The following is a 57,080-nucleotide window of genomic DNA, read 5'->3' as shown; positions in this document are numbered from 1 at the left end:
GTTGAGAACGCCTGCCGATGTGCGAGCTGCGGATCGGCCATCGCTTCCGACACCGTGCGATAGGCGGCGGCGGGGACGCCGGCCGCGCCGAGCGCGGCAAGGCATGCGTCGGTCGTGAGCTGCCGTGACCAGGCTTCGACGCCGTCCATCATCTCGACCCAGTTCTCGCGGCGCGCGGCGTAGGCCGAGAAGCGCGGATCTGAGATCCATGCGGGACGGCCGATCACCCCCATCAGGCCCTGAAACGTCTTCTCGCTGGCGACGGTGATCATGACGTAGCCGTTTCCCGTCTCGGTCGGCCCGAACATCGGACGCGGCGGCGGCTTCACAGCGAATTGCGAAGTCTGCAACTCGGTCAGCGTCAGCGACAGCATCGTCTCCAGCATGGAGACGTCGATGTGCTGGCCAAGCCCCGTCACCGTGCGCTGATAGAGCGCGGACGCGATCGCGCCGAAACCATAGGTGCCGGTGACGACGTCGGCATGATAGATGCCGCAATAATCGGGGCGATTGCGGCCGGGCTGGTAGGCGAGATGCGCCATGTCGTAGCCGGAGGCGGCGTGGATCACCGGCGCATAGGCCGGCAGCTCGGCCGAGGGGCCGGTCTGGCCGTAGCCCGAGATCGAGCAGTAGATCAGCTTCGGATTGACCTGGCGCAGGCTGTCATAATCGAGCCGCAGCCGCTGCATCACGCCGGGACGAAAGTTCTCGACCAGGATATCGGCGGTCGCCGCCAGCCGGCGCACCGTCTCCTTACCGTCCTCGGATTTGAGGTCGAGCACCAGGCTCTTCTTGCCGACATTGAGCTGACCGAAGGCGGTGCTGCACCCCTGGCGCAGCGGCGGCCGGGTCCGCATCGTCTCGCCGCCGTCGGTCTCGATCTTGATGACCTCGGCGCCCATGTCGGCCAGCATGCGCGTGCAATGGGGACCGGCGATCGTGGTCGAGAAATCCAGGACCCGCAGGCCCGCGAAGGCTTTTGTCGTCGTCCCCTCATGCTTATCTGCTAGCTGCATTCCTGCCTGCGTCCTTGGGCTCTTAGGAACTATCGAAGTTCTCTGTTGTTGATGCGGCGACCCTAGAGGGCGGCGGCTGAGTAGGAAAGTGTTTACCGAACAGACGTGCCGCGTGGGCGGGCTTTGATAATTCCAGGACAACTGGACCCGTTCTTGCATAGCAGCAAACGGGATCGACAGAGGGCAGCTGTTCTTGAGGGTCTTGTTCGTCACGACAGAGATGGACGACTTCGTCCGTGTGGGCGGACTTGGAGCCGTTTCCGCTGCCCTGCCCCGCGCCCTTCGCTCCTTTGCCGATATCCGGATCATGTTGCCGGGCTATCGCGACATCATCGAGCAACTCACGCATATTCAGATCGTTGGCCGCTGCCCGGCTTTCGCGGAGATGCCGGCCTGCTCGCTCGGGCGGGCCGCAACCAAGGACGGCCTGCCGGTCTACGTGCTGTTGTGCTCACAACTCTACGACCGGCCCGGCAATCCCTATGGCGATGAGTCCGGGCGCGACTGGCCCGACAACGACATCCGCTTCGCGCGCTTTGCCTCGGCAGCCGCTGAGCTGGCCATGGGCAAGCTGGACAAGAATTGGGCAGCAGACCTGATCCATGCCAATGACTGGCAGGCCTCGCTGGTGCCGGCCTATCTCGCCTGGCGCGGCGCCAAGCTGCCGTCGATCCTGACCATCCACAACCTCGCCTATCAGGGCCTCTTCCCGAAGGACTCGCTGCGGCGGATCGGCGCACCGGAGAGCTCCTTCCACATCGACGGCGTCGAGTTCTATGACCAGGTCTCCTTCCTCAAGGCCGGACTGGTCTACGCCTCGCATCTCACCACCGTCAGCGGCACCTATGCCCGGGAGATCACGACGGAGGAATTCGGCTGCGGTCTCGAAGGCCTGCTTCGCGTCCGCTCCGACGCCGCCGAGCTCACCGGCATCCTCAACGGCATCGACGAGAGCTGGGACCCGCGCTCCTGCGCCCAGCTCGCCCAGCAGTTCGGCGCCGGCGACTGGGTCGGCAAGAAGGCCAATGCGGATTACGTTCGCAAGCAGTTCGGGCTCGCGGTGTCGCGCGGCCCGATGTTCGGCATCGTCGCCCGCCTCGTGCACCAGAAGGGCATCGACCTCGTGCTGTCGGCCGCCGACGAGATCGTCGATGCCGGCGGGCAGATCGTGGTCACCGGCTCCGGCGAGCCGGCGCTCGAACAGGCCCTGATCGACGCGCATCGCCGCCGCCCCGACGCCATCGGCGTGGTGATCGGCTTCAACGACGCCCAGGCGCGCCGCATCTTCGCCGGCAGCGATTTCACTCTGATGCCCTCGCGCTTCGAGCCGTGCGGCCTCAGCCAGATGTACGCCCAGCGCTTCGGCTCGCTGCCGATCGGGCACCAGACCGGCGGCCTCGCCGAAACCATCAGCGACGGCGAGACCGGGTTCCTGTTCTCGAGGCCCTCGCGCGAATCCTTCCTCGGCGGCGTCCGCCGCGCCTTCGAGGCCTTCATGGCCCAGGACCAGCTCGACACCATGCGCCGCAGCGCCATGGGACGCTCGTTCTCCTGGAGCATCTCGGCCGGCAGCTACAGCGCGCTGTACCGGAAGCTGGCCTCCGCGTGAGGCGGAGGCGTTTTCTTCATCATTGCGAATCCCCTCGCTCACCGCCGTCATTGCGAGGAGCTCTTGCGACGAAGCAATCCAGAATCCCACCGCGGCGACAGTCTGGATTGCTTCGCTGCGCTCGCAATGACGGTGTTGGACGAGTGCCCGCCTCACGCCTCTCACGTGCCCCGGACGCAGCGCAGCGTCTCTTCGACGGTGCGCTGCAGAGCCGGGGCCCATGTGTCTACGGAGCTCGCGGCCCCTGGGTCCCGGCTCTGCGCCGCAACGCTCGCGCGTTGCGGCTTGTCCGGGACACGAGAGAGACTCACCTCTTCCCGCGCGCATCCATCTGCGGCCGTCCGATCCAGAGCCGATTGAGGCTGCGGACCATCCAGTCGGGCTGTGGTTCACCGCGCAGCCGGGCCTGCGCTTCCTGATAGGGGCCGACATAGCGCAAGCGGTCCGGCAATTTCGGATAGACGCACCTTATCCATCTCAGCGCGTTGTCCGCCGCCCTCTCGTCGCGCTCATCGAGCTCGAACCCGAAGCCGGCCCGCAACCGCTCCGGCAACATTCTTGCCGTGAGCGCGCGATACCAGCGCGGCGGCCGCAGCCAGGGACGCGCGCCGCTGAAGATTTGCGCGGCGATCTCGCGCGCCGCCGCGCTGACGGTCAGCGTCTCAGACTGAGCCATCGCCGCGTTGTAAGCTGCGAAGCCGGCCCAGTCCGCGGGCAGATCGTCCCTGGTCAGTCCGAACAGGGCGCCGTACAGCCGGCTCTCGGTCCAGTAGCGCTCGCGCTCCGCGCTCGACAGCGGCGGCAGAACGAGGTCATGCGCCATCAGCGCCGTCTCGACAAGCGTCGCATGAACCCAGCACAGCGATGGGACGTCGTTGGCACAATAGCGCGAGCCCGCCGCGAACGGGCCGACGGTCTCGGGCATCGCCCCAGCGATCATGCCGTGACGTCGATGCAGTTGCCGCGACGACAGCAGCGCCCGATCCAGCGAGCCGAACACCATGGCGAAGACGATGTCGAAGGTGCGATGAAAGCGGCCGATCGGGTCGGCAAGGGTCTTCGAATGCTCGGCGATGGCGGCGGCGACCCACGGATGCGCCAACTGCAGCAGCAGCGCACGGCCGGCGCCGAGGAAGATCACGGCCTCGCGGTCGATCTGCCAGGTCAGCGTGTCAGGGCCGAACACGCCGGCCACCGGTCCCGCCGCACGAGCGCGGACCTCCTCGAGGGCCGCTTCCAGATCTTTCTCGGACACCACTTGCAGGATCTTTCGGCTGCGACGAGACCGAACGATCCGCAAGGCCTGTGGCAATTCGATGAACGGCCGTGGCCTCAACGCTTCGCCGACGCTTCCTGCGGCGGCTCGTCGTCGGCAATGGCGCGCCAGGCGGCGCCGTCGAGATCGTCGTACTGGCCGCTCTTGAGCGACCACAGGAAGGCGACGAGACCGGCACCGCCGAGCATGAGCGCCAGCGGGACCAGGATGACCAGGATCTCCATCACGCGATCTCCCGCGAGGCGCGGCGCGCCCGCAACGAATTGATCATCACCAGGATAGACGATCCGCTCATGGCCGCCGCCGCGATCAGGGGCGTCACCACGCCGCTGATCGCGACCGGCACGGCGAGGACATTGTAGCCGATCGCAAGCCAGAGGTTCTGACGCATCAGCTGCAACGCCTTGTGCGCGGAATCGATGGCGGCGACGACGGGAGCGAGCGGCCGCCCCAGGAAGACGAGATCGGCGGTTGCCTGGCTCAAATGCGCGGCGGAGATCGGCGACATCGAAACATGGGCCGCCGCCAGCGACGGCGCATCGTTCATGCCGTCGCCGACCATCAGCACTTTTGCGCCGCGCCGCTTCAACTCCTCGATCCGCGCGATCTTGTCGGCGGGGGTGACGCCGGCACGCCATTCGGGGATGTCGAGTGCGTGGGCGGCCGCCCTCACCGCGGGCTCGCGGTCGCCGGAGAGGATCTCGATGCCGATATTGCGCGCCTTCAGCGCCGCGATCACAGCCTGCGCGTCCGGTCGCAGGCCCTGCCGCACCGACAGGATGAATCTTGCGCTGCCCTTGCTGAACGCCACGACCGAAGCCTCGGGGTCAAGGCGGGTCACGTCAGCGACCAGCGCCTCCGCGCCGCAGAACGACGGCCGGCCGAGACGGATTTCGGTCCCGTCCACGCTTGCACGCACACCCTGCCCAGTTTCCTCCACCGCACCCACGATGGGAGACCTGGCGCCGGCAGCCTGCGCCACCGCAGCGGCGACGGGATGATGGCTCGACAGCGCAAGGCGTCCGGCGAGCTCGAAGATGTCGACGGGAATATCGGCAGCATTCGTCACTTCGAGGTTCGGCAGCGTCAGCGTGCCGGTCTTGTCGAAGATGACGTGGTCGGCCTCCGCAAGTCGCTCGATGGCGTCGCCGGAATTGAGCAGCACGCCCGACTTGAACATCGCGCCCGAGGCCACCGTCTGCACCGTCGGGATCGCAAGGCCGAGCGCGCAGGGACAGGTGATTATCAGGACGGCGACGCCGGTCACGATCGCATCGTGCCAACCTGCACCTGCGATGACCCAGCCTAAAACGGTGATCAGCGCGGTCGCATGCACCACGGGCGCATAGAGCCGCGAGGCGCGGTCGGCGAGCTGCATGTAACGCGAGCGCGCGGCAAGCGCGTTGTCGAGCAGCCGCGTGATCTCGGCGAGCAGCGTCGCCTCGGAGGCAGCCGAGACCCGCACCCGCAGCGTGCCCGAGATGTTCATCGATCCCGCATAGACCGGCGTGCCCTGCTCGGCCGTGACATAGAGCGTCTCGCCGGTGATCAGGCTTTGGTCGATTTCGGATCGTCCCTCGATCACGGTTCCGTCGACGGCGCAGCGCTCGCCGGGGCGCAGCAACACGATGTCGCCGGGATGGATCGCCGCCACTGGCACCTGCGCAATTTCGTCGGGGCCGACGAACTTGGCCGCGGTCTCCGCTTTCAGCGCCGCTAGATTGCCGGCCACCGCGCGGGTCCGCCGCCGCATGTTCTGGTCGAGGAAGCGGCCGACCAGAAGGAACGTCAGCAGCATGATCGCCGCGTCGAAATAGGCGTGCTCGGCATGATGGATGGTCTCGACCACGGACATGCCGAGCGCAAGGCACACGCCGATCGAGATCGGCACGTCCATGTTGGTGGTCTTGTTAGACAACGCCCGCCAGGCCGAGCGGAAGAACGGCTGGCCCGCATAGGCCGCTGCGGGCAACGCGATCAGCGCCGACAGCCAGTGGAAGAAATCGCGCTGTTCCGGCAGCATGTCCGAGACGTTGCCCGACCACACCGGGATCGACAGCATCATCACGTTCATGGTGGCGAATGCGGCGACGCCGAGGCACCGCAGGAGGAAGCGGGATTCGGCGACCTCCGCCACCTCCGCGCTCTCGGTCTCGAATGGATAGGCCTTGTAGCCGAGCTCTTCGAGCCGATCGATGACTCCGGCAGGATCGAGCGTGCCCGCCTTCCACTCCAGGGCGACGCGCCGGTCAGTGAGATTCACGCGTGCCAGCGTGACGTCGGGGATGGCGGACAGGCCGCGCTCGATCTTGGCCATGCAGCCGGCGCAGTGAACGCCTTCGACCGCGAGATCGATATGCTTGATACCCTCGGCAGCGGTCCGGACGTAGTGCGAAAAATCCTGCGTGACGTGCATGGCGAATTCCTTCAGTTCAGGATCACGCGGTTGCGCGACAGGAACACGCGCGTTCCCCGTGCCTCGCCTTCGATCACCAGGTCCCATTGGCCGGGCGCGACGGCGGCGGCGTTGCCGCGGTAGATGCCGATGCCGGCCTCAGTGAGCTCGACGGCGAGATCGGCGCGCTTGTCAGTCGGCCGCTCCAGGCGGCCGCCGAACTTCAGTCCGGCGACCGGCTGGCCGCTGGCATCGCGCGCCTCGACCTGCAGCAAGGCGCCACCGTCGTTGCGGCGCTCGACATGGGCGTTGACCTTCCATTTGCGCAACGCCTGGTCATGCGCCGCCGAGATCTCGCGATCGTAGACGAGGCCCGCCGCATAGGGGCTGTCGACATCGGTGCCGGGCAGGGTCGCGATCGCGAGCTTCATCATGGTGGCGTTGACGCCGATCACGAGGCCGAAGAAGGCGACGAGCATCAGGAAGACCTTGGTTCCGGTCAGCGGCTTGGAGGCCATGGCAGTTTCCTCACTTCTCAAGGGGAGACGAAATTGTCGGTGGCGGAGGCGACCTCGCCGAGCCCGATATCGGTGACGTGGAAGCGGACCGGGATCGACTTCTCCGGATTGTTGTCCGCCGGCGCAGTGACCAGCAGCCGCAGCTCGCTGGTGGAGTCGCGCGGGATCACGATCATCGGCCTGTCCGGCGTCACGGAATCGACGCCGATGACGTGGACGGTGGCATTGGCCGGGCCATGCGCGTCGATGGCGATGACACGATCATAACCGCTCTTGTTCAGGAGTCGCACCGTGTAGGCGTTGCGGATCGAGCCGTCGCTGAGCTTGACCGCGACCGGGTTGCGGTCGTGCAGGACGTTGACGTCGAGCAGGCTGCGCGTGGCCAGCGTATAGATCATGAAACCGCCGACGGCGGCGATGATCGCGCTGTAGACGATGGTGCGGGCCCGGACGATCCGGTACACCGGCGCCTTGCCTTCCTGCCGGCGCTGGATGTTGATGTCGTTGTCGTAGCCGATCAGCCGCTTCGGCCGGCCGATCTTCGTCATCACGTTGTCGCAGGCGTCGATGCAGAGGCCGCACTGGATGCATTCCATCTGCGGTCCGTTGCGTATGTCGATGCCAGTCGGGCAGACCGCGACGCACTGGTAGCAATCGACGCAATCGCCGACATGCTCGCCGAGCGCACGCAGCTCGGCGGCCTTCTTCACCGAGGTGCGCTTCTCGCCGCGGTCATAGCGGTAGGTGACGTTGAGCGCCCATTCGTCGGTGAGCGCGGCCTGGATGCGCGGCCACGGGCACATATAGGTGCAGACCTGCTCGCGCATGTAGCCGGCCAGCAGATAGGTCGTCGCGGTGAGGATGCCGATCCAGATGTAGGCGATCATCGGCGCCTGGAAGGTGAGGAGCTCCTTCACAAGCGTCGGCGCGTCGTTGAAGTAGAGCACCCAGGCGCCGCCGGTCCACCAGGCGATCAAGAGCCAGATCGAGTGCTTGAGCACGATCTCGGAGATGCGCTCGAGCTTCATCGGGTCGGACGATTTGTCCTTTTTCATCCGCTCGCGCCGGTCGCCCTCGATCAGGCGCTCGACCGCGTAGAACAGGTCGGTCCAGACCGTCTGCGGGCAGAGATAGCCGCACCAGATCCGGCCACCGATGGAGTTCATCAAGAACAGCGCCACCGCAGCGACGATCAACAGGCCGGTGAAGTAGTAGACCTCCTGCGGCCACAGCTCGATGAAGAAGAAGTAGAAGCGGCTGTTGGGAAGATCGATCAGCACGGCCTGGTTGGGCGCGCCGAGGCCGCGGTTCCAGCGCACGAAGGGCAGCAGATAGTAGACGCCGAGGCAGAATGCCATCAGGCCCCATTTGATCCGACGAAACGTGCCCTTGACGCTCTGGGGATAGACCTTCTTGCGTGGAGCATAGAGCGGCCCGGTGTCGTCCGCCGGCTTCAGTTCGTTCGGGTTGATGGTCTTGTTCATCGCGGAATCTTCTCAGGAGGTGCGACTAAACCTAGACCCGGCGCCCGCCGGTCACTTGATGCAACGCAAACGGGGGCGTTTTTCTGCGCCCCCGTTTAAGACGGCTGTCGTTCGCGGGGCTATTTGCCGCCGCCGAGCGAGTGGACGTAGACCGCCATCGCCTTGACGGTGGCGGGATCGAGCCGCCCTTCCCAGGCCGGCATGACGCCGGCGCGGCCCTGGCTGATAGTTTCGACCAGACTCGCCTCGTCCGAGCCGTAGAGCCAGATCTTGTCGGTCAGATCAGGCGCGCCCAGCTCCTGGTTGCCCTTGCCGCCATCGCCGTGGCAGGCGACGCAGTTCTCGGCGAAGATCTTCTCGCCCTTGGCGGCATCGAAGCCGTTGCGGGTCGGAAGGCCGGCCAGCGACCGCACGTAATTGGCGACCGTGACGATCTCGTCGCCCTTCAGCACGCCGTCCTTGCCGAAGGCGAGCATTTGGCCTTCATGCGTCTTGGCGTGGCCGGAACGCACGCCGTATTGGATGGTCTGCATGATCTGGTCGAGCGTGCCGCCCCACAGCCATTCGTCGTCGTTCAGGTTCGGATAGCCCTTGGCGCCGGCGCCGCCGGAGCCGTGGCACGGCGCGCAATTGTCGCCGAACACGGTCTTGCCCTTGGCACGGGCGAGCGCGAGCAGCGCCGGGTCTTTCTCGATGTCGGCGAGCGAGGCCGCGCCCAGCGCCACCATCTTGTCGCCGCGGACCTTCTCGAGATTGGCGAGCTCGACCGCGACGTCGGCACGCGAGGAATAACCGAACACGCCCGTGGTATTGCCCTGAATCAGCGGCCAGGCCGGATAGACGACCCAATAGCCGATCGACCAGACGATGGTGAGGTAGAACGAGATCACCCACCAGCGCGGCAGCGGCGTGTTGAGCTCCTTGATGCCGTCCCATTCATGTCCGGTCGTGGACTTGCCGGTGACGGCATCGACGTCGCTATGATCGGTCATGGTCTCTCACTCCTCCCGCAACGGCAGGTGCGCTGCCTCATCGAACGCAGCCTTGTTCCGGGGCCAAAACGCGTAGGCGATGATCGCGAGAAAGATCGCGACGAACACCGGTGTCCAGATCGTCGTCACGAGCTCGGACGCAACATTATGGACTGTCAGGATAGCTTTCATCGTTCATGCCTTCTCAGCGAAGATTAGCTTTCTCGTTGTAGAGCTTGAAGTCGACCAGCGTGCCGAGCATCTGCAAGTATGCGACCAGCGCGTCCATCTCAGTCGGCGTGCCGGTCTTGCCGTCGAAGTTGCGCACCACCGCCTTGGCGTAGCGCTTGGTGAAGGCCTCAGTGCCGGCATTGTCCGGATCGGCCTGGGCTTTCAGGTCGGCGGCGGCGTTGGCAACCTGGTCGTCGCTGTAGGGTACCCCGACGGCCTTGAGCGCGCGCATGTCGCCGGCGATCGCGTCCGGGTCGAGCTCGGCCTTGCTGAGGAAAGGATAGCCGGGCATCACCGATTGCGGCACGATCGCGCGCGGATTGATCAGATGGGTGACGTGCCAATCGTCGGAATATTTGGCGCCGACGCGGGCGAGGTCGGGACCGGTACGCTTGGAGCCCCACTGGAACGGGTGGTCATACATGCTCTCGGCGGCAAGGGAGAAGTGGCCGTAGCGCTCGACCTCGTCGCGCAAAGGCCGGACCATCTGCGAATGGCAGAGATAGCAGCCTTCACGGACGTAGACATTGCGCCCGGCGAGCTCCAGCGGCGTGTACGGCCTGACCCCATCGACCGCCTCGATCGTGCTCTTGAGGTAGAACAGCGGGGTGATCTCGACGAGACCGCCGATCGCGATCACCAGCAGGATGCCGACGATCAGGATGATCGAGTTCTTTTCGAAGATTTGGTGACGTGCCCAGAACGACATTGCTCGTGCTCCTCATTCCGCCGGCTGAAGAGCGACGGGCATCTGGACTTCCGCTTCGCCGACGCGAACCGTCATCCAGAGATTGTAGGCCATGATCAGCGAGCCGATCAGGAACAGCCCGCCGCCGGCGGCGCGGATGATGTAGAAGGGATGCATCGCCTCCACGGATTCGATGAAGGAATATTCGAGGAAGCCGAGCGAAGTGTAGGCGCGCCACATCAGGCCCTGGAGGATTCCGGACACCCACATCGCCGAGATGTAGAGGACGATACCGAGGGTCGCGACCCAGAAGTGCCAGTTGACGAGCTTCAAGCTGTACAGCTCCTTGCGATTCCAGGCCCACGGCACCAGGCAATAGAGCGCGCCGAAGGAGACGAAGCCGACCCAGCCGAGCGCGCCGGAATGCACGTGGCCGATGGTCCAGTCGGTGTAGTGGCTGAGCGAGTTGACCACCTTGATCGACATCATCGGGCCTTCGAAGGTCGACATGCCGTAGAAGGCGACGGAGACGACCAGCATGCGCAGCACGGGGTCGGTGCGCAGCTTGTCCCAGGCGCCCGACAGCGTCATCAGGCCGTTGATCATGCCGCCCCAGGAAGGCATCCACAGCATGATCGAGAAGGTCATGCCGAGCGTCTGCGTCCAGTCCGGCAGCGCTGTGTAGTGCAGATGGTGCGGACCTGCCCAGATGTAGAGGAAGATCAGAGCCCAGAAATGGATGATCGACAGACGATAGGAATAGACCGGCCGCTCGGCGCGCTTCGGAATGAAGTAGTACATGATGGCGAGGAAGCCGGCAGTCAGGAAGAAGCCGACCGCGTTATGGCCGTACCACCACTGGAACATGGCGTCCTGGATACCGCCCCACGCGATGTAGGACTTCGAGCCGAACACCGAAACCGGAAGGGCCGGGTTGTTGCCGAGATGCAGGACGGCGATCGTCACGATGAAGGCGAGATAGAACCAGTTCGCGACGAAGATGTGCGGCTCCTTGCGCTTGATGATGGTGGCAAGGAAGACGAGCAGATAGACCACCCAGACGATGGTCAGCCACAGGTCGGCATACCATTCGGGCTCGGCATATTCCTTCGACTGGGTGACGCCCAGCAGATAGCCGGTGCCGGCGACCAGGATGAAGTAGTTGTAGCCGACCACCACGAACCAGGGCGCGAGATCGCCGGCGAGGCGCGCGCGGCACGACTTCTGCACGACGTAGAACGAGGTCGCGATCAGCACGTTGCCGCCGAAGGCGAAGATCACCGCCGACGTGTGCAGCGGGCGCAGGCGGCCGAAGCTGGTCCAGGGCAGATCGAAGTTCAGTGCGGGCCAGGCCAGCTGCGAGGCGATGATGAGACCGACCAGGAAACCCGCAATGCCCCAGAACATCGACATGAAGGCGGAGAACTTGATCGGCCCCATGTTGTAGTTGGGACGGCCGTTGATCTCCTGTGGCGGCAGCATAGCCGGTCGTTCGAAGTAGCGGTTCACGATGAAGAACACCGCCGCGAGGCTCGCCGCCGCGCTGAGCCCGGCATGAAAGGCGAAGGGCGCATCGAGCGCCTTGGCCGTTGCGATCACGCAGAGGAACGCGGTGACTGCAAACACGACAGCCAAGCCGCTTTCACCTGACGTCATGGATTTGGAGATGGAGGGCTGGCTCATGCGGGTTCTCTTTTCGAAAGAAACACGCAGCCAGAAACCACATTCACCTTCGCGGGGAATTGATTGAAATCAAGATGGGCGGATTTCCGTTAATGTGAAGGAGGGGTTGGCAGTTGAAATGCCCTCTCCCCTTGTGGGAGAAGGCCGCAGCAATCTCCGTGAAATCACGGAGGTGGGGACCGCGATCTCGCATTCATTGCGAGGAGCGAAGCGACGAAGCAATCCAGGATCCCTCCCCGGAGGCAGTCTGGATTGCTTCGCTTCGCTCGCAATGACGGAGATCACAGCCCGGTCGCCCGGTGGGCTTCAGTCTCTCGCCGTCGCCTTGAGCGCGGCGATGACGTCCTCGCGGGCGATGATTCCGACCAGCTTCTGGGCGCCGTCGAGCACGATGATGCTCCTGATGCGGTGCTCGACCATGATCTGCAGCACGCGCGTCAGTCGCGTGTCGGGGCCGACATAGATGAACTCGGGCGTCATGATGTCGCCGATCTTGCGACTCATCAGGTCGTGATAGCGCGGCAGCATCTGGCTCGGCGTGAAGGCGAAGCACTTCAGGATGTCGAATTTGGTGACGATGCCGACCACCTGTCCGTCGTCCACGACCGGATAGGAGTTGAAATCGTCGGTCTCGAACATCTCGCTGAGCGCGAGCAAGTCGTGGTCGCGCTGCACTGTCCTGACGTCGCGCGTCATGTAGCCACTGACGGTCTGCTCGAGAAATCTGTACACGGCGCGTCCTCCTCGACTCGCTGTTGGCCGGCCGTCAATGCGACAGCAGCACCAGACGGGCGGATTGAGCGACCAGATGCTGGGTGACGCCGCCCATGATCAGCTCACGAAACCTCGAATGACCATAGGCGCCCGCAACGATCAGGCCGGCGCCAACCTCGGCGGCAACCTTGTCCAACTGCGCGGCGGTAGTTTCGTTCCGTGTGCTTTCCGAAACGCGCGCGGTGGCGGTGATGCCGTGGCGGGCGAGCCAGGCGGCGACGTCGGTCACGCCGGCCATCACGACTGGGCGGTCGTCATCGCGCTCCAGAATTCCGGCAATGGTGACGTCTCTCGCCTTGCGCAGCAGCGGCAGTGCGTCCGCCACCGCCCGCCGCGCCTCCGGCGTGTCCTTCCACGCCACCAGCGCGCTGCGCAAATCGAGCCAGTTGGCCCGGTCGGGGACGACGAGCAGCGGGCGGCCCGCCTGCATCACCAGATCCTTGGGGCTTGCGAGCGCAAAAGCGTCGGAGAAGGCCGGGCTCTGCCCGCCGCTCACGACGATGTCGGCACAGCGCGCCTGCGCCATGATGAATCGCGCCGGGAAATCCAGCGCGCTGCGCCACTCCGCGTGTCCGCCGCGATTCTTCATGGCCGCGCGGAATTGCGCCTCGAGACCGGCGAGGCGCCGCGTGACGGACGCTTCACCCTCCTCGATCAGTCCCTGGGCGTCGGCGCCATCGGTGAAATACAGCGGCGGCGCGAACCGCGCTGCGGCAACCCCGATGATACCAGCCTCGAATCGTTCAGCGAGCTCACCCGCGACCTGAAGGCGCGCCTCGTTGGACTGGTCGAGCGCTAGGCTGACCATCACGGTCGCGTATGTCATCGGGATTCTCCGAACAGCAGTGAATTGCCGCGAAATCTAGCCGCGCTGACACCGGACAGGATGAGATAGATCAAATCGTCAGACGCCGTGTCGCGGGAATTCCGCTAGTGGAATCAGACATCGGAACTTGCCTCCGGCCCGCCCTTGGGCGAAATTACCGCCGTGTTCGCGGCGGCTTGCTAGCCGCACGAGAATGGGAGTCACACTTTGCCGCCGGCCCGCGTCACGCAGCCACCAGACGACGGTCAGGGTGAACATTTCCGGCTGCGGATCGAAGGGTTCGGCGTCGGCACCTGGGATCTCGACCTCGCGACGCGGGAATTGGCCTGGTCGGATACCACCAGAAGCCTGCTCGGCATCGAGCGAGACCAGCCGGCGAGCTATGAGCTGTTCCTGTCACGCCTCGAGCCCGGGGACCGCGACCGCGTGGAGAGCGCAATCGCGCGTCTCGCCGAACGTGGCGGCGGCCTGGACGTGTCCTTCAAGGTCGCAGGCGGCTCCGGCAGAGGGCAATGGATCCGCGCCCGCGCGGGCCTCGTTCGGGACGAAGCCGGCGTCGCCCGTCATCTCAGCGGCATCATTCTCGACATCGACGAGGAGAAGCAGGTGGAGGAGGCGCTGCGCACGCGCGAGACTCACCTCCGCTCCATCCTCCAGACCATTCCCGATGCCATGATCGTCATCGACGGCCACGGCATCATGCAGCTCTTCAGCACGGCTGCCGAGCGCCTGTTCGGCTGGTCCGAGCATGAGGCGATCGGCCAGAATGTCAGCATCCTGATGCCGGAGCCCGACCGCACCCGCCACGACGGCTACATCGCACGCTATCGCTCGACCGGCGATCCGCACATCATCGGCATCGGCCGCATCGTCACCGGCAAGCGCCGCGACGGCACCACCTTTCCAATGCACCTGTCGATCGGCGAGATGCAATCCGGCGGCGAACCCTATTTCACCGGCTTCGTGCGCGACCTCACCGAGCACCAGCAGACCCAGGCCCGGCTCCAGGAGTTGCAGTCCGAGCTCGTCCACGTCTCCCGGCTGACCGCAATGGGCGAAATGGCCTCCGCGCTCGCCCACGAGCTGAACCAGCCGCTGGCGGCGATCAGCAATTACATGAAGGGATCGCGGCGCCTGCTCGCCGGTAGCAGCGATCCCAACACATCGAAGATCGAGAGCGCGCTGGACCGCGCCTCGGAGCAGGCCTTGCGCGCCGGCCAGATCATCCGCCGCCTGCGCGACTTCGTTTCGCGCGGCGAGTCGGAGAAGCGGGTCGAGAGCTTGTCCAAGCTGATCGAGGAGGCGGGCGCGCTAGGGCTCGCCGGCGCGCGCGAGCAGAACGTGCAGCTCCGCTTCAGCCTCGATCCCACCGCCGATCTCGTCCTCGCCGACCGGGTGCAGATCCAGCAGGTGCTGGTCAATCTGTTCCGCAACGCGCTGGAGGCGATGGCGCAGTCGCCGCGGCACGAGCTCGTGGTCGCCAACAGGCGCGTCGCCGACGACATGATCGAGATCGAGGTTTCCGACACTGGCTCCGGCTTCCAGGGCGACGTCATTCCAAACCTGTTCCAGACCTTTTTCACCACCAAGGAAACTGGCATGGGCGTCGGCCTGTCCATCAGCCGCTCGATCATCGAGGCCCACGGCGGCCGCATGTGGGCCGAAAGCAATGCATCGGGCGGGGCGACATTCCGCTTCACCCTGCCGGCAACCGACGAGAATTGATTCATGGCGACCAAGGGACATGTCTACGTCATCGACGACGACGCCGCGATGCGGGACTCGTTGAATTTCCTGCTGGAGTCCTCGGGCTTCGGCGTTACGCTGTTCGACAACGCGAAGGATTTCATCAACACCCTGCCCGGCCTCGCCTTCGGTTGCGTCGTCTCCGACGTGCGGATGCCTGGAATCGACGGGATCGAGCTTCTCAAGCGCATGAAGGCGCAGAACAGCCCGTTCCCGATCCTGATCATGACTGGTCATGGCGACGTGCCGCTCGCGGTCGAGGCGATGAAACTCGGCGCGGTCGATTTCCTGGAGAAACCGTTCGAGGACGATCGTCTGATCACCATGATCGAAACGGCGATCCGCCAGGCCGAACCGGCAGCCAAGAGCGAAGCCATTTCGCAGGACATCGCCGCCCGCGTCGCCTCCTTGAGCCCGCGCGAACGCCAGGTCATGGAGGGCTTGATCGCCGGCCTCTCCAACAAGCTGATCGCCCGCGAATACGACATCAGCCCGCGGACCATCGAGGTCTACCGGGCCAATGTGATGACCAAGATGCAGGCCAACAGCCTCTCGGAGCTCGTCCGCATGGCGATGCGCGCCGGCATGCTCAACGATTGAGGAAGGTGGCCTTGAGCCAGGTCAAGTTTGGCTTCCGTGGGCCGTGATAGCCAAGGCTGCATGATCGAGGTTGGCTCGCACCCTCAGCGGCTCGCAATGGCGTCATCGGCAAAACCCACCATCTACGTGGTCGACGACGATGCCGCTGTGCTGGGATCGCTGCAATTCCTTCTGGAAACCGACGGTTTCGCCGTGCGGACCTTCAGGAACGCGACGGCGCTGCTCAACGCCACCGGCACACGCGGCGCCAATTGCTACGTGATCGACTACAAGATGCCCGGCATCAATGGCCTTGAGCTCGTCGGCCGGCTGCGCGCAGCCGGCGGCGATGTCCCGGTCATCCTGATCACCGGATACCCGGACCGGAATATTTCGGCGCGGGCCGCCGCCGCGGGCATCAAAGACGTGATTCTCAAGCCGCTTCTCGACGAAAACCTGGTCAAACGTATCCGCCGCGTCATTCAGGATCGGCAAGGAAGTTGACCTACGGGATTCTACGTAAGGCGACCCCCTTAAGATATCGCTCGAAATTTTCGACCCCCCCGATACCGCGTACGAAAGCGTCATCACAACGGAGATGGCGCGATGCTGACCCAGACGATCAACACCCAGGCGATCAACACGCAAGTTCGCGGCAAGATTGCCCCTGCCCATCCCGTGACTGACCAGTTCGGCGCGATCACCGGCCATGTCGGCCTCGTCGCCACGGAGTTCTCCTATCGCAAGGACGAGGAAATCTACGGTGAGGACGAGCCGGCCGAATATGTCTACCAGGTCATCACAGGCGCAGTGCGCAGCTACAAGCTCCTCTCCGACGGCCGCCGCCAGATCGGCGCCTTCCATCTTCCCGGCGACGTGTTCGGCCTCGAATCCGGCGCTACCCACCGCCTCGCCGCCGAAGCCATCATCGACACCACCGTGCGTCTCGTGAAGCGCGCCAGCCTCGAGAAGGCCGCCGGCGTCGACGTCCAGGTCGCCCGCAAGCTCTGGGCCATGACGGCTTCCGAGCTCCGCCACGCCGAAGACCACATGCTGCTGCTGGGCCGCAAGACCGCGATGGAGCGCGTTGCGACCTTCCTGCTCGAAATGGATCGCCGCCTCGCCGTCGCCGGCATGATGGCGCTGCCGATGTGCCGCCGCGACATCGGCGACTATCTCGGCCTTACTCTCGAGACCGTGTCACGCGCGCTGTCGCAGCTTCACACCGAGGGCATCCTGGGCTTCTCCGGTGCCCGCCAGATCGTGCTGCGCAACCGCCAACGCCTGCACAATCTCGACCCCTGATGTCCGACGACCCACTTTGGCCGGCTGAATTGGTTCAGCCGGCCGTTTCTTTCGTGGCGGCCAGGCCCGTGCGCCGTGTCTCCGGCATCACGAAGAAGATGAGCAGGAGTCCCGCCGCGGCAACGGCGGACAGTCCGATGAACGCGGTGGCATTGCCGAACTTGTCGCTGACATAGCCGCCAAGCACGGTACTCAACGACGCGCCGATGCCCGTTGCGGTGCCGACGATGCCCTGCGCCAGGTTGAAATGCCCGCTACCGAAGGCGACGTCGGCGACGATCAGCGGGATCATCACCGCGAAGACCGCCGCGGTAATGCCGTCGAACACTTGCACGAGCACCAGGAGATAGGGATCGCGCACGATCGCGAACAACAGGCCGCGAATCGCCAGCGCAGCGAAGCCGATCAGCAGCAGCGGCCGCCGGCCCCAGAGCTGCGCCTTGCGCCCGACCGTCGGCGACAGCAGCGCCACGATCGCCTGCGGAACGACGATGCAGAAGGCGACGAGCACCGTCGCCCACTGGGCGGACCGCGCCGTCACCGCGCTTGCCATCAGCGGCATCATCGCGGCATTCGCGAGCTGCAACATGAGCACGCTGAGCGCGAAGACGATGAGCGGACGCTGCCGGATCAGGTGCCAGATGTTGGTGTCGCCGCGGTCCGCCGATTCGCGCGGCATCTCGCCGTGAGAGCGTGCGATGTCGATCTCATGCTCGCGGATGCGCGAGAGCGCGATCAGCGTCGGGATCACGAGCAGGAAGGTGACCAGGAACACCGAGCGGCTGGAGAGCAGGTAGCCGGCTGTGCCCATCACTGCCGCAGCGACGCCGTTGCCGAGTGAGGCAAACCGCGCGTTGCGGCCGAGACGTTCGCCGATCGCGAGCGGACCGACGAGGCCGAGGCTAATGGCCGCGATCGCCGGACCCAGCACGCAGCTCGCCATCGCATGCAGGGTGGCCGCGGTCACCACGACGGGGAAGATCGGCATCGCCGCATAGGCCAGCGCGCAGCAGCCGATGGTCGCGATCGCAAGGGCTGCGACCAGCCGTTCCGATTTCGCCGCATCGATGATGGCGCCGCCGGGTATCTGGCCGATAAGGGCGACGATGCCGCCGATCGACAGCACGAAGCCGATCTCGACCTGGGTCCATTTCTGCGTCGTGAGATAAACCGCAATGAAGGGACCAAATCCGGTCTGCACGTCGGCCAGGAAGAAAATGAACCAGTCGAGACCGCGCTGGCTCTGGCGCGAGGGCGCCGGAAGGCCGGCGGCCGGTGGCGCGGCCACGTTGTCCTTTTCGACGCCGCCGTCGCGATCTGCGTGTTTCGGCTTCCTCGACAACAGCACAGGCGGTCAGCCCTCCCGGCACCTCACTGGATTGCTTGCAGCGGTTGAAGGCTGCCTGACGCGCCGAGCACCACGATCGGCGTGTCCTCCTTGTATTCCGGCGCGGCCGCGACCTGCGCCTTGGTCAATTCCAGCGTGATGCTGTCCTTCTTGTTGGCGATCTTGCCGAAACGCAGCGCGTTCCAGTCCACTACGATCTTGCGGCTGCCGACGCCGAGAAAGCCGCCGAAATCGATCGCAGCGGCGCGTACGTGGCCGGTGCGATCGACGACGACGTCGACGATGCGGCCCATATCCTCGCCGGCGGCGCTGCGCACGTCACGGCCGAGCACGCCATGCGCCTCGCTCGCGCCGATGATGGTCACGGACGGGGGCGGCGCGGCGTCCTTGGGAGTGACCGGAACGGTCGGGGCCGGCGGTTGCACCGTTGCCGGTGCGTTTGCTTCGCTCGGGGGCGCGGGTGGCGCGGCGGACGGTTCCTCCGCCGCGCGCGATACGGCGACCGTCAATCCCGCGACGATCGCCATGCTCAGTACAAACCATCTGGCGGTACGCATGAACCCCTCCTCGCGCCGCTAGCGCGCCAGCACGATCGAGACCTGGATCTGGCCGCGCGTGCGCAACACTTCCAGCGCCACGTCGTCGCCGTGGCGGCTGACGCGTAAGTCGACGCTGGATTCGCCGAGCCTGAGATCGCGCAGGATCACCTCGTTCAGGAACGCGGGCAGATGCGGATTTCGCAGCCGAATCTCGCCGCGTGCCACGTCGAACTCGATGCCGAGCGCCGCCTCCAGCAGCGTGAACGGCGTCGCGCTGGCCCAGGCCTGCGGCGCGCAGGCGACCGGATAGAGCGTCGGGCCGCGCCGCTTCTCGCGCCGGAAGCCGCAGAACAATTCGGGCAGCCGGCGCAGATCCATGTAGGTCGCCGCGTCGAACAGCCCCTTGAAGACGTGCGCCACCGAGTGCTTGAGGCCGTAGCGGGCGAGCCCGAGCGCGATCAGCGCGTTGTCGTGCGGCCAGATCGACCCGTCGTGATAGGACATCGGGTTGTAGCGCACCTCGCCTTGCGCGACGGTGCGGATGCCCCATCCCGAGAAGAAATGCGGCCGCATCAGATCGGCGGCCACGAGACGGGCGCGGTCCTCGCGGATCATGCCGCTGAACAGTACCTGGCCGGCATTCGAGGTCCGCACCTTGCAGGGGCGCTTCTTGCCGTCGAGGGCGAGCGCATAGGTGCCGAGCTCCTCGCACCAGAACGCCTTCTCGAAGCGCTCAGCCAACGCCTTGGCGTCGGCCTCGAGCTTGCGCACCCGGTCCGGCTTGCCGAGCCGCAGCGCGCAACGCGCGGCGAGTTGCTTGGCGGCGTAGACGTAGCCCTGCACTTCGGCGAGCGCGATGTTGCCTTCCGCAAGCTTGCCGTCGGCATGGAAGATCGCGTCGTAGGAATCCTTCCAGCCCTGGTTGGCGAGCCCCTTCTCCGTCGCGCGCTGGTATTCGACGAAGCCGTCCTGGTCGGGATCGCCGGGACCATCGATCCAGGCGAGCCCCGCCTCGATCGCCGGCCACAGCTCGATCAACGTATCCTCGTCGCCGGTGCGCTCGAAATAACTGCCCGCGAGCAGCACGAACAACGCGGTCGAATCGACACTGCCGTAATATTGCGAGAACGGCACCTCGCCGAGCGCCGCCATCTCGCCGCCGCGCATCTCGTGCAGGATCTTTCCGGGCTCAGCGTCGGCGAGCGGATCGACCGCCTTGGCCTGGAAATGCGCGAGACGCCGCAGCACGCCCTTGGCGACGCGCGGATCGACCCAGAGCATCTGCAACGCGGTGATCAGGCCGTCGCGGCCGAACGTGGTCGAGTACCAGGGAATGCCGGCATAGGGATAGCGTCCCTGCGGCGTCTCCGTCGTCAGCATGTTGAGGTCGGCCATGGCCTGGCACAGCACCTCGTTGAAGATGTTGTTGGAGGTCTCGATGCTCGCCGCGCCCACCGCGTGCCGCCGCATCTCGCGGCGATGGGCCAGCAGACCCGGAAAGAACCGCGCCGGCTTTTCAGCCACCGGCCGGTTGCAGGAGACGGCGACGAACAGCGATTTGGCCTCGTGCGGATCGAGTTCGAGCTGCCAGGTCGCGGCATTGACCGACAGCCGCGTCGGGCGCGGATCGAAATGCAGGCCGGTGGTGCGCTCGCTGTCGTCGAGGCCGCGATACTCGAACAGCACGTCGGTCGGCCCGAGCAGCTTGCTCGTGCCGGTTCCGCGCCGCGGCCGCCGCTCGCCGCGGACCTCGAACAGATCCGCGAAGTCGTTGTCGAACAGCAGTGTCAGCTCGAAACTGGCACGCGCGTCGCCATGGTTCTGCACGCCGATGCGCTGATAGGCGCTGCCGCGCCACAGGAAGATCGTGCGCACGATGTGCAGCAGATCCTTCTGGAATACGAGGCGGCCCTGACGGTAGATATCGGGATTGGTGAGATCGACCGTCAACGCCGAATTGTCGTCACGCAGGTTCGAGCCGAGCAGCAGCGGCTGGAGATCGTCGAGCACGAGTTCCAGCCGCGCCAGATAACGCGTGTCGTGGTGGAACAGGCCGTCCGGCCCGCCCGCCGAGGCGCCGATATCGCCATGGCTGTCGAGCACGATGAAAGTGTCGTCGTGCTTGAGAGACCGCCGCGGCCGCGCGGCGGGCCCCGTCATCGGAATGTAGAACGTCTGCTCCGCGACGGCTTCCACCGTCTGCGACACGGAAATGATCTGGGTTACGGCTTCGGCCGACATGAGCAGCTCCCCTGCGCTTGTTTCGAAACGCGACCGACTCGAACGCGACTCTAAAGCGCGATGAAATCAGGATGAATCGTCATCGCGCTCTAGGTTTTTGTTTGAGCATGATCCTTTCGGAAAACCGCCGCACATTTCTTCCGGATCATGCTTTACGGCTTACGCGGCGGCTTGTGCGAGCCGGCTCATTTCCTGCGTCACCAGCTCGCGATAGGGTCCGTGTCCCTGCATCAAACGATCAGGCGGGCCGTCCTCGATGATCTTACCATGCTTCAGCACCACCACGCGGTCGAAATTGCGTAGTGTCGCCAGGCGGTGCGCGATCGCGATCACGGTGCGGCCGCGCATCAGGCGCGACAGCGCCTCGCGGATCGCCTCTTCGGACTCGCTGTCGAGCGCCGCGGTGGCCTCGTCCAGCAGCAGGATCGGTGCGTCCTTCAGGAAGGCGCGCGCGATCGCGATGCGCTGGCGCTGGCCGCCCGACATCTTGACGCCGCGGTCGCCGACCATGGTGTCGAGGCCTTCGGGCAGGCTGTCGATGAAATCGCAGCGCGCCGCGATCGCCGCGCGCAGCACCTCGTCGTCGGTCGCGTTCGGTCGGCCGTAGCGGATGTTCTCGCGGATCGAGCGATGAAACAGGGAGATGTCCTGCGGCACGACGGAGATCGCCTCGCGCAGGCTCTGCTGCGTGACCTTCGAGATGTCCTGGCCGTCGATGGTGATGCTGCCCTCGTCGGTGTCGTAGAAGCGCTGCAGCAGCGTGAACAGCGTCGACTTGCCACCGCCGGACTGGCCGACCAGACCGACACGCTGGCCGGGCTGCAGGCGCAGGCTGAAGCGTTCGAAGATCTTGTCGCCGCCGGGATAGCCGAAGGTGACGTTGTTATATGTGATGGCGGCGCCGGTCTTGACCAGAGGCTCCGCCTCCGGGTGATCGCGCAGTTCGTGCGGCACCAGCAGCGTGGCAATCGCCTCGGTCAGCCGCGCGACGTGCTGGGTGACGTCAACGAGCGCCACCGCGAGATCGCGCGTCGCGCTCAGGATGGAAATGCCGAGCGTACAGACCAGGACGACGTCGCCGGTCGTCGCCTGCCCCTTCTGCCAGAGCGTGATCGCCCAGGCCATCAGCGCGATCGTCAAAAGCACGGTGATGGCGGCGTGCAACAGCCGCAGCTTCTCCAGATAGCGCAGGCTGCGGCTTCGCGCGGTGAGCTCCCGGTTCACCGTCGCGTCGAACCGCTCATGCTCGTGGCCGATCCCGCAGAACGCACGGACCAGCGGCATGTTGCTGATGACATCGATCATCTCGCCGTCCACCGCGGCGGCCTTGTCGGCGAAATCGTCGTGAAGCGGCTTGCCGGCGGCGGCGAGGCGGAACATCGCGATCACCATGCCGCCCGCGATCACGATCAGGCCGAGCGCCATGTAAGGACTGACGGTTCCGATCAGCGCGATTGCCGCAATTGTGGCGATGCAGGGCGGCAACACATTCCAGACGAACATGTTCTCGACCGTGAACACCGCGTTCGACGTCGCCGTGATGCGGCTCGTCAGCATGCCCGGCATGCGGTCGGAGAAATAACTCGGCGCGTGTCCGGTCAGATGACGAAATATGTCACGCCGTAAATCACCCGTGACCCGGACGAAGGTGAAGCTCGCTGTCCAGCTGGCGATCCGCCATAGAAAATTGTCGGCGGCGATCAGCGACATGAGCAGAATGAATGCCAGCCATACGCCACCGCCATACGACGGACCCGCAGACAAGGCGTCGACGAGGGATTTGACCCCGTATTGAGTGCCTACGGAGCAGGCAACCGCGCCAACGACCGCCGCCAGGATCACCAGATGCGACGCCATGCGCATCCGAAGATAGCGCAAGACAAAGGCAAATGGCCTGCGCGCGTATCCAGAAAGATGATCCATATGGCTATCGCCCCGTTATGCTGATTTTGGCTTTGTTACTGATCGACTGAACATCGACCTGCTCGTCCGGGTTCCCGGACCCGGCGATCACGACATGCGGATGCGGACGATCTGAGAAGATGTAATGGCAGCATCGAGACGGTCCGCGAACGTGTCCAATAAGTAACGCTTGGGAGAAGGAACTTCGCAACTGCGGGAACGTTCCCTTGTCTGGCATGCCGGTGCCGTACTGGCGGGGGTTTCAACATTCATGATCGCAAAGGAGATGGTGAGATGCGCATCGCGCAGGTAGCTCCGTTGACGGAGGCTGTTCCACCCAAGCTGTATGGCGGCACCGAGCGGGTGGTGCACTGGTTGACGGAGGAGTTGGTGGCCCTGGGGCACGACGTGACATTGTTCGCCAGCGGCGACTCGCAGACGTCGGCCAAGCTGGATGCATTATGGCCGCGGGCGCTGCGCCTCGACGGTTCCGTACGCGATCCCAACGCCCTCCACATGGTGCTGCTGGAGCGCGTGCGGCAAAAATGTGACGACGAGGAGTTCGACTTTCTCCACTTCCATCTCGATTATTATCCGTGGTCGCTGTTCCACCGGCAGCCGACGCCGTTCGTGACCACGCTACACGGCCGGCTCGACCTGCCCGAGCATCAGCCGGTCTTCAACACGTTCTCCAAGATGCCCGTCATCTCGATCTCCAATGCGCAGCGGCGGCCGGTGCCGCAGGCGAACTGGGTGACGACGATCTATCACGGTCTTCCCGAGAACCTTTTGACGCCCAAGCCGGCGAAACAGGAATATCTCGCCGTGCTCGGCCGCATCGCCCCCGAGAAGGGCGTCGACCGCGCCATCAAGATCGCGACGCATTGCGGCATTCCGCTGAAGATCGCGGCCAAGGTGGATCGTGCCGACCAGGATTACTATGACGAGCTGATCCGGCCGATGATCGAGAACAATCCGCTGGTCGAGTTCATCGGCGAGATCGGCGATCACGAGAAGTCGGACTTCCTCAGTGGAGCGCTCGGCCTGTTGCTGCCGATCGACTGGCCGGAGCCGTTTGGCCTGGTGATGATCGAAGCCATGGCCTGCGGAACGCCGGTGGTCGCCTTCAACCGCGGCTCGGTGCCGGAGATCATCGACGAGGGCTTGACCGGCTTCGTCGTCGAGGACGTCATCAGCGCGGCCGGCGTGGTGAACCGTCTTCCGCAGCTCGACCGCTCTGCGATCCGCAAGCAGTTCGAGACGCGCTTCACGGCACGGCGAATGGCGCTCGACTATCTCGCCGCCTATCGCAGCCTGACCGAGGCGCAAGCGCCGCGGATCAAGCTGGTGAGCAGCGCGGAGTAACGCTTCACAAACGCCGCTTGCGTCCATCGCTGGCGAATATAGTGCCCTCTCCCTTGTGGGAGAGGGCTGCGACAATGGAGGGGCATACTCCCTCAAGTGAGCGGTTGTGTCCGCATCTGGAATTTTCTCGGCATTGAAAGTCGCACGCGGAGAGAACCCCTCTACGCGGCGAGCCACCCTCTTCCACAGGGGTGAGGCTTAAGCAATTACATCCCGAGCAGCCTTGGCAGCCACAACGACAGGCCGGGCCAATACGTCACGACCACCAGGAATCCCAGCATCGTCAACAGCCACGGCCACACTGCCACCGTGAGCTCGGTGATACCCATCTTGGCGATGCCCGAGGCGACGTAGAGGTTGAGGCCGACGGGGGGATGACACAGCCCGACCTCCATGTTGACCGTCATCAGGATGCCGAAATGGATGGGGTCGATGCCGAGCTTGACCGCGACCGGAAACAGGATCGGCGCCATGATCAGGATGATCGAGGACGGCTCCATCACGTTGCCCGCCAGCAGCAGCAAGAGATTGACGAGCAGCAGGAAGCCGATCCACCCCAGGCCCTGGTCGATCATCCATTGCGCCAGCGCCTGCGGCACGTTTTCATAGGTCATCAGGAACGAGAACAGCACCGCGTTGGTGATGATGTAGAGCAGCATCGCCGACAGGTTCGCCGATGACAGCAGCACCCGCGGCACGTCGCGCAGCTTGAGATCCTTGTAGATGAACACCGCGACAAAGAAGGCGTAGACCGCGCTGACGGCGGCCGCCTCCGTCGGCGTGAACAGGCCGCTGTAGATGCCGCCGATCACGATGACGATCAAGAGGATGCCCCAGATCGATTTGCGGAACGCATCGAAGCGCTCGTACAGCGTCGCCTTCGGCATCCGCGGATAGTCGTTGCGCCAGGCCCGATAGAACGTCGTCATGCCGAGCAGCGTGGCGAGCGCAAGCCCCGGCACGATGCCGGCGATGAACAGCTTGCCCACCGAGCTGTTGGTGGAGACGGCGTAGAGCACCATCGGGATCGACGGCGGAATCAGGATCCCGAGCGAGCCCGACGTCGTGATCACGCCCGCGCCGAACCGCTTCGGAAACCCTTGCGCCACCATTGCCGGCAGGATCACCGACCCGATCGCCACGACGGTCGCCGGCGAGGAGCCGGAAATCGCCGCGAACAGCGCGCAGGCCACCACGCCGGACAGCGCGAGACCGCCATACCAATGGCCGACCAGCGAGGTTGCGAACGCGATCATGCGGCGCGCCACGCCGCCATGGGTCAGGAAGTTGCCGGCGAGGATGAAGAACGGGATCGCCATGATCTCGAAATTCTCGATGCCGGTGAACAGCTTCAGCGCCACCGATTCCGTCCGCACGTCGGTCAGCGTGAACATGAAGCTGAGCACGGTCAGGCCCAGCGCGATCGAGATCGGCATGCCCGTCAGCATCAGGGAGATCAGAAGGGCGAACACGATGAGGACGCGCAGGCCATGCGGCAGCGTGATGACGTGGCCCGCATGCGCAAAGCACAGCGCGACGATCAGCACCGGCAGCAGCATCAGGATCCAGCCGAGCGGGCTGCGCTCGTCCCGCACCACCTGGGTGGGCGTGACCGGCGCCGGATGCACCGGATCCGCCTCGACGCCTTCGACGCCGGCCATGTCGTGATGCGGCAGCTCGCCGGTGCGGTGGAACGACCAGGCCACCTGCAGGAAGCGGAAGCACATCAAGGCGGAGCCGAGCGGGATGGTGAGATACACCATCCACATCGGCGCTTCGAGATCGTTGGATTGCTGGCCGGTCAACCACATCTGGCTGACGAAGGCGGCCCCGAAATAGCCCACGATGGCGGTGAAGAGCGCGCCGCACAGAAGACCGAAGGTGATGACGCGGCGGCGCGATCCGCCGGGCAGGATGTTGACGAGCACGTCGACGCCGACATGGATGCCGGTGCGCACGCCATAGGCGGCGCCGAACTTCGCCATCCAGATGAACATGTAGATGCAGAGCTCCTGCGCCCAGGACAGGTCGAGCGCGGCGAGCCAGACGAACGCCGCGCGCGCGGGCACGGCAAGGAAGGCCAGGTTGCGAGCCTCCGCCCATTTGGCGATGTCGATGGAGAGGCCGGCGCCGTAACGGTGCAGCACCGCGACGAAGATCAGCGACGTCGCCGCCGCGATCATCGTCGCGATCAGCCATTCCTCGAGATGATTGAGCACCCGGTTCAGCGCACGCAGCAAGTTCGTCCCCCCAGCATTTGGCCTGTCCGTTTAAGAGCGAAACGGCCGGGAGTGCGATCACCCCCGACCGTTGGTATTGTTCTCCTTAGGGCGCGGCCGTCAGTTCATCTCGTTGTCCCAATGAGCGAGGCCGCCGTTGATACCCTTGGCCGTGTGCCCTTCATCGCGTTGGAACAGATCTCGTCCCCGAACAGCCAGGGCGCCTCAATCTCCTCCTCCTTGTAGAGCGTGGAATTGAGGTAGACTTCGACCTTGACCCCACCGGCGGTGTATTCCTCGGCGAGTTCCTTGAATTTCAGCGCGCCCTTGCCCCTCGGGGTGTCGTTCGCCACGACATGACCGAACTTGAAGACGATGGGGCTCTGGGCCTGGGCGATAGGAGCGAGGAGAACAGCCGTGGCGGCGACCGCAAGGAGCAGCAGCTTGCGCATGAAGGTACCTCCCAACAACCTTTGAACCGGGTTCTTCTTGTTTTGCCGTCCAGTCACGCGGACTTTGGTGGCAGCTAGTCACCCACCCGGAGAACCAGACCTCAGCCCAGCTTGCCGCAGCCAAGCTAACTTGACGCCCGCCGGATGCGCAACCCGGCAGCGCGCTCATCCAAGGGAATAGCATCCATGTCGCATTGCGGCAGGGCCATCAGCCTTTGCGCTGAGCGACCATGAAGAGGCGGCGGAACGGAAACAGCGTCTGCCCCGCGGCATTCTTCGGATAGGCCTTTGTGACCCGTTGCCCATAGTCCGCTTCGAAGGCGGCCTTCTCGTCGCCCTGCAGAACATCGAGATAGCGCGTCAGCCAGGTCCCCTTGGTCCACTCCTTCACGGGGTTCTCGCCTTCGAGCACCTGAAGATACTCGGTCTCCCAGATGTCGATATTCTGCGACAGCGGCGCGAGGAGGTCATGATAGAAGGCGGGCCCTTCGACCGGCGGCGGGGTGACGAGGTGCTCGACCCTGGAGCGCCAGGGACCGTCCAGCGCGGTCTCGCCGATCAGCACATGCGAGGGCGCCGTGAAGTTGCGCGGCATCTGCACCGCGAGCATGCCGCCAGGCGTGACCTTCCTCATCACCGACGGAAACAGTGCCGCGTGATTGGGCAGCCAGTGCAGTGCGGCATTTGAATAGATCAGGTCATGGGACTTCGCGGGACTCCAATGGCCGAGGTCTTGATGCGACCATTCGACATCGGGCGCCGCCTTGCGCCCTGCCGCGACCATCTCGGCCGAGCCCTCGACGCCGGTGACGCTCGCAACCGGCCAGCGCTCCTTGATCAGCTTCGTCACGTTGCCGGCGCCCGCCCCGAGATCGGCGATCGCCCGGGGCGCGAAATCCGGAATGCGCATCAAGAGGTCGACGGCGGGCCGCAGCCGGTGGCCGGAGAACTTCAGGTATTGCTGCGGATCCCAGACCATCACCCTCGCCTATTCTTTTCGTGTTTTCACCAGGGCTCATGGTTACCACTGCTCGTCCTGGTCGGGCAATTCACCCCGGCAGGAGGGCAGGAAACGAATCACAATCAAAAACAAACAAGAGAGCGTGTGAGAGAATCCCCGGTCCGCTATTGGTCGAGTCCGAGGACCTCGCCGCTCTCGCGGTGTTCCTGGCCTCACCGATGGCGCGCTACATCACGGGCACGATGATCCCGGTGGACGGGGGCTTGCGGCGGATCAATTCCAGGCGCCGCCTCCTGATCTGAGCAGCCCATGAAGCGCATGCACGACCGGTTTGCCGGACGAACATGACGTCCGGCTTTCTGCTGCAGGAACGCGACATGGTCTGACAGAGGCATCCTGCGGCCGCCTTGCCGCGGGCCTCACGGCTTGACGTAGCTCCAGCCCTGTTCCTGCAGCTCCATGACGCGGACGACCCCGGACTTGACCACCGTCGCCTGGGCGATCAGGTTGATGTCCTTGTTCTCGGCCTTGCGCATGTTGTCTTGGGTGTTGCCGCAGGCCTTGAAGGAAATTTCGGGATTGCTCATCGCCAGCACCTCGATGCGCGGCTTCACCGGCGACGTGTCTTCGCGCAGCATGTGAAGGCCAGGGCCAAAGGTGACGACCTCGATCGACACCGGCTCACCGAGATCGCGGTAATATTGGGCGACGTTGGTGGCATTGTTGAGCGCGAGGTTCATCATCGCCGGCTCGTTGGAATTGACCTGCAGTACCAGCTGATGCGGCTTCTTGGCGATCCCCGGGTTCGTCGCCTGAGCCATCGCCGCCCTGCTCGCAAGGTCCTGCTTGCTCGTGTGCTTCTGCGCCGGCTTGATCGTCTGCTTCGGTCTAGCGGAATGCTTCTGGCTGCTGGTTTGACTTTTCTCGCTCGCCTGCGGGAACAACTGGTTGCCCTGCTGCGCCAGCGCGTTTGGTCCGACCAGAATCAGCATCGCCACGCCGCTGACGACTGCTATCGCCGACTTTTGCTTGATCATCTTGTCTCTCCCTGTTCCATGACATCACCTTGCCGGTCTGACGACGCTATGTGGCCACTTGCATGCAACCGCCATTTTCTTGCGCACATTCTCGAATCCGCTGAGCAGGAATTGTCCGCCATGTTCCGGGCCGGTGCGGGCGAAAAGGCGCACGACGATGTGACCATCGTCGGGTAGCGAGCTTAGCAACTTTACGACGTCGCCCCCGAAAGCGACGCCGGAGCCGAATGACGGCGAGGCTGCTGCAAGTTGCATTGGCGTATCCGCATTCAGCCGAAAGGAGATGACGTATTCGTTGGCGCTGCGCGACAGCGCCGGTCCGGCGACTATGACTTCCGTGCGGCCTTTGCGGCAGTGGATTGCGAGTTGCATTGCGGTGCCGTCCGAGCCGCTTACAGAAGACGTCGTGGCGGTGACGACCGGCAGATAATCTACTGGCGAGGTCGTCTCGCTGACGATCCAGCTATTGTCCGACGTCCGCCGGCCAGACGGTGGGTTCTTACGTGGTAAGTCTTTCGGACATTCCAGTCGGGCTGGTCCCTCCACGCCCGAACAGGCCCGGAGCGATTCCATGGGATCGTTCGCGCTTTGCGCATAGGCGATTCCGCAGGCGACATTGAAGGCAACCGCGAGCGGAGAGGCCGCAGTCCTCATGGACGAGCCTGCGCGCTGCGCGCCTTGCCATCCAGCCATTCCTGTGCCGCCTGGAAGCGGGTGAGACCGGGGACGGTTGCGGCGAGGTTGATCGACTGCCACTTCGGATCAAAGCCTGGCGCCTGGAGCCGGTCGATCCGCGCGAACAGGTAATCGACAAGGCGCGCCACGCGCTGATAGCGGTTCGAACGTTGCGGCCAGTTGAACGCGACCAGAGCTGTCGGGACCGCGATGGTCGAGACCCGCTCACCCTGCTTGATCAGGTTGGGGTATTCCTTGGCGTCCAATGTCGCGGGCAGATAATAATCCTCGAACCTCCTATCGTAATGGACTGGGAGGAACTTGAATCCGGTCTCCCAGCGGCCGCGCACAAAGGGGTCGACGGGTTTCGACGTGATGAATACGACGGCCGACATTTCGCCCTTGCGCATCTGTTCCAGGGCAAGCTGATGCGGAATGAAGGTTTTTTCGACATCGATGCCAAGGCGGCTGAAGATCAGCGGACCTGAGTAGGCGGCGGCGGTACCCTGGGTATTGAAGTTCACCTTCTTGCCGGCAAGGTCCTGCAGGCTTGTGATCTCAGGCCGCACGAAGATGTGCAGCTCGGACGGAAAGAGATTGAGCAGGTAGGTGATCCGACTTTGGATCTGCGGAACCTGGATCTTGTACTCTTCGAGTGCGTCGGAATTGATGATCGCGGTATCGACCCCCCGCAAATATAGCAGCGCGTTCAGGTTGTCGGTGGCCCCCCGCGTGACGATCGGCAGAAGATGCAGATCTGCTCCGTCGTCAACGACGCGGGCCATTTCCGCGGCGAGGCGGATCGGTGCGCCCTCGAGCAGTCCCCCGGCGAGCCCGATGGTCCAGGCATTCATCCGGCTCTTTTCGCGCTCCTGCGGGAGAGGCTGTCGAACGACCCCCGTATCGGCTTTGGCGTTCCTCGCGGTCTGAGCTTCCAGGCGAGCTGTCTGAAGCATCATGGCGACCGGCACCAGGCCGGCGAGCAGCAGCAACGAGAGTGACTTTGGCACCTTGTTCATGTCATCCCCTTCTGGATAGCCAGCACAACCCTTGGGACGGCCAAACATCCGATCTCAGCGATGCAGTGCATCGAGCCGTTCCTTGGCTTCGCGAATTCCGCCTCTTTGCGCCTTGGCATAGAGCTCTCGCGCCTTGGCTTCTTCGCCCCGCGTTCCATAGGTCCCCCAGGCGGACAAAACGGCGGGGTCATATGTCTCCGCGAGCATGAAGCTTGCCTGCGCAACGTCCTTCTCGGCCGCGAGCTCGAGTACGATCCGCGCAGCTCCAATATTTCCCTGATCGAGCAACGCCTTGGCGCGCGGGATCAATCGGGCTTCCGCCTCGATCTGATTTGCTGAGGGCAGCGGCTCCGCCGCGGTCGCGTCCATGGGCTGCGGCCGGGGTGAGATCGGGCCCAGGCTTGTTTGCTCCATCAGGAGGCGGACACTGGCAAGGCTCCATGCCGATGCGAGGGCGCGTTCCCGAGCTTCGATCCGTTCCCGTTGCAGTGTCTGCCGCAGTTCAACAAGCTCCCGGTTCGTCGCCTCTTTCTGCTGCGAGGCCTCATCGCTCGCCTCACGCAAGCGCTCGTTCCAGGTCTCGGCCTTGCGGCGCGCTTCGGTAAGCTCCTGCGCCAGCGAGGCCGCATATGCGTGGGCCTCTTCGAGAGCGTGGCGTTGTCGTTCGGCATTGGCCGCTGCGACTTGCGCTGCCTTGGCCTCGGCGACGAGCTCGGCGTTCTTCTGCCGCGCATCTTGCAAGGATTGCCGCAGCTCCGCGATTTCCCGCTCCGCCGCCTCGCTTTGATCCGCGGCCGCAGCTTCCGATCTGCGCGGTCTTCCCGCGAGTTCGCTCGCGAGCGCGGCAGCACGTGATTGCGTCTCGCGGCGTTGCTCCTCGGCGCTCTCAGCCGCGGCCTGCGCGGCGTTCGCCTGCCTCACGAGGACGGTGTTCCTTTGCCGCTCATGCTGCAGCGACTGCTGAAGCTCTGCGATCTCCCCCGCGGCCGCATCTCGCTGCTGCGCGGCCGCATCGTCCGCCTTGCGCGATTGTGCGATACGGTTGTCGATCTCGCCCCGGGCTGCGGCAAGGTCGTTCGCGAGCTGGACCCCGCGGGTCTGCTCCTGTTGGAGGGATTTTTGCAACTCCTCCAGGGCGGCTTCCGCCGTGTGCGTGCGCTGGACGGCTTCTTCGAGCTCTCTGCGCGCCGCGGCCAACTCATTGGCGAGTGCTTCACTGCGCGGAGCGCCTTCGTCCAGCCGCTGCGCGGCTCGCACCACGCTGGCTGGCTCCTCCTCCATCGAGGACCCTGGAGAGTCGCGTCGAAGGAGTGCTGGCGATCCGATCGTGACGTCCGACTGCTGATCTTGGTTAAAGATGCTCTCGACGCCGGCGCGCGCCGTTTCCGGAAAAGGTCGCGCGTCGAATGGTCCGAACACGCCGAGCAGGGAAGCCCCAACAAGGATGGAGGGGATCAGAATGGCAGCCGCCACGAATGCACGGCCCGATCGCTCATCCTCCGGCTCGACATCCTCGATTGCCAGATACCAATGGGTGGGAGCGCCGTTGATTGGAGAGCCGTCCTGCCATACCCATTTGCCCGCCTCGAGTGACCAGTGGCCGACCTCGACAGCACCGGTCGCATCTTCCAGCCAGATGTCTTCTCCATTCTTCGGTGCAGTATCAATTGGTCGGCGCATGTATCACGCCTCTGCTGATAGCAACCCCAATGGAACTGATGGCCCAGCCTGTTCGCATGGTTTCAGTCCTCGACGAGAACACGCACAAATCGAAACGAGGTAAGCGCCCGCGAGCGCCGGCTATTTAAATTATTTATTTAATTTAAAATTAATATGATTAACCATCTGCAAAGTCAAATTAAATCATGCTTTGCGGCACCGCCGGCTGGCGGCATCGCCCCGAAGTCTGACCGCACCAACCGGACGCGCAGATTGGCATGAGCGCTCGGAGGACGGCATAGGGCTGGCCGCTCCTTTGCTCATTCCCATCCCTCAGCCGACGGGCGAGCGAACGTCATCCCTGGCCCGCCGGCGGGACGACATACAGCGTCAGCGCAAAGACCGCATAGATGAAGATCATCAGCGCACCGACGAACCATGCCGAACGTCCGCTCGCGGTGATGAAGGCCGACGTGACGGTCGCGATCATCATCATCGTGACAGCGCCCGGCCAGAACTGAAGGTCCATCGGCTTCGGCCCCACGACATAGCTGAGCAGCACCAGCGCAGGCGCAACGAACAGCGCGATTTGCGAGGCGCTGCCGAGCGCAATGCTGACGCTCATGTCGAGCCGGTTCTTGCGCGCGGCGGCAAAGGCAACCGCGAACTCGGCGGCGGCGCCGACCAGCGAGACGACGATGAAGCCGACGAAGGCCGGGCTCATCCCGAACGTTTCCGCCGCCTTCTGCACCGATTCCACGAAGATCTCGCTCACCAGCGCGACCAGCACGGTGAGACCCAGCAATGTCCCGACCGCGATTCCGATCGGCCAGTGCGCTTCCTCGTCGCGGCCATGGTCGGCGCCTGCAAACAGCTCCTTGTGGGTCCGGAGCGAGAACAGCAGACCAAGCCCGTATGCGATGATCAGCAGGACTGAAATGCCGACGCTGAGCTTGTGAATGACGGCCCCGTCCTGAGGCAAATGGTCGAGATCGGCGACCGCCGACGGCGCAAGCAGGGCGACGGTTGCCATCAGCAACAAGCCGGACGAAAGCCGCGCGCCGGCGCGATTGTACTCCTGGACGTGGTAGCGCAGGCCGCCGAGCAGAAGACAGGCCCCCAACATGAAAACCGCATTGGTGACGATCGCGCCCGCAATCGAAGCCTTCACCAGCATGTACTGACCTGCCCGCAGCGCCGTGATGGCGATGATCAGCTCCGTCAAATTGCCGAGCGTGGCATTGAGCAGGCCGCCCACGGCATCGCCGGTCTTCACGGCGACCGCCTCGGTGGCGTGGCTGAGCAGGGCGGCCAGCGGCACGATGGCGAGCACGGCCAGCACGAACAGGAGCGTGTGGGAATGCGGCACCACCGCCTCGGCCACCAGCACGATCGGCACGAAGACCAGCATCCAGAGCAAAGGGGTATTCCGGATCTCGCTGAACAGAGTCTGCATATTGGCCGGCCCTCGATCGATGCGCTGATGGAAGGGTCTGGCGCGTTCGCGGCGCGAGTCTTGATCTGGCTCAACGAGAGAGGGCTAGAGGCCATGTTGAGGCGGCGCTACCAAACCGAGTGGTGCGCGGGTCATTGGCCGAAGCGTGCGGGCGCGCACCTCTCCTATTCTTTGGGAACATGGGCCCGATCCCGTCGTTGCTCCCGCTCCACTGGAGGAGACTTCATGCCCAAGACATCGCTCGCCGAGGTCGCAAAAGACATGGCCGGCATCGACATCGCCATTCTGTCGACCCACACCGAAAACGGCGAGATCGCCAATCGTCCCATGAGCAACAACGGCGACGTCGCCTACGACGGCACCTCGTACTATTTCACCTACGAACAGGCGCGGACGGTATCGGATATCGAGCGCAACCCGAAAGTAGCGCTCGGATTTTCATCGGAAGCGGGACTGTTCTCGATGGGGATTTACGTGGCCGTTGAAGGGACTGCCGAACTGATCCGGGACAAGGCGGCCTTCCAGCAGCATTGGACGAGCGATCTCGACAAATGGTTTGACGACGGCATCGATACGCCGGGCATCGTCCTAATCAGGGTCAAGGCCAACCGCATAACCTATTGGAAAGGCCGTGAAGAGGGTGAGGTCGAGCTCTGATCGGACAGGATCGTGAGGCGTTTTCTTGACTGGTTCTTCCGGAACCCCGAAACAGGCGCCATCACGATCGCTCGGTGGCCAAATCTCGTTCTATGGATCGTGATCGTCGCGGCCGTTCTGCTTTGGCTCTGGCCCGCGGGCAAGGCCGGCATCGGCTTGACGATCGTCGTGAAGGGCGGACTCATCATCTGGGGCGCCGACGAGATCCTTCGTGGCGTCAATCCCTGGCGGCGCTGTCTCGGCGCTGCCGTAATGCTCTATGTGCTTATGACGCTCATGCCGTGAAGGCGGCTATCCAGATCCTCCGTCACATAGCATCGTGCCAGTGTTTTGCCCGACGGGTCAACTTGACCGGGGTCGTTGATGTCTCCGCAAGGCGATTGGAAAAACCTTTATCGATCAAGGATTCGTCTACTGTGCATGGGGTTGTTTTCGCCCTTATGTTTGCTCCTCTTGAAAAAAAGCACTCGGGGGCACTCACCCTCCCGCCTTCGCGCATACACAGCATGCAAGCATATGCCTGTGGCAGAGGCGTTCGGCGTAGTACATGCCGAAAGCCCCTTCACGCGCGGACGCAATGACACCAAGGCAATGACAATCACGTTACCCGCCGCCACGCGCGAGCCCGATCCGACCATGTCCGACGGCCTGCCCACCGCGCAGCGGCGCTGGGCGATCGCCGCGATCTTCACGGCGCTCGCGATGGCCTCGCTCGACACTGCAATCGCCAACATCGCCCTGCCCGCCATTGCCGCCGACCTGCGTGTCACGCCGGAGCAGTCGGTCTGGGTCGTCAACGTCTACCAGATCGCGCTGGTGGCGACGCTGCTGCCACTCGGGGCGCTTGGCGAGATCGTCGGGCATCAGCGCATCTATCTCGGCGGCCTGATCCTGTTCACCATCGCCTCGCTGTTCTGCGCGGTGGCGTGGTCGCTGGACAGCCTGCTCGTCGCGCGCACGCTGCAGGGCCTGGGGGCGAGCGGCATCATGAGCGTCAACACGGCGCTGGTGCGCTTCGTCTATCCCGGGCGGATGCAGGGCCGCGGCTTCGGCCACAACGCGCTGGTGGTCGCGACCGCCTTCACATTCGGTCCCTCGATTGCGTCGGCGATTCTGGCGCTCGGCCCATGGCCGTGGCTGTTCGCCGTCAACATCCCGTTCGGGCTCGTCGCGATCGGCATCGGCTTTGCGATGCTGCCGAAGACCCCGCGCGCCGATCATGGTTTCGATTTCCTCGGCGCGCTGCTCGCTGCCGCCTGCCTTGGCCTGTTCATCACCGGCATCGGCAGTGCTGCGCACAATCTGTCGCCCGTCGTCGTCGGCATCGAGCTGATCTCGGCGCTCGTGCTCGGCTTCATCCTGATGCGCCGCCACGCCGGCCATCCGGCGCCGATGCTGCCGATCGACCTGTTCAGCCGGCCGATGTTCGCACTGTCGGCGGCGACTGCAGTCTGTTCCTTCGCAGTCCAAGGCCTCGCCTTCGTCTCGCTGCCGTTCTATTTCGAGGGCGTGCTCGGGCGCTCGCAGGTCGAGACCGGGTTCTTCATGACGCCGTGGCCGCTGGTGGTCGGCATCATGGCGCCGATCGCCGGACGCCTCTCCGATCGCTACCCGGTCGGCCTGCTCGGCGGCATCGGGCTCGTGCTGCTCGGCCTCGGCATGGCGCTGCTCGCGATGCTGCCGGCCAATCCCGCCATTGCCGACATCATCTGGCGCATGGTGATCTGCGGCATGGGGTTCGGCTTCTTCCAGGCGCCGAACATGAAGGCGGTGATGGGAAGCGCGCCGCCGCATCGCAGCGGCAGCGCCTCCGGCATCGTCGCCACCGCGCGCCTGACCGGCCAGACCACCGGCGCGGCGCTCGCCGCAGCCTGCTTCGCCTTCGCCGGCCATGAGGGCGCAACATTGGCACTGGCGCTCGGCGCAGGCTTCGCCGCGCTCGGCAGCGTGATGAGCTTCCTGCGGCTTACGGTGAAGTAGACGCAGCGCCTTCAGGCGGCCTTCACGGAGCCTTCTGCGTGATGGGGCGGCTCACCACGGACGCAGCATCGAGCGGCTCGCATGTGATCGTCCGTTGAAACCCCTTCCAGCCCGCGGTCTCGCTCAGCGGCACGAACGTGCTCCCTTGCGGCTTCAGCACGATCGGCTCCGACTTCAGACAGAGATCGGGAAATGCGATGCCATGGCCGGCGGCCTGGGTGAACCGCCCGACCAGCATCTGGGATGCTCGCAACCGCGTCGCCGGCGAGGCCCGCATGGTGCGCTCGGGATCGAACGCGCGGTAGCACGGCCAATCGGTACGGCCTGGCTCGAACTCGTAGACGATCCGGCATGCCGCTCCCGCCGATTTCACGAACGGCATATTCGAGGGGGCGGCAGCATCGCGCTCGAAAACCAGGGTCTGCAGCGCCAAAGCCTCCGTCGTCGCGGCGGATACCGGCTTGCCCGGATCGATCACGACGTCCCCACGCGAGAACACCAGCTTGGTCCTGGGTCGTGCGTCCCGGGTCTCCAGCACCAGCATCGGCCTCTGCGCCCAGGAGCGATCCAGCTCCACTTCGCCGTTGCTCATCATCAGTGGCACATTGCCGACGGAGGGATTGTCCTTGGCGAAATCGACCATGCGAAGGTGCACGCTCGTCTTCGTCGCCTCGAGGCTCAGGAATCGCAAATCGTCCACCTTGCGCGTGATCGGCATCATCGGGTCGAAGCGATCGTCGATGTCGAAGCGGACGATCTTCTTCAGCTTGGCCGAGAGAGGCTCGCGATCGACGGGCGGCGGTGCAACGTCGATCACCAGCAGGGCGCCGTCGGGCGAATAGGTATTGCCGAAGGCCCGCTGCCAGGCTGCCATCAGCCGCGAGTCCGTCCGCTGCGCGATGTCCCGCGCGAAATAGATCTGCTGTCCGGGACGAACCAGCGGAAAGTTCTGAAATGCACCGAGCCCTGCGCCATCGCGGACCTCCGCTTCAGGGAAGGTGACGCATTTGGACCGATCGTCATCGCTGGCCCCCTCGACCTTCCGGGATGCAGAGCGCGAACAGAAGCTCAGATGGTGCTCCCTGGTCTTCTGTGGGCTGATCGACGTCGCATAGATGACGTCAGGGCTCCCGGGCACTTCCATCGGAAGCGGAGCGCTCGCGAACATGTCGATCTCCACGCGGGTGAGCGATGGCCCCGCATCGACCGAACAGAGATCCCGGATAGGTGAAGTGTTGGTGAGGAGCCGTGCAGCATCGGCGCCGACGATGCAGGATACGCTGTTCTCCGGATTATTCCGGCTCATCCAGATCAGATGGTCCTTGCCTGCACCATCGACCAGGAGATGCGGCGCCGCGTGCCGGCGGCGCGGCGGCAACCAGACCGGCATGGTTTCGGTCAGCATGGGCACACGCCTGAGCAGCACGTCAGGCAGGCGCGTCACGCCGACCGAACGCAATTCGGCGCTGACGGCATTGGGATCGGTGGTCCACTCGAGAACGGGAACATTCGCACAGGTGATGCAGGTCACCGCAAGATTGGAGCGAAGGTTCTCGAACATGAGAATGACCTGATCGGGGTCATTGGCGTATTTGGCAGGGAGCGCCGCCTTGAAGGGATGACTGACGACGCGGCTGACCTGAAAGCCGTTGGACCGTGACGGGTCGGAATCGAATTCGAAATGGGTCGATCGATCCCAGCCGCGATAGGCGTCGTACCCTCCGAGGCTCACACCGGCCAGAACCAACTTGGAGTCGGACTGACAGCGCGCCGCGCCGCCGTCCTGACTGCCATTGCGGATGTAGACGCAGAGCCGAAAAGCCGCGTTCTGCAGAATGCGATCGCAATCGTTCTGGTTATAGCCATAGGTCGCAAGGCCATGGCGATAGCACAGGTCGTGGAAGACGCAGGCCTGCCTGAAGCGCTGCAGGACGAGATGGCGCTTCTGGCGGGAATTCCTCTCGCCGTCGAACAATATGTTGGCCCAGGGCGGCAGGCTGCAGTTCAAGCCTTCGCCGCTGCCGCCGACGGTGCTGACGACGTCCGGACCCGATTGAAACGCGGTGACGGTGGCAGGCATCTCTCCGTCGGTGATGTCCTCGACATTCTTGTAGATGGAATCGGTGATGAAGGAAGGCAGGTATGTGAGGACCAGCGCGATCAGGACAATCAATGCAATTGACCAGCGGATCACCTTCCCGACCATGGCTCACCCCCGCGAAAGCTAATCTGGCAATAGCATCAGTCGCAATGGCGCACGAACACGTTAGCAGCGCGGGTCAGTTGAAATACCCCGCGCGAAACTTTTCCGGGCGCCGAAATCACGGCAAGACCAGTGTTGCCTCGAGGAGGATCAGCTTGAGGTTGTCCGGCTGTCAAGCCGGGATCTCACACATGACATTCGGTCGCCGGCGCATCAAGACGCCGGCGGTCCTCATCGACTCTCGCGGATGTCAGGCCAGATGTCGCGCCTCGGCCGTAGCCGCAGCCACCACGGGATTTGGCACCTGCTCGTCCAGCGCCGCCAGGCGCTCATCGATGGCAGCGATGACCTTGCGCGAGAACGGGCCGAGATGCGCATAGGCCGCGATCATCTGCACGGCAATGCGCGCCGACGACGTGTCGCGCTTGGCGCAGTTCATGAAGGTCTGCCACAGCGGGCCACGCGCTTCGGGAAGCGCGGAGACGACACGGTGCACGGTTTCCATCGCGCCGAGCTTGGCGCGAATGTCCCCTTCGGCGAGCTCGTGACGCTGCCGCGAACGATCGAGCAGCGTCATCAGGCGGTCGACGCGTCCTGCATAGGCAGCCGGACTGTAGACGCGCTCCAGCACGCGCTTGTAGTCCGTCAGGATGTCGCGCAGCGGACGCACCGGATCGAAGTTGATCCCGGCCGTGCACTGATCGGCGCCGATGGTCGGCGCCACATCGTGACCCGGATGGAGCCGGCCTTCGCGCTCCAGGCGGCGCGTCAGCTGCGTGTTCGGCAAGGCATAGAGCAGTCCGACCATGGCGACGGGGATCGCCGCCTCCTCGATGAAGTCGATCATGGCATCGGCCATGGAGACCTTCTCGTTGTCGAAGCCGACGATGAAGCCCGCGGTGACCAGGATGCCGGCGGCGTAGATCTTGTGGATGCTCTCGGCGATGTTGCGCCGCGTGTTCTGCTTCTTCCGCATCGCGACCAGGGTCGCCGGATCCGGACTTTCGATGCCGACGAAGATGCCGAAGAAATTGGCCTGCCCCATCAGTTCCAAAAGCTCCGGATCGTCGGCGAGATTGACCGAAGCTTCGGTGGAGAATTCGAAGGGATAGCCGTGCGTCCGCTGCCATTCGGCGAGCTTGGGCAGGAACTGCCGCAGCGACTTCTTGTTGCCGATGAAATTGTCGTCGACGAAATCGAGATGGCCGCGATAGCCCATGTTGTAGAGCGTCTCGAGCTCCACGAACATCTGCTCGACCGTCTTGGTCCGCGGCACGCGTCCATAGAGCTCGATGATGTCGCAGAACTCGCAGGTGAACGGACAGCCGCGGGAATATTGCACGCCGAGATAGAGATAGTCGTCGAATTTGAGCAGGTCGAAGCGCGGCACCGGCGTCTTGGTGACGTCGGCCTGGAATTTCGGCGCGGTGAAGGTGCCGGACCGTGCGCCCCCCTCCCAGGCGGCGATGAAGTCGTCGATGACGCTCTCGGCCTCGCCGAGCACCCGGAAGTGGGCCCGCTCATAGAGGTGGGGGCTCGAGGTAGGATCGGGGCCGCCGACGACCACCGGCTTGCCGGCCGCGCGGCAGAGCTCGATCAGGCGCAGCGTATCGGCCTGTTGGGGCATCATTCCGCCGGTGAAGACGACATCGGCCCAGGCGAGATCGTCGTCGCCGAGAGGTGCCGTGTTGCAGTCGATCAGCCGGACCGTCCAGCTCTTGGGCAACATGGCGGCCACGGTGATCAGGCCCAGGGGGGCGGCCGGGCGCTTGACGCCCATCACCTTGCAGGATTCGCCAAAGGTCCAGAAGGACTCCGCTGAGAACAGCGGGTAGAGCATCAACACGTTGCAGGGGCTTGGCAAGTTCATGGAACTCCTGTTGGCGGCGGCGCAGTGTACCAAAGCGCCCGCGTCTTGCACCCCGGCAAACGGGACAAACTGTCGCCGCTTGCCGACGCCTCCGGCCCGGAACCAGCACCACGGCTGGACGTCGCTTTGAGCCGCGGATTGGCGCTCCTGGGGAGACAGCAACCCGAATCGATTGAGAAGGGATGAGGCAAAACATCGCCCGCGTCCATACCCTTACGCAGAGGCCCATGCATAACGGCCACCCCTCGGACTGTTGATTTGAACGGTTCCAATTCGCCCGACAGAGTGCGCCCCTGAGTTCAATCGGTGGATTGGGCCAATCAGGGGACTTGCGATGGCAAACCTAACAATCAACGGAAAAACCTACTCCCTCGACGTCGAGCCGGACACACCGCTGCTCTGGGCGATCCGCGAGAATGCCGGCCTGACCGGCACCAAATATGGTTGCGGCATTGCACAATGCGGCGCCTGCACGGTTCACATGGATGGCGTGGCGATGCGCTCCTGCGGCATCACAGTCAGCGAGGCCGAGGGCAAGAAGATCACCACGATCGAAGGGCTCGCAACGGGGGATTCGCTGCACAAGGTGCAGGAGGCCTGGATCGCCCAGGATGTGCCGCAATGCGGCTACTGCCAGAGCGGAATGATCATGGCGGTGGCGGCGCTGCTGAACGAGAAGCCCAAGCCGACCGACGCCGACATCGACGAGGCCATCACCAATATCTGCCGCTGCGGCACCTTCGCACAGGTGCGCGAGGCGATCCACACGATCGCAAGCGCGTAAGGAGCGGCACATGAACAAGCACGTCTCTCCCAAGATGAACCGTCGTGCCTTTGTCATCGGCACGGCCGCGGTCGGTGCCGGCCTTGCCATCGGCCTCGACATCCCCTTCGGCGGCCCCGCCGTGGTCCGCGCCGCCGACGGCTCGCCCGAGATCGGCGCCTGGGTCGTGGTCAGGCCCGACGACAGCGTCGTGATCCGCATCGCCCGCTCCGAGATGGGCCAGGGCTCGCTCACCGGCCTCGCCCAGCTCGTCGCCGAAGAGCTCGAATGCGACTGGACCAAGGTCACCACCGAATACCCGACCCCCGGTCAGAGCGTCGCCCGCAAGCGCGTCTGGGGCGATTTCTCGACCGGCGGCAGCCGCGGCATCCGCTCATCGCAGGACTATGTCCGCAAAGGCGGCGCCACCGCGCGCGTGATGCTGATCCAGGCCGCCGCCGATGCTTGGAAAGTGCCGGCATCCGAATGCACGGTGACGAACAGCGTCATCACCCATATGCCGTCGGGCAGGACCACGACCTACGGCAAGGTCGCCGAGGCCGCGGCCAAGCTGACGCCGCCGGCGGACGTCAAGCTGAAAGATCCCAAGGACTGGAAGCTGATCGGCAAGGGCGTGAAGCGGCTCGACACCGTCGACAAGACCACCGGCGCCATGATCTACGGCGCCGACGTGAAGCTGCCGGGCATGCTGAACGCCGCGATCAAGGACTGTACGGTGTTCGGCGGCAAGTTGAAGAGCTTCGACGAAACCAAGATCACCGGCATGAAGGGCGTCAAGAAGGTCGTCAAGGTCGGCGACACCGCGGTCGCGGTGGTCGCCGACACCTGGTGGCACGCCAAGACCGCGCTGGAGGCGCTGCCGATCGTCTGGGACGAAGGCGACAACGCCAAGGTCTCCAGCGAGTCGATCGCGAAATGGCTGGCCGAAGGCCTCGACAATTCGCAGCCGGCCTATGTCGGCAACAAGAACGGCGACGCCAAGGCCGCGATCGCCGGCGCCGCCAAGAAGTTCGAGGCCGTCTACAGCTATCCCTACCAGAACCACGCCACCATGGAGCCGATGAACGCCACCGCGCTCTACACGGCGGACAAATGCGAGGTGTGGTGCGGCACGCAGAATGGCGAGGCGGCGTTCGCGGCGGTGCTGGAGGCTTCGGGCCTGCCGCCGGAGAAGTGCGACGTGCACAAGGTGATGCTCGGGGGCGGCTTCGGCCGGCGCGGCCAGACCGACTATGTCCGTCAGGCCGTTATCATCGCCAAGCAGATGCCGGGCACGCCGATCAAGCTGTTGTGGTCGCGCGAAGAGGACATGGCACACGGCCGGTATCACCCAATCACCCAGTGCAAGATGACCGGCGCCTTCGATGCCAACAACAACCTGATCGCGTTGCATTATCGCCTGTCCGGGCAATCGATCCTGTTCTCGCTGCGCCCCGAGGCACTCCAGAACGGCATGGATCCAGCGGCATTCCAGGGCGTCGCCCAATCCGGCGAGGCCGCGTTCGGCTATTCGGTGCCGAACCTGCTGGTCGAGCATGCGATGCGCAACCCGCACGTTCCGCCCGGCTTCTGGCGCGGCGTCAACGTCAATCACAATGCGATCTACATGGAATGCTTCATGGACGAGCTGGCCCAGGCCGCAGGCCAGGACCCGCTCGAATTCCGCCGCAAGCTGATGGGTAATCACCCCAAGCACCTGGCCGTGCTCAATGCCGTCGCCGAGAAGATCGGATGGACCACGCCGGCGCCGCAGGGAATCTATCGCGGCATCGCGCAAGTCATGGGCTATGGCAGCTATGTCGCCGGCGCCGCCGAGATCTCGGTGACCGACGGCAGCAAGATCAAGGTGCACCGCATCGTCGCCTCCACCGATCCCGGCTACGTGGTCAATCCGGCGCAGGTGGAGCGGCAGGTTGCCGGCTCCTTCGTGTACGGCCTCTCCGCCCTGTTCTACGGCGGCTGCACCGTCAAGGACGGCAAGATCGAGCAGACCAACTTCGACACCTATAACTCGATGCGCATCAGCGAGATGCCGAAGGTCGAGACGGTGATGGTGCCGAGCGGCGGGTTCTGGGGCGGCGTCGGCGAGCCGACCATCGGCGTCGCGGCGCCGGCGGTGCTCAACGCGTACTTCGCAGCGACAGGCAAGCGCATCCGCTCGGTGCCGCTGCGCGACCAGAACATCACCTTTGCGTAGAGCATGATCCGGAAAAGTGTGAAGCGGTTTTCCGAAAAGATCATGATCGAACAACAACTCGCGGCGGCCTCAACGGCCGCCGCGGCATTTTTCCGGATGACATGCATGAATGCGCCGGTGACGCGGCGGAATACCGTCCTCGGCATCACCGCCGCGGCCACATTGCTCGCCGCACCTTCGATCCTGCGTGCGCAATCGGCTAGCCGCGTCGTCGTGGTCGGCGGCGGCTTCGGCGGCGCGGCCTGCGCCCGCGCGCTCAGGCGCGCCGATGCGAAACTGCAGGTCACCCTGATCGAGCCGAACAAGACCTTCATCGCCTGCCCCTTCAGCAACGAGGTGATCGCAGGCCTGCGCGCAATGGAGGCGCAACGGTTCAGTTACGACAAGCTCGCCGCCGAGGGCATCAGAATCGTCCCTCAGGCCGCGACCAGCATCGACACGCAAAAGCATAGCGTGACGACAACTGACGGTGCCGCGTTCGGTTACGACCGTCTCGTGCTCTCGCCCGGCATCGACTTTCACTTTGAAGCCCTGCCCGGCTATGACGACGCCGCATCGGAAAAGATGCCGCACGCCTGGAAGGCCGGCGAACAGACTCTGTTGCTGCGCAGACAGCTGGAGGCGATGACGGATGGCGGCACGGTCGCCATCGCCATTCCGGCCAATCCCTCGCGCTGCCCGCCCGCGCCTTACGAACGCGCCGGCCTGATTGCGCATTATCTCAAGGCCAACAAGCCGCGCTCGAAGGTCCTGATCCTCGATGCCAAGGACACTTACTCGCAGCAGCGGCTGTTCGAAAAGGCCTGGAAGGACCTCTACGGCGAGATGATCGAACGCGTGGCGCTGTCGCAAGGCGGCCGCGTCACCTCGGTCGATCCCGCAACCAAAACCATCATCACCGAATTCGGCAACTACACGCCTGATGTCGCCAACGTCATCCCGCCCCAGCGCGCCGGGCGCATCGCCGAAGTCGCAGGCGCTACGGACGCGACCGGCTGGTGCCCGATCGATCCCGTCACCTTCGAATCGAAGCTCGTCAAGAACGTCCATGTCATCGGCGATGCGTGCCTCGGCGGCGGCATTCCCAAATCGGCCTCCGCTGCAGGTGCGCAAGGCAAGGCCTGCGCCGCCGCGATCGTCGCTTTGCTCGCGGGGCGCGCGCCTGAAGCGCCCCGGCTAACAGGCGTCTGCTACAACGTCGTCGCGCCCGGCTACGGCTTTTCGCTTGTCGGCAACTATCAGCCGAAGGGCGACATCTTCGCCGAGATCGAAGACGGCGCGACCAGCCCGGTCGATGCGCCACGCGAGCTGCGGGCCCGCGAGGCGGCGGAGGCGGAGCGCTGGTTTGAAACGATCACGGCGGACACGTTTGGCTAGATCATGATGAGACGAAGCCACCGCCAAGACCACAGTGCGCCCCCTCCCCCGCCTGCGGGGGAGGGTTGGGGAGAGGGCGTCTCCCCTCGCGAGAACCCCCAAGACGAGCGAGCCCTCACCCGCCGCTTCGCGACGACCTCTCCCCCAAGCGGGAGAGGTAAGCGGAGTTCGCGGCGACCTCCGTCATCCTCCCCGACATTTGCGATTGCCGCATTCATCGTAATGGGCCTCGCCAGCGCTGCGCGCGCAAACGACCTCATGCCCTACAAGATCGTCGACGACGGCATTCCCGCTTCCCTCACCGGCTCGTCCGGTGATGCCATGCGCGGGCGCGCGCTGGTGCTGGCGCGTACGACGACCTGCATCCTCTGCCATTCCGGTCCCTTCCCGGAAACCCGGTTCCAAGGCGATCTCGCGCCCGACCTAACCGGCGCCGGGAACCGGTGGTCGGTGAGCCAGTTGCGGCTTCGACTGGTCGATGCCTCCAGGTTCAATCCAGAGACCATCATGCCGTCCTATTATCGCAACGAAGGCCTCGTGCGCGTCGGGCGCAACTTCGTCGGCAAGCCGATCTTGTCGGCCGCGGAGATCGAGGACATCGTGGCTTATCTTGCAACGCTTCGGGACTAGGACTGCGCATGCCAACCACGCGACGACGATTCCTGAGCCTTGCCGGCGGCATGACGGCCGCCGGCGCGATCCCCATCGTCACGTTGCGGCCGGTCGAGGCGACGCCGGCCATGCTCACCGCCGCGATCCGCAACGTCGTCGGTGAAGCGCAATTGCGCACCGGCAAGGTCAAGCTCGACATTCCGCCACTGGTCGAAAACGGCAACACAGTGCCGATGACGGTCAGCGTTGCAAGTCCGATGACGGCGGACGACTACGTCAAGTCCATCCACATCTTCAACGAGAAGAACCCGCAGCCGAATATCGGCAATTTCCACCTCGGCCCCGCTGCCGGCCGCGCCCAGGTCTCGACCCGGATCCGCCTCGCGGACACCCAGAAGGTGGTCGCGATCGCGCGCCTGTCCGACGACACGTTCTGGCAGGTCGCCACTGAAGTTGTCGTAACGCTGGCGGCCTGCACCGAGGAAATGAACTGATGGCCGCGCTCATCAACGTTCCCGCCAAGGCCAAACGCGGCGAGATCATCGAGATCGGCACGCTGACCTCGCACATCATGGAGACGGGCTTCCGCCACACCGCGGATGGCAGGCTGGTGCCGCGCGACATCATCACGAGCTTCATTTGCCGCTACAATGGCGCCGAGATCTTTCGCGCCGATCTCTTTCCGGCGATCGCCGCAAATCCCTATCTGTCCTTCTTCACGGTGGCCAAGGAGAGCGGCAAGTTCGAATTCGAATGGGTCGGCGACAACGGCTATTCGTCCACCGCATCGGCATCGATCGTCGTCGAATGAGTTTTTGGCGCGCGATAGCGGCGGCAATAGTATTCGCCGCGGCCCCTGCCCTGCTTGCCGGCGAAATCGCGCCCGATGCACGCCGCTCCGGCTATTCCTTCATGGGCCCCAACACCCGCGCGATGCAGGACGACGACACGTCCAATCCGGGCATGCTGTTCGTGCTCGACGGCGAGGCGTTGTGGGGAAAGAAGATAGGTCGTGCGGAGAAGTCCTGCGCGGACTGCCATGGCGACGCCCGCGACAGCATGAAGGGCGTCGCCGCGCGCTATCCCGCCTTCGACAAGGCGCTGGCGCGTCCTGTCACGCTCGACCAGCGCGTCAATCTCTGCCGCGCCGATCACCAACAGGCGACGCCGCTATCTTACGAGAGCCGCGACCTCCTGGCGCTCTCCGCCTTCGTCGCCCACCAATCGCGCGGCATTCCCATCGCTGCCGGCGATGATCCCCAGCTGAAACCCTTCGTCGAGCAGGGGCGCGACCTGTTCATGCAGCGCGAGGGGCAGCTCAATCTTGCCTGCACCAATTGCCACGACGACAATTTCGACAGGCGCCTCGCCGGCGCGCCGATCACGCAGGGACAGCCGACCGGCTATCCGCTCTACCGGCTGGAATGGCAGACGCTGGGGTCGCTGGAGCGGCGGCTGCGCAGTTGCATGACCGGCGTGCGCGCCCAGGCCTATGATTACGGATCGCCCGAGCTCGTCGCGCTCGAGCTCTATCTGGTGTCGCGGGCGCGCGGGCTGCCGATTGAGACGCCGGCGGTGCGGCCTTAGGCGATCAGGCCTGGACCGGCCGTCTAACCCGTCGAAGTCTTCATCGCCTCCAGCACGGCGGCCGAGTCCGCGACCCAGCCGAAGATGCCGCCCTGGGCTTTGATCATCTTCAGGCCCATCTCGTGAAACTCGGGAAAGTAGGATGCGCAGCCGTCGGAAATCACGATGCAGCGATAGCCGCGGTCATTGGCCTCACGCACGGTGGTGTTGACGCAGACCTCGGTGGTGACGCCGCACACCAACAGGTTCTCGATGCCGTAGCTCTCCAGGACCTCGTCAAGCTCGGTGGCGTAGAACGCGCCCTTGCCCGGCTTGTCGATCACTGCTTCGCTGTCGAGCGGATAGAGTTCGGGAATGATGTCGTGGCCGGCCTCGCCGCGAATGAGGATGCGGCCCATCGGCCCGGGATCGCCGATGCGCAAGGATGGCGCGCCGCGCTCGATCTTCGCCGGCGGCGCATCGGAGAGATCGGGCAGATGGCCCTCGCGGGTGTGGATCACCAGCATGCCGGTATCGCGCGCAGCCTTCAGCACCGTGCCGATCGGCTTCACCGCGCGCGCGAGCTGGCTGACGTCGTTGCCCAGCGTCTCACCGAAACCGCCGGGCTCCATGAAGTCCCGCTGCATGTCGATGATGAGAAGAGCCGTGGCGAGCCAATCGAGCTTGATCGGCTCGGGCTCGGCGTTGATGACGCCCGGTGGTGGCTTGGTCGAGTTCGGCATGATGCCCCCGCGAGAAACTCTTCCGCAACTGTGCAAGCACCGTGCCATTCAAGGCGACGCTTTCCCATAAAGCTGGCGATACTCCTCCCCATACGGCGCGTACGAGTCCTTCAGCGTCGCCATGTTGAGCAGCATGGTGGCGACCAGCGCATTCGCCTTGTCGAATACGCGCGTCTTGGCCCAGGCGCTTTCGGTGCGGCGGCTGCCGGAGAGCGCGACCACCTCGCGCTCGATCTCATACTCCTCGTCGACGAAGAGTGGCCCCTTCACCAGCCTGATCTCCTGATCGACAAACAGGCCGACCGCCGGGCCCTTGGCCGGCAGCGGATCGTCCTTGGAGCGATACTGGAACAGCACGCTCAGCATCTCCATCGGGATGATGGGCCTGCGCCAGGGATTGTCGGCGCTCGAATAATACGGCGAGTTCTCGGTGATGACCGCGAGCTTCTGCCGCAGCGAAAACGGATAGAGGTCGCCCATGTTCTGGTCGAAGGCCATCCGGACCGACTGGCGCTTGCTGGTCTGGGCCACCTTCACGTCGCGCAAGATGACGGGATCAGCGAGCGGCTTGAGTTCGCCAAGGCGCGCTTCGAGCGCCGTCGCTGCGTGCGGCTCGCCGACCGAGGCCGTGCCGCGCAGCACCTCGGTGCCGTCGCGCTTGACCATCTGGATCTGGCACTGGCTTGTGGCAGGCAGCGGCTTCGACAGGACCGCCTGCACCTCCTCGCCTTCGTAACAGACGCTGCGGTAATGCGCGGAGAGGCACCCCGTCTCGAACCATACGCGCCCCCACAGCCGTTCACCGAGCGGCACAAACTGGCTGAAATGGGTCGGGCCCTCGATGGTGCCGCCCTTGAAGCCGAGCTTCTGCGCGGTGGCATCGTCATGGATCGAGGCATGCGCGTCATAGGTTTGCGCCTGCAGCATCTGGCGCGGCCGGCGCCACGGCCCGATCAAGGCCTCTGCCGTCTCCGTGATCTCGGTGTCGAATGCGTTTGCCATCTCGGTGCTCTCCACAGGCAGCCATGACTAGCAGGAGCGCCACGGATGCGGCCAGCGATATTGACTTCGCCGGTGCATGCTTTTGACTGTCACAATTCGCGTCGCGCAGCCGCAATCCCTTCCCGCAGCGCAAACCCCGAGAGCCAAGGACTTCCGACATGACGCTGATGCAGGTCGAGCTGGACGATAAATACCGGCTTGAATCGAAGCGGATATTCCTGTCCGGCACCCAGGCTTTGGTCCGACTGCCCATGTTGCAGCGCGAGCGCGACCGGCTCCAAGGACTCAACACCGGCGGCTTCGTCTCGGGCTATCGCGGCTCTCCGCTCGGCATGTATGACCACGCGTTGTGGCGCGCGAAGTCGCACCTCCAGCAGCACGACATCGCCTTCGTCCCCGGCCTCAACGAGGATCTGGCGGCCACCGCGGTGTGGGGCAGCCAGCAGGTCGGCCTGTTTCCCGGCGCCAAGGTCGACGGCGTGTTCGGCATCTGGTACGGCAAGGGGCCCGGCGTCGATCGCTCCGTCGATGCGCTCAAGCATGCCAATGCAGCCGGCACCTCGCGCAATGGCGGCGTGCTGGCGCTCGCCGGCGACGACCATGGTTGCCAATCCTCGACGCTGGCGCACCAGAGCGAGCAGGTGTTCGCGGCGGCGCTGATCCCCGTGATCAATCCCGCCACGCTCCAGGATTATCTCGACCTCGGCCTCTACGGCTTCGCGTTGTCGCGCTTCTCCGGTTGCTGGGTCGGCTTCAAGGCGATCAGCGAGACCGTCGAGAGCTCGGCCTCGATCTATAGCGACCCCGAACGTATCAAGATCGTGCTGCCCGATGATTTCGAGATGCCTCCTGGCGGCCTCAACATCCGCTGGCCGGATCCGCCGCTCGAAGCCGAGAGTCGCCTGTTCGGGCCGAAGATGGCCGCGGTGCAGGCCTTTGCCCGTGCCAACCAGCTCGACCGCATCGTGCTCGATTCAAAGCCTGCGCGGCTCGGCATCGTCGCCACCGGCAAGGCCTATCTCGACCTCCGCCAGGCATTGGCAGACCTGGGGATCACCGACAAGGACGCTCAGGACCTCGGCCTTCGCATCTACAAGGTCGCGATGACCTGGCCGCTGGAGGAAAGCGGCGCCAAGCGTTTCGCCGAGGGTCTTCAGGATGTGCTGGTGGTCGAGGAGAAGCGCGGCTTCATCGAAGACCAGCTGATGCGCATCCTCTACAACGTCGATGCCTCGAAGCGTCCGACCGTCACGGGCAAGCGCGACGAGCGCGGCGCGCCGCTCTTGCCGAGCGAGGGCGAGCTGACGCCGACCATCGTGGCGGGCGCGCTGGTGGCGCGCCTGCGCAATCTCGGCCATCACAGCCCGGTGCTGGAGCAACGCCTCGCCCGGCTTGAGGCCTTCGACAATCCCGTCACCACCAGTGCCCCGATCAAGCTCGCACGCACGCCGTTCTTCTGCTCGGGCTGCCCGCACAACACCTCGACCCGCGTGCCCGAGGGCAGCCGCGCCATGGCGGGCATCGGCTGCCACGGCATGGCGCTGAGCATGCCGACCCGCCGCACCGATCTGATCTCGCATATGGGCGCCGAGGGCGTGAACTGGATCGGCCAGTCGCCTTTCACCAGCGAGACGCACATCTTCCAGAATCTCGGCGACGGCACCTATACCCATTCCGGTCTTCTGGCGCTGCGCGCTGCGTCCGCCGCCGGCGTCAACATCACGTACAAGATCCTCTACAACGACGCCGTCGCCATGACTGGCGGCCAGCCGGCCGAGGGCGCCTTCAACGTCGCGCAGATCGCGCATCAGGTCTGGGCCGAAGGCGTCAAGCGGCTTGCGATCGTGTCGGACGATCCGAGCAAGTTCCCGCAAGGCAACTACTTCCCCCAAGGCGCCACCATCCATCACCGCCGCGAGCTCGATGCCGTGCAGCGCGAGCTGCGTGAGATCAAAGGCCTCACGGTGATCATCTACGACCAGACCTGCGCTGCGGAAAAGCGCCGCCGCCGCAAGCGCGGCCTCTATCCCGATCCCGCCAAGCGCGCCTTCATCAACGAGCTGGTCTGCGAAGGCTGCGGCGACTGCTCGCAGGCCTCGAACTGCGTCTCGGTGCAGCCGCTGGAGACCGAGTTCGGCCGCAAGCGCCAGATCGATCAGTCCAACTGCAACAAGGATTTTTCCTGCGTCGAGGGTTTTTGCCCGAGCTTCGTCACTGTGCATGGCGGCAGCCTGAAGCGCATGAAGACGTCGGCGGTGGATTCCGGCCAGCTCTTCGCTGACCTGCCGCTGCCGGCCGCGCGCGAGCTGGACGCCCCCTACAACATTCTCGTCACTGGCATCGGCGGCACCGGCGTCATCACCATCGGCGCCCTGCTCGGCATGGCCGCCCATGTCGACGGCCGCGGCTGCTCGGCGCTCGATTTCACCGGCCTGTCGCAGAAGAACGGCGCGGTGATGAGCCATGTCCGCATCGCCCCGAGGCCGGAGGATATCTCCGCGGTCCGCATCACCACCGGCGGCGCCGACGTCATTCTCGGCTGCGACATGATCGTCTCGGCAGGTCCCACCGCGCTCAGCCGCGCCGAGCGCGGCGTGACGAAAGCGTACATCAACGCCGATTTGCAACCGACGGCGAGCTTCGTGCAGAATCCCGATCTCGACTTCGAGATGGGCACGATGCAGACGGTGCTGCGCGACGCCGTCGGCGACAAGAACCTCGACATCATCGACGCCACCGGCATTGCCGCGGCGCTGATGGGCGACAGCATCGCTACCAATCCCTTCATGCTCGGCTTCGCTTTCCAGAAGGGCGCAATCCCGCTGTCGCTCGAAGCGCTGCTCCGTGCCATCGAGATCAACGGCGCCGCGATCGAGATGAACAAGCTCGCCTTCACCTGGGGTCGCCTCGCCGCCCACGACATGTCGCGGGTGCGCAGCGTGCTGCAGTTCAAGAACAGGGCATCTTCGCCGACGAAGTCGCTTGACGACATCATCGCGACGCGGGCGGAATTCCTGACCTCCTATCAGGACAAGGCTTACGCCGACCGCTATCTCGCGGCGGTCGCCAGGGTGCGGAAGGCAGAGAGCGTGGCTTCGTCGGCGTCCACGGAGCTGACCGAGGCCGTCGCGAAAAACCTGTTCAAGCTGATGTCCTACAAGGACGAATATGAAGTCGCGCGGCTCTATACCGACGGCAGCTTCGCCAAGAAGGCGTCGGAGAAGTTCGAAGGCGAGTTCACGCTGAAGTATCACCTCGCGCCACCGATCTTTGCAAAGCGCGACAAGGCGACGGGCCGGCTCCAGAAGCAGGAGTTCGGCGGCTGGATGATCCATGCCTTCCGCGTCCTCGCGAAGCTCAAATTCCTGCGCGGCAGCGCGTTCGATCCGTTCGGCCGCACCGAGGAGCGCCGGACCGAGCGCAAGCTGATCGAAGACTATCTCGGCATGATCGACCAGCAGATCGCCGGGCTGAAGGCAGATCAGATCCCGCTGCTGACGCGGCTTGCCCGCGTGCCGGAGACGATCCGCGGCTTCGGCCACGTCAAGGAAGCCAATATCAAGCTGGCGGTCGCCGAGACGGCGCGGCTGGAAGCGGAGCTTGAGAACAGCCGTTTCGCGGCCGCGGCGGAGTAGCAGCTAAGGACGCACACCTCTCTCCACGCGTCATTGCGAGGAGCCCTCGCGACGAAACAATCCAGACTGCCTTCGCGGCAAAGATTCTGGATTGCTTCCGCCTTCGCCAAGGCTTCGGCGGCCAAGTCGCTACGCTCGCAATGACGAGATCGTGTGTGCTCGCCACTCAGTACGGCTTAGCGCGCCGGCTTGCGCTCGACCGGGTCGATATCGATCGCCCGCAGGCGGCCGAGCCGCAACACGTCCATGGTCAGCCGCCGGCCGATGCGGTCGCGGTCGAGCACGCGGATCAGATCGTCGACGCCGTTGATCTCGATGCCGTCGAGCTTGATCACGACGTCGCCGGGCAGCAGCCCCGCCTTGGCCGCAGGTCCATCCGGCTCGATCTGCATCAATAGCGCGCCCATCTTGTTCTCGACCCCGGCCAGCACCGCATGCCGCCGCGGCACTGGCGCGGTCTGCCCGGCCACGCCGATATAGGCGCGGCGGACATAGCCGTGGCGGATGATCTCCGCCAGCACGAATTGCGCGGTGTTGCTGGCGACCGCAAAGCAGATGCCTTGCGCGCCGTTGATGATGGCGGTGTTGATGCCGATCACCTCGGCGTTCGACGACACCAACGGGCCGCCGGAATTGCCGGGATTGAGCGCAGCATCGGTCTGGATCACGTCCTCGATGGTCCGCCCGCTCACCGAGCGGATCGAGCGCCCGAGCGCCGAGACCACGCCGGCCGTCACGGTCGATTCGAAACCCAGCGGATTGCCGATCGCGATCACAAGCTGGCCGCGTCTTAGAGTCTTGGAATTGCCGAGTGCGGCGTACGGCAGATGACGCACGCCGTTGGCACGCAAGAGCGCAAGGTCGGTGTCGGGATCGACGCCGAGCACCTGGGCATCGCCGACATGGCCCTCGACGTCGCGCAGCCGTATCTCCCTGGAGGAGCCGACCACGTGGCTGTTGGTGAGAACGAGTCCATCCGGCGAGATCACGATGCCGGAGCCGAGCCCGCCGCGCTCGCGTCTATCAGGCACTTTCGGCCCGGTCTCGACGCGCACGACCGCAGGTCCAACGCGATCCGTCACGTCGATCACGGCATTGGAATAGGCGTCCAGCAGGGCCCGGTCATCGACCGGGGCAGACGCCGTCGTTCGCGATGACGCTGCGTCATCGGCGATATCTGAGGTGAAGTCCAGCATGGCAAGAGTCCTTGAAGGCTCACACAGATGGTGACCTGTTCCCTGCCGCACAAGATGTCCGCCTGGAGCGCAAGGCTGGAGTGCAGGGCTGGACTGCCCAGATGGCTAGGGCGCCCGCCTCAGCGAGCCGCCTCTTGCCTTGACCGGATCGAGCAGCGACCAGTCTCCGTCCGGGAGCACATGGCCTTTCGGGAATGGCGCGCGCAGCTCGATGCCGAGCGAGCCCAGCACGCGATCGTCGCGGTAATAGCATTGCAGCACGACGCGGACGAGCGTTACGGCAGCGGCGCCGCCGTTCTTGCGAAACTCCTGCGCCACCGCATCGCGCCTGGCGGCATCGAGCTCGGCGAGCGGCGCTCCGGCGAGCCGCGCCAGATGATCCAGCGCTGCCGCGACCAATTTGGTGTCGCGGCCGAGCGTTGCCAGCATGTCGGCCTGGATCGCGGGATCGTCGGCGCCCGGCACCTTGTACTCGTCGCTTGCGGGAATGATCATCGCGGCGATGGTGCGCAGGTCGTCGCGCTGCCTGGGTGTCAGTTGGTCGTCTGCGGACATCACAGCCTCAATCGAACAAATTGGCGAGGCGCTGCTTCATCTGGTCGGCGATGTAGAGCGCGAGGGCCTGGATGGTGGAGGTCGGGTTCACGCCACCGGAGGTGACGAAGATGCTGCCGTCGACGATGAAGAGGTTCTTCACGTCGTGGCTGCGGCCCCATTCGTTGACGACGGAGCGTTCGGGGTCGGTGCCCATCCGCGCGGTGCCGAGCAGGTGCCAGCCGCCCCAGGGGATCGGCGAGTTGACGCAGATGTCGGTCGCGCCCGCAGCCTCCAGAATTTCGCGGCCGCGCGCCAGCGCATAATCCATCATCTTGTGGCTATTCTCGCTGATCGTGTAGCTGATCTTCGGCGCGGGAATGCCGTGGCTGTCCTTGAGCACCGGGTCCAGCGTGACCTGGTTGTGCTCTTCCGGCAGGTCCTCGCAGATCGCGGAGAATCCCAAGCGATGGCCGTTCAGCTTGCGGAACACGCGGTGATGATCTTCGCCCCAGGGCAGAATGCCCTTTTGCTCGCTGACGACGGCCTCGAACACGGGCCCGGCGCCGCGCACGAACTGGACCCCGAAGCCGCGGACGAAGCCGCGCGACGGATCCGTGTCATACCATTCCTTGCTCCACAGGCAGGTCGGCGGCGCGCGGTTGCTGTCGGTCGGCTCCTTCACATAGCCGTAGATCTGCGCATAGGGATGGAACATCAGGTTCTTGCCGACGAGGCCGGACGAATTGGCCAGGCCGTTCGGAAAGCGCGAGGACGCCGAGTTCAAGAGCAGCCGAGGCGTGCCGACGCCGTTGCAGGCGATGATGACGACGTGCGCCGGCTGAAACTGCTCGATGCCGTCCTTGTCGTAATAGACCACGCCCGAGGCCATGCCGTTCTCGTCGGTGGTGATCTCTCGCACCCGGCAGTGGGTGCGCAGCTCGACCCCGGCGCGGATCGCCTGCGGCCAATAGGTGATGTCGGTCGAGGATTTGGCGCCTTGCGCGCAGGCCGGCGTGCAATAACCGAGATTGATGCAGCGCGCCCGGCCCTCATAGTCCATCGTCGCGACCGTCGTATCCGACGGCCACCAGTGCCAGCCGAGCTTGTTCATGGACTTGGCGATGATGGCACCCGACAATCCGAGCGGCTGCTGCGGCATCGGCGGATGCGTCAGCGGCGAGAGCGGATCCCCGGACAGGCCGGACGTGCCCATGATCCGGTCGTTCTCCTCGAAGAACGGGGTCAGCGCGTCGTAATCGATCGGCCAATCGTCGGCGACACCGTCGAGCGTCTTCACCTTGAAATCGGAGGGATGCAGCCGCGGCCAATGCGCGGTGTACATCACCGTCGAACCGCCGACCGCATTGTAATTCACCACCTTGATCGGCGAATTGTCGTCGTTGATCGGATAGTCCTCCGGACGGCCGCGAACATTGGGGCTCGACGACCACTCGCCGTAGAACTTGGCCTCCCAGTCGCGGCCCGTGCTGGGATACTCCGCCGGCTTCATCCAGCCGCCCTGCTCCAGGCAGAGAATGTGCATCTTGGTCTCGGCCAGCGACCACGCCACCGCCGCGCCAGAAGCGCCGGCGCCGATGATCAGGACGTCCACGGGGTCTCTCATCGCAACCTTTTCCTCCCCCTCGCCGCTTTCCGGGCGATTCGGCCTTTCGCGGTCCGCAAAGGCCGGCGAACGATAGGATCAGAGCGACGGTTGAGTAAAGCCGCGAGGCCGGAATGTCACACTTCGCAGGGCGCAGACCATTGGTATCGCCCCATCCGGATGCTAGGAACAGGACGCACGCGCCATCGATAGCGAGACCGTATGTCCTTCCAGAATTGCTTTGCCGCCGCCCGCGCTTTTGCGCTCGTTTCGTTGTTCGCCTCGTCCGGATTTCTGGCTGGGACCGGTCCGGTCTCCGCGCTGACCGGCGCCGCGACCGTCCGCGACGGCAATTCGGTCCAGGTCGGCGACGTCACCTACCGGCTCGACGGTGTCGACGCGCCCGAGTTGGACCAGGTCTGCATCGACAACCAAGCCGATTCCTGGACCTGCGGCATCGAGGCCCGCGAACAACTGACCAAGCTCATCAACAAACGGACGGTGCGCTGCGACGATGTCGGGCCGGAAAAGAGCTTCGGCAAACGGCACCGAGCTATCTGCACGGCCGAGGGCGACAAGGCCAGCCTGAACGAGCAGCTGATCAGGCTCGGCTTCGCGCTCGCGCGCGAGCCGGTCAGGGTCAACGTCAAGCCTGCGGCCACCGAGGCCAAGACGGCGGCGGCGGGCATCTGGAAGGGCTGTTTTGTTGCGCCGCAAGATTTCCGTAGCGGCAAGAAGGACGCTGCCCTGCTGGGCGCCGCCTGCCGGCCAGACCGCGACAAGGAAATCCGTGCCGTACTGTTTCCGGAGGAGCTGGTCATGCCGCCGAGCTGCAGCATCAAGGGCAAGCTCGCGGTGCGCGCGCGCGTCACCGGCAATATCGGCATCTATCATCTGCGCGGCTGCCCGAGCTATCCGGCGAACACCAAGCCCGACCGCTGGTTCTGCTCGGAAGACGACGCCCAGGCCGCCGGCTTCCGCAAGGCCTATAATTGCCGCCGGCCGAAGTGAGCAATTTCCTCACGCATCCGTGAGTGGTAGTCCGAGACCGTATTGATCCGGAATTGAACCCCTTGGCGAGTTGCTGCACTTATCAATGTACGCAAGCGCTTCGCGCGAGCGTTTCCTTGGCAGCAATCCGGCT

At 64.6% G+C, this 57,080-nt stretch carries 49 protein-coding genes and 2 pseudogenes (1 of these 51 running past the window's edge); 19 read left to right on the top strand and 32 right to left on the bottom strand.

What is annotated here, in order from left to right; translation table 11 throughout:
- Nucleotides 1-1,016, bottom strand: partial view of a CaiB/BaiF CoA transferase family protein gene (locus LPJ38_RS16920; RefSeq protein WP_145628168.1) — the 5' portion only. The gene continues 181 nt to the left of window position 1, outside the view; only the first 1,016 of its 1,197 coding nucleotides appear in the window; the start codon lies at nt 1,014-1,016; its stop codon lies beyond the left edge, outside the window.
- A 193-nt stretch (nt 1,017-1,209) separates the two neighbouring features.
- Here LPJ38_RS16920 and glgA point away from each other — a divergent pair, with 193 nt between their 5' ends.
- Complete coding sequence (gene glgA / locus LPJ38_RS16915; RefSeq protein ID WP_145628170.1) at nt 1,210-2,625, top strand: glycogen synthase GlgA; 1,416 nt, start codon at nt 1,210-1,212, stop codon at nt 2,623-2,625.
- Between the two features lie 307 nt (nt 2,626-2,932).
- Here the strand turns inward: glgA and LPJ38_RS16910 are convergent, their stop codons facing one another.
- The 11 genes from LPJ38_RS16910 to LPJ38_RS16860 form a co-directional block, all read right to left on the bottom strand.
- A complete protein-coding gene (locus LPJ38_RS16910) occupies nt 2,933-3,883 on the bottom strand; it encodes an oxygenase MpaB family protein (protein ID WP_167520206.1) in 951 nt (316 codons plus the stop codon).
- Between the two features lie 74 nt (nt 3,884-3,957).
- Entirely contained in the window at nt 3,958-4,125 is a 168-nt protein-coding gene (gene ccoS / locus LPJ38_RS16905) for a cbb3-type cytochrome oxidase assembly protein CcoS (RefSeq protein WP_145628172.1), read from the bottom strand.
- Nucleotides 4,125-6,317 carry a cation-translocating P-type ATPase gene (locus LPJ38_RS16900; protein ID WP_145628174.1) on the bottom strand — a complete coding sequence of 731 codons (2,193 nt, stop codon included), beginning with the start codon at nt 6,315-6,317 and terminating at the stop codon, nt 4,125-4,127. Before LPJ38_RS16900 ends, ccoS begins: the two co-directional genes overlap by 1 nt.
- Before the next feature lie 11 nt (nt 6,318-6,328).
- Complete coding sequence (locus LPJ38_RS16895; RefSeq protein ID WP_145628176.1) at nt 6,329-6,814, bottom strand: FixH family protein; 486 nt, start codon at nt 6,812-6,814, stop codon at nt 6,329-6,331.
- 17 nt (nt 6,815-6,831) lie between these two features.
- Nucleotides 6,832-8,298 (bottom strand): cytochrome c oxidase accessory protein CcoG, encoded by a 1,467-nt coding sequence (gene ccoG / locus LPJ38_RS16890; RefSeq protein ID WP_145628178.1) that lies wholly within the window; start codon nt 8,296-8,298, stop codon nt 6,832-6,834.
- Between the two features lie 119 nt (nt 8,299-8,417).
- Nucleotides 8,418-9,290, bottom strand: coding sequence for a cytochrome-c oxidase, cbb3-type subunit III (gene ccoP / locus LPJ38_RS16885; RefSeq protein WP_145628180.1), 873 nt, complete (start codon nt 9,288-9,290; stop codon nt 8,418-8,420).
- Nucleotides 9,291-9,296: 6 nt separating this feature from the next.
- On the bottom strand, nt 9,297-9,461 hold the full coding sequence (locus LPJ38_RS16880; RefSeq protein WP_008550637.1) for a cbb3-type cytochrome oxidase subunit 3: 165 nt from the start codon (nt 9,459-9,461) through the stop codon (nt 9,297-9,299).
- Between the two features lie 13 nt (nt 9,462-9,474).
- Entirely contained in the window at nt 9,475-10,209 is a 735-nt protein-coding gene (gene ccoO / locus LPJ38_RS16875; protein ID WP_145628182.1) for a cytochrome-c oxidase, cbb3-type subunit II, read from the bottom strand.
- A gap of 12 nt (nt 10,210-10,221) precedes the next feature.
- Complete coding sequence (ccoN, locus tag LPJ38_RS16870; RefSeq protein WP_145628184.1) at nt 10,222-11,871, bottom strand: cytochrome-c oxidase, cbb3-type subunit I; 1,650 nt, start codon at nt 11,869-11,871, stop codon at nt 10,222-10,224.
- A gap of 306 nt (nt 11,872-12,177) precedes the next feature.
- Nucleotides 12,178-12,603, bottom strand: coding sequence for a CBS domain-containing protein (locus LPJ38_RS16865; protein WP_145628186.1), 426 nt, complete (start codon nt 12,601-12,603; stop codon nt 12,178-12,180).
- A 34-nt stretch (nt 12,604-12,637) separates the two neighbouring features.
- Nucleotides 12,638-13,471, bottom strand: coding sequence for a universal stress protein (locus LPJ38_RS16860; RefSeq protein ID WP_145628188.1), 834 nt, complete (start codon nt 13,469-13,471; stop codon nt 12,638-12,640).
- Nucleotides 13,472-13,678: 207 nt separating this feature from the next.
- Between LPJ38_RS16860 and fixL the strand changes: the two genes are divergently transcribed.
- The 4 genes from fixL to LPJ38_RS16840 all read left to right on the top strand — a co-directional run bounded on the left by fixL (nt 13,679) and on the right by LPJ38_RS16840 (nt 17,101).
- Nucleotides 13,679-15,196 (top strand): sensor protein FixL, encoded by a 1,518-nt coding sequence (fixL, locus tag LPJ38_RS16855; RefSeq protein WP_145628190.1) that lies wholly within the window; start codon nt 13,679-13,681, stop codon nt 15,194-15,196.
- 3 nt (nt 15,197-15,199) lie between these two features.
- Entirely contained in the window at nt 15,200-15,817 is a 618-nt protein-coding gene (gene fixJ / locus LPJ38_RS16850; protein ID WP_145628192.1) for a response regulator FixJ, read from the top strand.
- Nucleotides 15,818-15,877: 60 nt separating this feature from the next.
- The gene (locus tag LPJ38_RS16845) at nt 15,878-16,300 is read left to right on the top strand and encodes a response regulator (protein WP_145628194.1); all 423 of its coding nucleotides are present in this window, start codon (nt 15,878-15,880) and stop codon (nt 16,298-16,300) included.
- Between the two features lie 102 nt (nt 16,301-16,402).
- Nucleotides 16,403-17,101 carry a helix-turn-helix domain-containing protein gene (locus LPJ38_RS16840; RefSeq protein WP_145628196.1) on the top strand — a complete coding sequence of 233 codons (699 nt, stop codon included), beginning with the start codon at nt 16,403-16,405 and terminating at the stop codon, nt 17,099-17,101.
- 34 nt (nt 17,102-17,135) lie between these two features.
- Here the strand turns inward: LPJ38_RS16840 and LPJ38_RS16835 are convergent, their stop codons facing one another.
- From LPJ38_RS16835 to LPJ38_RS16820, 4 genes are all read right to left on the bottom strand, one after another.
- On the bottom strand, nt 17,136-18,449 hold the full coding sequence (locus LPJ38_RS16835) for an MFS transporter (RefSeq protein ID WP_145628198.1): 1,314 nt from the start codon (nt 18,447-18,449) through the stop codon (nt 17,136-17,138).
- A gap of 23 nt (nt 18,450-18,472) precedes the next feature.
- Nucleotides 18,473-19,006 (bottom strand): PRC-barrel domain-containing protein, encoded by a 534-nt coding sequence (locus tag LPJ38_RS16830; protein ID WP_167520207.1) that lies wholly within the window; start codon nt 19,004-19,006, stop codon nt 18,473-18,475.
- Between the two features lie 18 nt (nt 19,007-19,024).
- The gene (locus LPJ38_RS16825) at nt 19,025-21,229 is read right to left on the bottom strand and encodes an amylo-alpha-1,6-glucosidase (RefSeq protein ID WP_145628199.1); all 2,205 of its coding nucleotides are present in this window, start codon (nt 21,227-21,229) and stop codon (nt 19,025-19,027) included.
- 159 nt (nt 21,230-21,388) lie between these two features.
- Entirely contained in the window at nt 21,389-23,152 is a 1,764-nt protein-coding gene (locus tag LPJ38_RS16820; RefSeq protein ID WP_145628200.1) for an ABC transporter ATP-binding protein, read from the bottom strand.
- Between the two features lie 273 nt (nt 23,153-23,425).
- On the opposite strand from LPJ38_RS16820, the gene LPJ38_RS16815 reads away from it, so the two are divergent.
- Nucleotides 23,426-24,496, top strand: a complete 1,071-nt coding sequence (locus LPJ38_RS16815; protein ID WP_145628201.1) for a glycosyltransferase family 4 protein — start codon at nt 23,426-23,428, stop codon at nt 24,494-24,496.
- Between the two features lie 206 nt (nt 24,497-24,702).
- Here LPJ38_RS16815 and LPJ38_RS38120 read toward each other — a convergent pair whose 3' ends face one another.
- The 4 genes and pseudogenes from LPJ38_RS38120 to LPJ38_RS16795 form a co-directional block, all read right to left on the bottom strand.
- Complete coding sequence (locus LPJ38_RS38120; protein ID WP_430640294.1) at nt 24,703-25,944, bottom strand: TRAP transporter large permease; 1,242 nt, start codon at nt 25,942-25,944, stop codon at nt 24,703-24,705.
- Between the two features lie 306 nt (nt 25,945-26,250).
- Nucleotides 26,251-26,481: pseudogene (locus LPJ38_RS38115) on the bottom strand (TRAP transporter small permease); the annotation flags it as partial.
- A 366-nt stretch (nt 26,482-26,847) separates the two neighbouring features.
- Nucleotides 26,848-27,167: pseudogene (locus LPJ38_RS16800) on the bottom strand (C4-dicarboxylate ABC transporter); the annotation flags it as partial.
- Nucleotides 27,168-27,375: 208 nt separating this feature from the next.
- Nucleotides 27,376-28,146 carry a methyltransferase domain-containing protein gene (locus tag LPJ38_RS16795; protein WP_145628204.1) on the bottom strand — a complete coding sequence of 257 codons (771 nt, stop codon included), beginning with the start codon at nt 28,144-28,146 and terminating at the stop codon, nt 27,376-27,378.
- Nucleotides 28,147-28,184: 38 nt separating this feature from the next.
- Here LPJ38_RS16795 and LPJ38_RS38300 point away from each other — a divergent pair, with 38 nt between their 5' ends.
- Nucleotides 28,185-28,430 carry an SDR family oxidoreductase gene (locus LPJ38_RS38300; RefSeq protein ID WP_145628205.1) on the top strand — a complete coding sequence of 82 codons (246 nt, stop codon included), beginning with the start codon at nt 28,185-28,187 and terminating at the stop codon, nt 28,428-28,430.
- Between the two features lie 117 nt (nt 28,431-28,547).
- Here the strand turns inward: LPJ38_RS38300 and LPJ38_RS16785 are convergent, their stop codons facing one another.
- From LPJ38_RS16785 to cax, 5 genes are all read right to left on the bottom strand, one after another.
- Nucleotides 28,548-29,165 (bottom strand): DsrE family protein, encoded by a 618-nt coding sequence (locus tag LPJ38_RS16785; RefSeq protein WP_145628207.1) that lies wholly within the window; start codon nt 29,163-29,165, stop codon nt 28,548-28,550.
- Between the two features lie 24 nt (nt 29,166-29,189).
- Complete coding sequence (locus LPJ38_RS16780) at nt 29,190-29,819, bottom strand: hypothetical protein (RefSeq protein ID WP_231088651.1); 630 nt, start codon at nt 29,817-29,819, stop codon at nt 29,190-29,192.
- A complete protein-coding gene (locus tag LPJ38_RS16775; RefSeq protein ID WP_145628377.1) occupies nt 29,816-30,859 on the bottom strand; it encodes a TAXI family TRAP transporter solute-binding subunit in 1,044 nt (347 codons plus the stop codon). Before LPJ38_RS16775 ends, LPJ38_RS16780 begins: the two co-directional genes overlap by 4 nt.
- Before the next feature lie 54 nt (nt 30,860-30,913).
- The gene (locus tag LPJ38_RS16770) at nt 30,914-32,539 is read right to left on the bottom strand and encodes a coiled-coil domain-containing protein (protein WP_145628209.1); all 1,626 of its coding nucleotides are present in this window, start codon (nt 32,537-32,539) and stop codon (nt 30,914-30,916) included.
- A 334-nt stretch (nt 32,540-32,873) separates the two neighbouring features.
- Complete coding sequence (gene cax, locus LPJ38_RS16765) at nt 32,874-33,974, bottom strand: calcium/proton exchanger (RefSeq protein ID WP_145628211.1); 1,101 nt, start codon at nt 33,972-33,974, stop codon at nt 32,874-32,876.
- Between the two features lie 225 nt (nt 33,975-34,199).
- On the opposite strand from cax, the gene LPJ38_RS16760 reads away from it, so the two are divergent.
- The 3 genes from LPJ38_RS16760 to LPJ38_RS16750 all read left to right on the top strand — a co-directional run bounded on the left by LPJ38_RS16760 (nt 34,200) and on the right by LPJ38_RS16750 (nt 36,611).
- A complete protein-coding gene (locus LPJ38_RS16760) occupies nt 34,200-34,631 on the top strand; it encodes a pyridoxamine 5'-phosphate oxidase family protein (protein WP_145628213.1) in 432 nt (143 codons plus the stop codon).
- A gap of 12 nt (nt 34,632-34,643) precedes the next feature.
- Nucleotides 34,644-34,916 carry a hypothetical protein gene (locus LPJ38_RS16755; RefSeq protein ID WP_145628215.1) on the top strand — a complete coding sequence of 91 codons (273 nt, stop codon included), beginning with the start codon at nt 34,644-34,646 and terminating at the stop codon, nt 34,914-34,916.
- 306 nt (nt 34,917-35,222) lie between these two features.
- Nucleotides 35,223-36,611 carry an MFS transporter gene (locus LPJ38_RS16750; protein WP_145628217.1) on the top strand — a complete coding sequence of 463 codons (1,389 nt, stop codon included), beginning with the start codon at nt 35,223-35,225 and terminating at the stop codon, nt 36,609-36,611.
- A 22-nt stretch (nt 36,612-36,633) separates the two neighbouring features.
- On the opposite strand, the gene LPJ38_RS16745 is transcribed toward LPJ38_RS16750, so the two are convergent.
- Together LPJ38_RS16745 and LPJ38_RS16740 are read right to left on the bottom strand one after the other, a co-directional pair.
- Nucleotides 36,634-38,817, bottom strand: a complete 2,184-nt coding sequence (locus tag LPJ38_RS16745; protein WP_145628219.1) for a hypothetical protein — start codon at nt 38,815-38,817, stop codon at nt 36,634-36,636.
- A 247-nt stretch (nt 38,818-39,064) separates the two neighbouring features.
- A complete protein-coding gene (locus LPJ38_RS16740; RefSeq protein ID WP_145628221.1) occupies nt 39,065-40,684 on the bottom strand; it encodes a B12-binding domain-containing radical SAM protein in 1,620 nt (539 codons plus the stop codon).
- Between the two features lie 334 nt (nt 40,685-41,018).
- On the opposite strand from LPJ38_RS16740, the gene LPJ38_RS16735 reads away from it, so the two are divergent.
- From LPJ38_RS16735 to soxA, 7 genes are all read left to right on the top strand, one after another.
- Nucleotides 41,019-41,468 (top strand): (2Fe-2S)-binding protein, encoded by a 450-nt coding sequence (locus LPJ38_RS16735; protein WP_145628222.1) that lies wholly within the window; start codon nt 41,019-41,021, stop codon nt 41,466-41,468.
- 10 nt (nt 41,469-41,478) lie between these two features.
- Entirely contained in the window at nt 41,479-43,665 is a 2,187-nt protein-coding gene (locus LPJ38_RS16730) for a xanthine dehydrogenase family protein molybdopterin-binding subunit (protein ID WP_145628224.1), read from the top strand.
- Between the two features lie 105 nt (nt 43,666-43,770).
- A complete protein-coding gene (locus LPJ38_RS16725) occupies nt 43,771-45,042 on the top strand; it encodes an NAD(P)/FAD-dependent oxidoreductase (protein WP_167520220.1) in 1,272 nt (423 codons plus the stop codon).
- A gap of 258 nt (nt 45,043-45,300) precedes the next feature.
- Nucleotides 45,301-45,672, top strand: a complete 372-nt coding sequence (gene soxX, locus LPJ38_RS16720; protein ID WP_231088650.1) for a sulfur oxidation c-type cytochrome SoxX — start codon at nt 45,301-45,303, stop codon at nt 45,670-45,672.
- Between the two features lie 8 nt (nt 45,673-45,680).
- A complete protein-coding gene (locus LPJ38_RS16715) occupies nt 45,681-46,148 on the top strand; it encodes a SoxY-related AACIE arm protein (RefSeq protein ID WP_145628228.1) in 468 nt (155 codons plus the stop codon).
- Nucleotides 46,148-46,465 (top strand): thiosulfate oxidation carrier complex protein SoxZ, encoded by a 318-nt coding sequence (soxZ, locus tag LPJ38_RS16710; protein WP_145628230.1) that lies wholly within the window; start codon nt 46,148-46,150, stop codon nt 46,463-46,465. Before LPJ38_RS16715 ends, soxZ begins: the two co-directional genes overlap by 1 nt.
- Complete coding sequence (gene soxA, locus LPJ38_RS16705) at nt 46,462-47,241, top strand: sulfur oxidation c-type cytochrome SoxA (protein ID WP_167520208.1); 780 nt, start codon at nt 46,462-46,464, stop codon at nt 47,239-47,241. Before soxZ ends, soxA begins: the two co-directional genes overlap by 4 nt.
- A gap of 23 nt (nt 47,242-47,264) precedes the next feature.
- Here soxA and LPJ38_RS16700 read toward each other — a convergent pair whose 3' ends face one another.
- Both LPJ38_RS16700 and LPJ38_RS16695 read right to left on the bottom strand, forming a co-directional pair.
- Nucleotides 47,265-47,963: a cysteine hydrolase family protein gene (locus tag LPJ38_RS16700; RefSeq protein ID WP_145628234.1), complete on the bottom strand. Its 699-nt coding sequence runs from the start codon at nt 47,961-47,963 to the stop codon at nt 47,265-47,267.
- A 48-nt stretch (nt 47,964-48,011) separates the two neighbouring features.
- The gene (locus LPJ38_RS16695; RefSeq protein ID WP_167520209.1) at nt 48,012-48,965 is read right to left on the bottom strand and encodes a hypothetical protein; all 954 of its coding nucleotides are present in this window, start codon (nt 48,963-48,965) and stop codon (nt 48,012-48,014) included.
- A 158-nt stretch (nt 48,966-49,123) separates the two neighbouring features.
- On the opposite strand from LPJ38_RS16695, the gene LPJ38_RS16690 reads away from it, so the two are divergent.
- Complete coding sequence (locus LPJ38_RS16690) at nt 49,124-52,600, top strand: indolepyruvate ferredoxin oxidoreductase family protein (RefSeq protein ID WP_145628238.1); 3,477 nt, start codon at nt 49,124-49,126, stop codon at nt 52,598-52,600.
- Nucleotides 52,601-52,776: 176 nt separating this feature from the next.
- Here LPJ38_RS16690 and LPJ38_RS16685 read toward each other — a convergent pair whose 3' ends face one another.
- From LPJ38_RS16685 to LPJ38_RS16675, 3 genes are all read right to left on the bottom strand, one after another.
- Nucleotides 52,777-53,796, bottom strand: coding sequence for a S1C family serine protease (locus tag LPJ38_RS16685; RefSeq protein WP_145628240.1), 1,020 nt, complete (start codon nt 53,794-53,796; stop codon nt 52,777-52,779).
- A gap of 105 nt (nt 53,797-53,901) precedes the next feature.
- Entirely contained in the window at nt 53,902-54,351 is a 450-nt protein-coding gene (locus tag LPJ38_RS16680) for a gluconate 2-dehydrogenase subunit 3 family protein (protein WP_145628242.1), read from the bottom strand.
- A gap of 7 nt (nt 54,352-54,358) precedes the next feature.
- Nucleotides 54,359-55,957, bottom strand: a complete 1,599-nt coding sequence (locus LPJ38_RS16675; protein WP_145628244.1) for a GMC family oxidoreductase — start codon at nt 55,955-55,957, stop codon at nt 54,359-54,361.
- Nucleotides 55,958-56,158: 201 nt separating this feature from the next.
- On the opposite strand from LPJ38_RS16675, the gene LPJ38_RS16670 reads away from it, so the two are divergent.
- Complete coding sequence (locus tag LPJ38_RS16670) at nt 56,159-56,947, top strand: thermonuclease family protein (RefSeq protein ID WP_145628246.1); 789 nt, start codon at nt 56,159-56,161, stop codon at nt 56,945-56,947.
- Nucleotides 56,948-57,080 lie beyond the last annotated feature (133 nt).

Source organism: Bradyrhizobium daqingense (genome assembly GCF_021044685.1).
Taxonomy (GTDB): domain Bacteria; phylum Pseudomonadota; class Alphaproteobacteria; order Rhizobiales; family Xanthobacteraceae; genus Bradyrhizobium; species Bradyrhizobium daqingense.
The sequence above is the reverse complement of the archived record's forward strand: the minus strand, read 5'-3'. Positions and strand labels throughout refer to the sequence as shown.

Excerpts from the sequence above, each read along its gene's own strand:
- ccoS (WP_145628172.1), bottom strand. The coding sequence starts at position 4,125 with ATGGAGATCCTGGTCATCCTGGTCCCGCTGGCGCTCATGCTCGGCGGT.
- LPJ38_RS16900 (WP_145628174.1), bottom strand. The coding sequence starts at position 6,317 with ATGCACGTCACGCAGGATTTTTCGCACTACGTCCGGACCGCTGCCGAG.
- LPJ38_RS16895 (WP_145628176.1), bottom strand. The coding sequence starts at position 6,814 with ATGGCCTCCAAGCCGCTGACCGGAACCAAGGTCTTCCTGATGCTCGTC.
- ccoG (WP_145628178.1), bottom strand. The coding sequence starts at position 8,298 with ATGAACAAGACCATCAACCCGAACGAACTGAAGCCGGCGGACGACACC.
- ccoP (WP_145628180.1), bottom strand. The coding sequence starts at position 9,290 with ATGACCGATCATAGCGACGTCGATGCCGTCACCGGCAAGTCCACGACC.
- LPJ38_RS16880 (WP_008550637.1), bottom strand. The coding sequence starts at position 9,461 with ATGAAAGCTATCCTGACAGTCCATAATGTTGCGTCCGAGCTCGTGACG.
- ccoO (WP_145628182.1), bottom strand. The coding sequence starts at position 10,209 with ATGTCGTTCTGGGCACGTCACCAAATCTTCGAAAAGAACTCGATCATC.
- ccoN (WP_145628184.1), bottom strand. The coding sequence starts at position 11,871 with ATGAGCCAGCCCTCCATCTCCAAATCCATGACGTCAGGTGAAAGCGGC.
- LPJ38_RS16860 (WP_145628188.1), bottom strand. The coding sequence starts at position 13,471 with ATGACATACGCGACCGTGATGGTCAGCCTAGCGCTCGACCAGTCCAAC.
- fixJ (WP_145628192.1), top strand. The coding sequence starts at position 15,200 with ATGGCGACCAAGGGACATGTCTACGTCATCGACGACGACGCCGCGATG.
- LPJ38_RS16845 (WP_145628194.1), top strand. The coding sequence starts at position 15,878 with ATGATCGAGGTTGGCTCGCACCCTCAGCGGCTCGCAATGGCGTCATCG.
- LPJ38_RS16840 (WP_145628196.1), top strand. The coding sequence starts at position 16,403 with ATGCTGACCCAGACGATCAACACCCAGGCGATCAACACGCAAGTTCGC.
- LPJ38_RS16830 (WP_167520207.1), bottom strand. The coding sequence starts at position 19,006 with ATGCGTACCGCCAGATGGTTTGTACTGAGCATGGCGATCGTCGCGGGA.
- LPJ38_RS16825 (WP_145628199.1), bottom strand. The coding sequence starts at position 21,229 with ATGTCGGCCGAAGCCGTAACCCAGATCATTTCCGTGTCGCAGACGGTG.
- LPJ38_RS16820 (WP_145628200.1), bottom strand. The coding sequence starts at position 23,152 with ATGGATCATCTTTCTGGATACGCGCGCAGGCCATTTGCCTTTGTCTTG.
- LPJ38_RS16815 (WP_145628201.1), top strand. The coding sequence starts at position 23,426 with ATGCGCATCGCGCAGGTAGCTCCGTTGACGGAGGCTGTTCCACCCAAG.
- LPJ38_RS38120 (WP_430640294.1), bottom strand. The coding sequence starts at position 25,944 with ATGCTGACGGGCATGCCGATCTCGATCGCGCTGGGCCTGACCGTGCTC.
- LPJ38_RS16795 (WP_145628204.1), bottom strand. The coding sequence starts at position 28,146 with ATGGTCTGGGATCCGCAGCAATACCTGAAGTTCTCCGGCCACCGGCTG.
- LPJ38_RS38300 (WP_145628205.1), top strand. The coding sequence starts at position 28,185 with ATGGTTACCACTGCTCGTCCTGGTCGGGCAATTCACCCCGGCAGGAGG.
- LPJ38_RS16785 (WP_145628207.1), bottom strand. The coding sequence starts at position 29,165 with ATGATCAAGCAAAAGTCGGCGATAGCAGTCGTCAGCGGCGTGGCGATG.
- LPJ38_RS16780 (WP_231088651.1), bottom strand. The coding sequence starts at position 29,819 with ATGAGGACTGCGGCCTCTCCGCTCGCGGTTGCCTTCAATGTCGCCTGC.
- LPJ38_RS16775 (WP_145628377.1), bottom strand. The coding sequence starts at position 30,859 with ATGAACAAGGTGCCAAAGTCACTCTCGTTGCTGCTGCTCGCCGGCCTG.
- LPJ38_RS16770 (WP_145628209.1), bottom strand. The coding sequence starts at position 32,539 with ATGCGCCGACCAATTGATACTGCACCGAAGAATGGAGAAGACATCTGG.
- cax (WP_145628211.1), bottom strand. The coding sequence starts at position 33,974 with ATGCAGACTCTGTTCAGCGAGATCCGGAATACCCCTTTGCTCTGGATG.
- LPJ38_RS16760 (WP_145628213.1), top strand. The coding sequence starts at position 34,200 with ATGCCCAAGACATCGCTCGCCGAGGTCGCAAAAGACATGGCCGGCATC.
- LPJ38_RS16750 (WP_145628217.1), top strand. The coding sequence starts at position 35,223 with ATGACAATCACGTTACCCGCCGCCACGCGCGAGCCCGATCCGACCATG.
- LPJ38_RS16745 (WP_145628219.1), bottom strand. The coding sequence starts at position 38,817 with ATGGTCGGGAAGGTGATCCGCTGGTCAATTGCATTGATTGTCCTGATC.
- LPJ38_RS16740 (WP_145628221.1), bottom strand. The coding sequence starts at position 40,684 with ATGAACTTGCCAAGCCCCTGCAACGTGTTGATGCTCTACCCGCTGTTC.
- LPJ38_RS16735 (WP_145628222.1), top strand. The coding sequence starts at position 41,019 with ATGGCAAACCTAACAATCAACGGAAAAACCTACTCCCTCGACGTCGAG.
- LPJ38_RS16730 (WP_145628224.1), top strand. The coding sequence starts at position 41,479 with ATGAACAAGCACGTCTCTCCCAAGATGAACCGTCGTGCCTTTGTCATC.
- LPJ38_RS16725 (WP_167520220.1), top strand. The coding sequence starts at position 43,771 with ATGAATGCGCCGGTGACGCGGCGGAATACCGTCCTCGGCATCACCGCC.
- soxX (WP_231088650.1), top strand. The coding sequence starts at position 45,301 with ATGCCCTACAAGATCGTCGACGACGGCATTCCCGCTTCCCTCACCGGC.
- LPJ38_RS16715 (WP_145628228.1), top strand. The coding sequence starts at position 45,681 with ATGCCAACCACGCGACGACGATTCCTGAGCCTTGCCGGCGGCATGACG.
- soxZ (WP_145628230.1), top strand. The coding sequence starts at position 46,148 with ATGGCCGCGCTCATCAACGTTCCCGCCAAGGCCAAACGCGGCGAGATC.
- soxA (WP_167520208.1), top strand. The coding sequence starts at position 46,462 with ATGAGTTTTTGGCGCGCGATAGCGGCGGCAATAGTATTCGCCGCGGCC.
- LPJ38_RS16700 (WP_145628234.1), bottom strand. The coding sequence starts at position 47,963 with ATGCCGAACTCGACCAAGCCACCACCGGGCGTCATCAACGCCGAGCCC.
- LPJ38_RS16695 (WP_167520209.1), bottom strand. The coding sequence starts at position 48,965 with ATGGCAAACGCATTCGACACCGAGATCACGGAGACGGCAGAGGCCTTG.
- LPJ38_RS16690 (WP_145628238.1), top strand. The coding sequence starts at position 49,124 with ATGACGCTGATGCAGGTCGAGCTGGACGATAAATACCGGCTTGAATCG.
- LPJ38_RS16685 (WP_145628240.1), bottom strand. The coding sequence starts at position 53,796 with ATGCTGGACTTCACCTCAGATATCGCCGATGACGCAGCGTCATCGCGA.
- LPJ38_RS16680 (WP_145628242.1), bottom strand. The coding sequence starts at position 54,351 with ATGTCCGCAGACGACCAACTGACACCCAGGCAGCGCGACGACCTGCGC.
- LPJ38_RS16675 (WP_145628244.1), bottom strand. The coding sequence starts at position 55,957 with ATGAGAGACCCCGTGGACGTCCTGATCATCGGCGCCGGCGCTTCTGGC.
- LPJ38_RS16670 (WP_145628246.1), top strand. The coding sequence starts at position 56,159 with ATGTCCTTCCAGAATTGCTTTGCCGCCGCCCGCGCTTTTGCGCTCGTT.